The sequence below is a fragment of the Microbispora rosea genome (genome assembly GCF_044460045.1).
Taxonomy (GTDB): Bacteria; Actinomycetota; Actinomycetes; order Streptosporangiales; family Streptosporangiaceae; genus Microbispora; species Microbispora rosea.
In genome coordinates, this window is the sequence record NZ_JBITJO010000016.1 from 55,898 (window position 1) to 112,729 (window position 56,832).

The window sequence follows — 56,832 nt, forward strand, 5'->3', positions numbered from 1 at the left end:
GGTGCCCGCCGGCCCAGCCCCGCCAGGGCGGTCGCGGTGCGGTGGGTGAAGCGCCACCACAGGTCGGACCCCGGCTCCACCAGCCGCAGGCCGCGCGACCCCAGCTCCACGACCGCGTGCAGAAAGCCCTCGGTGACGCAGTGGTCCACCGCGGCCCACAGGGCCTCCACCGCCGCGTCCACGTCGCCGCCGTGCTCCAGGTGATACGGCACGGCGCCCAGGGCGTGCTCCGCCGCCGCGGGGTGGGCCCTGAGCTCGGCGGCGCGCCGGCCGTGCCGGCGCGCGCGTTCCTCCGGCGGCAGCGACAGGTACGCCCGGTAGGCCCGAGGGTCGTCGGAGGTGCAGTCCGAGGCGACGTAATCGTCGGGCGGCCCGCCCTGGGCCCGCGCCTCCACCAGCCGCGCGCCCTCCCACGTGCCCTCCCCCGGGGGCTCCGCGGAGCCGATGGCCAGCGTCAGATCCGGCACCCGGCGCGCCAGGACGCGCAGCAGCTCGCGGTCGGCCGGATCCGCCTCGTGCAGATTGTCCACGAGCAGCGTCCGCGGCCCTTCGAGGCAGTCGCGGACGAACTCGGCGATCCCGTTGGCGATCCGCAGCGTGCGACGCGGCGCGGGCACCAGAATCCGCTCGTCCTCGGTCAGGCTGGCCTCGATGGTCTGCCGCCGCGCCGGCACCACAGGGCGCAGGCTCGGTGCGACGGCGCGGATCTCGATGTCGTGTTCCGCCACCAGGCCCGGGGAACGCTCCAAGGCGACCGGGACGAGGGCGCGCAGGATCGCGCCACCGATCGTGTACGGACCGCGTAGCCGGCGGTGCCCGTTGACGACGGGCGCCACAGGAGGCGGCACCTCCCGGACGAGCGCGCGAAGGGCCGCCACGCGGTCCCGGGAGAGGTCTCCCCGGACCCAGATGTGGCTCGGGTGGTCCCTCACCCCTTGTGGATCACGCTCGAGGTGCCGCTGAGCTTGGTCGTTCCCGGCTTGCGGATAATGATCTTCTTCATCATGCCTCTTTCCCCACTCTTGCGGACAAGGCACAAGTATTCGCAGGGATCAGCTGTCCGCCAAGGGATGGAAGCATTATCTATCGGGAGAAAAGTGGCGAGACTACGGAATTCAGCTGCTTCTCGATGTAAATCACCACGTTGTCGCCACGTACCTCGCGCCGCAGCTCCCGCCACCCGGATTTGCGGTAGAGCTCCAGCGCGGCGACCTGACGCAGGGTGGTGTCGCCGCGCAACGTCCTGTAGCCCAGCCCGCGCGCCCGATCCTCAAGCTCCTGCGTGATCCGCCCGCCGTAGCCGCGCCGCTGGTGATCGGGGTGGACTCGGAGCCGGCACATCTCGGCCGTGTCGGCGTCGATGCGCCGCAGGCCGCCCATCGCCACGAGCCCCACTCCGGGCACCTCCCCCACCAGGAAGTCGCCCCCGGCGGTCAGGTAGACCTCGGTGATCCGGGGGAAGTCGTCGTCGTAGTAGACGCCGTCACCCGGCACCACGCCCACCTGGGCCAGGCCGATCTGATGGAGGGACCACACCGCGTCGAGGTCGGACCAGCGGTATCGCCGGATCCTCAGCGGCGCGGGCCCGCTCTCCCCGCCTCTCACGGGATCTCCCTGCTCGAGATCTCCCGCCAGCGCGTCTCCTGCCACACGTCCTCCTCGGTACCCACGTCACCCGGCGTCCCGGAGCAGCTCCGGCGGGATCGTGACCCGGCTCTGCTTGAGCATCTCGCAGAAGGCCTGGAGCCGGGGCGAGTCGCCGTGCTTGGCCCTGACCTCCTTCACCAGGTCGTACGCCGGTTTGAGCAGCAGGTCGGTCCGGTAGTCCTTGTCGACCAGCTCGATGGCCTCCTCGCCCAGCTTGAGCGCGGCCTCGACGTCGCCGTCGATGAGCCGGCACATCGCCCGGTCGAACCGGATCAGGGTCTGGTCGAGCAGGTCCTCGTCGGTGTACTTGTCGAGCGCCTGCTGCAGGATCACGTCGGCCTCCACCGTCTGCCCCAGCTTCACCAGGACGTCGCCCTGGTAGAAGTAGAGCTGCCGCTCGGTGTAGCCGAACGCCGGGTCCTCCCGGTCGCTGTCGTTCATCTGCTGGAAGGCCGCCCGCGCACGGTGCAGGGCCCGCTTGGCCTGCTCGACCACCTCGTGCCGCGAGCCGTTGACACCGGCGATCTTCGCCAGCGCCCTCGCCTCGACGACGGGCGCCATGGTCCGCGCCGCACAGGGGGTGTGGCCGGCCAGGTCGCGGCTCTTCTTCGCCAGCGTGAGCGCCTCACGCGGGTCGCCGTAGTAGAGCGGGACCAGCGCCTCGCGGGCGGTGACCCATGCTCGGAGGGCCCGGTCGCCGGTCTCGTCCGCCGCCATCCGGCCGGTGCGGAAGAACGAGCGGGCCATCCGCTGGTCCCCGAGGTCGATCATGATCATCCCCGAGAGCCCGGCCAGTTGGGCGGCCATCCGGCACAGCCGCTCCTGCACGTCGATGGGCTGCCGGCGGTCCAGGGCCTTGCGTACGGCGGTGAACTCCAGCATGACGTCGCAGAGCAGCCGTACGGGCGGGGTGTTCATGTACTGCCGCCCGAAGCCGAACGTGGCCTGCTCCCACTGGTCGAGCATCGCCGGCGAGACGGTGGCGGCGACCATCGTCTCGTCCATCCGCCGGCGGAGGTTCTCCACCGCGCCGAGCACCTCTTCGTTGAGCCCTTCGAGCCCAACCGCCCCGACGGTGCCGCCGGCGAGGAGCTTCAACAGCGTCCTCCGTAGCACGTTCTCGTCCTCCTCGCCCCCGTCCACCGGATGGGTGCCGCCGCCCGACGGGGGCGGCGCACCCCACGGAGCGGGTGAAGTGATGGGTCTGTCCTGGTCTGCTGCCCCGCCACCCGATTCGGCCAGATGTCCGTGGCCGCAGATGCACGGGCTTTCGAACCCGAGGGCCAGGGGTTCCACCCGGTAAACCGAGCACAGGTAGTGGAGATACTCCGGGCCGGGCCGCTTCATGCCCGACTCGTACGCGGACAGTAGCGTCTCACCGATGCCGGGGACGGCTTTTCCGTCCTTCTCGAAGAGAGCGCGTACCTGCTCGATCACATCGGCGAGCGCCACCCCGTGCGAGAGGCGATGCGCCTTGATCCGAGTCGTGCCGAACTGCGGCCCGCAGTCGTTGTGGATTTCCTCGGCGATCTGGGCCAGGCTGCGCCCGGTGGCCAGGCCCCGCGCCCGGATTCGGCGCGCGATCTCCGTCTCCCTGTGTTGCCTGCCGGACATTCCGGCCCCTCTCTCGTGGCCGGCCGCACTCGCAGCCCGTGGTCTCGAGCGGTCCTCGCTTCGTGACGGAGAGTGACTTACTCGTCGCACTCCGACGACACCATAATGATGGACCATAGTTGGCGCAGCCAAGCCCCCAACCTGAACGCGCCGACTAAGGATCGTCTCCCGATAGGGGTTTTCTTTCAACCAACATGGGTTTTCCTCCACCTCAGCGGCTTCTCGCCCTCGTTGACCCGAGCACTTCTGTGAGCCATCTTTGGCGCACCAGAGTGAACAGACGGGAACGCAAAGTACGCATTCCGCCCGCGAACGGAAATGAAGGAGGACCTACGGTGGGGGAGGACGATTTCCGGCGCCTCGAACATCTGGTGGCCGAACTCGATGCGCGAGGTCTGCTCGCGCGAGTCGTGCGCACACCGTCGGGCCGCGCCTACGTACGCGTGATCAACCCCGACGCGACGAGCCTCACGGAGAACGTCGTCTGTCAGGCGGCCGACTACTGGTGGTCCTGGGGTGAGCGGATGCACCGGGCGGACGACCCCGCCGGAGCGGCCACGAAGGTGGCCCGCGTGCTTGCCGCGGTGAGCGAGTAGGGGAAGGCGGCGGCCCCGAGGTGAAAGCCGGCGAAAGCGCAGTCGCCGTGGGCCGCCGCATCCACCGCGGCCTTAGGGGGCGGGCAGGACGCCCGGTGCGGAGCGTGGCCGTCACGCCGCCCCGGTGCGACGGCCACGCTGCGGCGTCCCGCCCGCCCCGACCCGTCCGCGTCTCGCGGGCGGACCGACCGGATCGCCGGTCGCCATGGACCGCCGTCCGGCCCTGTCGAGCAGGTGGGGCCGGGCGGCGATCGGGGGGGATCCCCACTTGGAGAAGGGCGTCGGGCGCGCTTCCGGGTGCGCGCCCGCGTCCTGCCACACCGTCACTGGAGCGTGTCCGGTCCGCCCTCCGCGGCCCCGGACGGGACGCGCTTCCGTCTTCCCCGGCGATGTGACGGAGGCCGGATCAGTCGGCAGTATTGGCTACGTTCAAGAACTGCCGCTGATCCGATCCGGGGGGGATCCACCTCGTGTTACCACTGTCGCCCGCAACGCCCACCCCAGAGCCGACCGTGCCGGATCTCGATGTGATCGGCCAGCAGGTGGCGAAGGCGTGTGACAACAACGACGGCATCTTCTGCACCGTCCTGAACAGCGCCTTTCCGGAGAAGGACTTCCCCGCCTGGGTGCAGCTCGTGGCGGGCATCGTGGACGTGCTGCTGCTGATCGCCCTCATCCTGGCCGGAGCGCTGGTCGTCAGGAACGTCGTGCACCGGCTGATCACCCGGCTCACCGTGCGGGCCAGCGTCGGCGTGCTGCCGGAACGGCTGCGCGGCAAGAGCGTGCTGACGAGCACGGAGGCCGCGGCGGCGATCATGACGGAGCGCCGCAGGGCACGCGCCGAGACGATGGGCTCGGTGCTGCGGAGCCTCGCGTCCGTCGTGATCCTGGGCACCGCGGCATTGATGATCTTCGCGAAGCTCGGGGTCGAGCTGGCGCCGCTGCTCACGAGCGTCGGCATCATCGGTGTGGCGGTCGGCTTCGGCGCCCAGGAGCTCGTCAAGGACTTCATCGCCGGCATGTTCATGCTGCTGGAGGACCAGTACGGCGTGGGCGACGTGATCGACACCGGGGTGGCGGTCGGCACGGTGGAGGCCGTCACGCTCCGCATCACCCGCCTGCGCGACTCCGACGGCAAGGTCTGGTACGTGCGCAACGGCACGATCACCCGGATCGGCAACGAGTCGCAGGGCTGGTCGAGGGCCCTGGTGGACGTGCCGGTGCCGTACGACAGCGACGTGGCGACGGTCCGCGAGCTGCTGAACGGCCTCGCACACGACATGTGGGAGGACCCGGAGTACCGGGACACGGTCATCGTCGAGGAACCGCAGGTCTTCGGCCTGGAGTCGGTGTCGGGCTCGTCCGTCATCTTCCGGATCAGCGCGAAGACCGTGCCGGCGCGGCACCTGGAGGTCGCCCGCGAGCTGCGCCTGCGGGTGAAGCGGGCCTTCGACGAGAAGAGCCTCACCTTCGCCGCCTGACCTTACCGATCGGTAACTGTCTTAGGCTGAAACCGTGACCAGCGAGCAGACCCTGTCCTTCTACGACGCGGTCGGCGGCGAGGAGGCCTTCGAGCGCCTCGTCCGCCGGTTCTACGAGGGCGTCGCGGAAGACCCCCTGTTGCGCCCGATGTACCCCGAGGAGGACCTCAGCGGCGCGGAGGAGCGGCTGCGCCTGTTCCTCATCCAGTACTGGGGCGGCCCGAGGACCTACAGCGAGCGGCGCGGCCATCCCCGGCTGCGGATGCGGCACGTGCCGTTCGTCGTCGACGAGGCGGCACGAGACGCCTGGCTCAGGCACATGGGCGACGCCGTGCGTTCCCTCGGCCTGCCGGCCGAGCGCGAGAAGGAGCTGTGGGACTACCTCGTCTACGCCGCCCACAGCATGGTCAACGCATAAGTAACGGAAGCAGCGGGCAGCCCAAGACTCATGGAAACAACCCCCTGGTGGCGTGATGCCGTTGTCTATGAGATCTACGTCCGCAGTTTCGCCGACGCCTCCGGCGACGGTACGGGCGACCTGGCGGGAATCCGCGACCGCCTGCCGTACCTCGCCGAGCTCGGCGTCGACGCGATCTGGCTGACCCCCTTCTATCCCTCCCCCATGGCCGACGGCGGCTACGACGTGGCGGACTACCGCGACGTCGATCCGTTGTTCGGGTCGCTGGCCGATTTCGACGACCTGGTCGCCGACGCGCACGCGCACGGCCTGCGGCTGATGGTGGACATCGTGCCGAACCACAGCTCGTCGGCCCACCCGTGGTTCCAGAAGGCCCTGGCGTCCCCCAGGGGCTCCCAGGAGCGCGAGCGGTACATGTTCAGGGACGGCGGCCCCGAGGGCGGTGGAAGCGGCCACGGAGAGCCGAACAACTGGCTGTCGACCTTCGGCGGCCCGGCGTGGACCCAGGTGCCCGACGGGCAGTGGTACCTCCACCTGTTCGCGCCCGAGCAGCCCGACTTCAACTGGCGCAACCCCGAGGTGCGGGAGGAGTTCCTCGACGTCCTGCGGTTCTGGCTCGACCGGGGGGTGGACGGCTTCCGGATCGACGTCGCCATGGGCCTGATCAAGGCGGAGGGGCTGCCCGACACCGACCCGGGCTTCACCTCCAGGTCGCCGATCTGGAGCCGGCCGGAGGTGCACGACATCTATCGCGACTGGCGGCGGGTGCTCGACTCCTATCCCGGCACCCGCGTCGCCATCGGCGAGGTCTGGACCGACTCGGCCGAGGACCTCGCGTTGTACGTGCGGCCCGACGAGTTGCACCAGAGCTTCAACTTCGCCTGGCTGGAGGCCCCCTGGTCGGCCACGGCCTTCAGGAAGGTCATCGACGACACCCTCAAGGCCGTCGCCTCGCCGACCTGGGTGCTGTCGAACCACGACGTCGTACGGCACGTGACCCGCTACGGCCAGGGGTCGCTCGACCCGGGGGCCGGTCTGGCACGGGCCCGCGCCGCGCTGCTCGCCATGCTCGCGCTGCCGGGGTCGGCCTACCTGTACCAGGGTGAGGAGCTCGGGCTGCCCGAGGTCACCGACCTGCCTCCGGAGGCGCGCCAGGACCCGATCTTCGCCCGGTCGAACGGCGAGGTGCCGGGCCGCGACGGCTGCCGGGTGCCGCTGCCCTGGTCGGGCACCGAGGCGCCGTACGGCTTCGGGTCCGGCGGGTCGTGGCTTCCGCAGCCGGCGGACTGGACGGACCTCACGGCCGAACGGCAGGCGGCCGACCCGTCCTCGACGCTCTGGTTCTACCGCCGGGTGCTGCAGACGCGGCGGGAGCTGCGCGGCACGCTGCCCGACGCGATCACCTGGCTGGAGTCGCCGGAGGAGACGCTGCTCTTCCAGCGGGGCCGCCTGATCTGTGTGATCAACTGCGGCGAGGGCGCGATCGCGCTCCCGCCCCACGACCAGGTGCTGATCACCAGCGGTCCGCTCGACGGCGCCGCCCTTCCCGCCGACACGGCCGCCTGGCTGCTCACCGGCTGATCCCGCCCCGTCTCCGGACCGGCCGCCGGCTCCGGCCGCCGTGGCCGGTCACGGAGCGACGGCGAAGAACTGCCTGAGATACGCCAGCTCGTCCTCGTCGAGCCTGCGGGGGCGGGCCGCCGTGGCGTCGTAGGCGACCATGACCGTGCGCGCCTCGGCGTAGAGCGTCTCGTCGTCGCGGATCTCGTACGCGAGGGTGAAACGCACCCGGGAGATCTCGGTGACCCACACTTCGACGCGCACGGGATCGGCGCGGAAGGTCAGGGGCCGCCGGTAGTCGATCTCGTGCCGGGCGACCACCAGGTCCTGCCGGCGGCCGTCGATCTCACGGGGCCGCTCCCACAGCATCGACACCCGCGCGTCCTCGAGGTAGTCGAGGAAGCGGACGTTGTTGACGTGGCCGAAGCTGTCGATGTCGGCGAAGCGCACCTTGCGCTCGAAGACGAAGCGGGTCAGCTGCTCTGGAGGATGGCGTAGCTCGGTCACCGGTCAAACCTAACGGGCCTCCGTGCCCCGCCCTGCGGCGGGGCACGGAGGCCCGCGGAAGTGGACTCGCTCAGTCGCGGGTGAGCTTGCGGTAGGTGACGCGGTGCGGGCGGGCGGCGTCCGCGCCCAGCCGCTCGACCTTGTTCTTCTCGTAGTCGGCGTAGTTGCCCTCGAACCAGAACCAGTTCGAGCCCTCTTCCCACGCCAGGATGTGGGTGGCGATGCGGTCGAGGAACCACCGGTCGTGCGAGGTGATCACAGCGCAGCCCGGGAAGTCGAGCAGCGCGTTCTCCAGGCTGGACAGCGTCTCGGTGTCGAGGTCGTTGGTGGGCTCGTCCAGGAGCAGCACGTTGCCGCCCTGCTTGAGGGTGAGCGCGAGGTTGAGCCGGTTGCGCTCGCCGCCGGACAGGACGCCCGCGAGCTTCTGCTGGTCGGGGCCCTTGAAGCCGAACGCCGCGACGTACGCCCGCGAGGGCATCTCGACGTTGCCGACCTTGATGTGGTCGAGCCCGTCGGAGACGACCTGCCAGACGTTCTTGTTCGGTTCGATGCCGGACCTGCCCTGGTCCACGTAGGAGATCTTGACGGTCTCGCCGACCGTGATGGACCCGGTGTCCGGGGTCTCGCCCCCAGTGATCATCCGGAACAGCGTGGTCTTGCCGACGCCGTTAGGGCCGATGATGCCGACGATGCCGTTGCGCGGCAGGTCGAAGGACAACTCGTCCATGAGCAGCCGGTCGCCGAAGCCCTTGCTCAGCTTCTCGGCCCGGATGACCGTCGTGCCCAGGCGCGGGCCCGGCGGAATCTGGATCTCCTCGAAGTCGAGCTTGCGGTACTTGTCGGCCTCGGCCGCCATCTCCTCGTAGCGCTGGAGACGGGCGCGGCTCTTGGTCTGGCGGGCGCGCGCGTTGGAGCGCACCCACTCCAGCTCCTCCTCCAGGCGCTTCTTACGCTTGACGTCCTTCTGGCCTTCGACCTTCAGGCGCGCGGCCTTGGCCTCCAGGTAGGTGGAGTAATTGCCCTCGTAGGCGTAGCACCGGCCGCGGTCGAGCTCCAGGATCCAGCCGGCCACGTTGTCGAGGAAGTAGCGGTCGTGGGTGACGGCCAGGACGGTGCCGGGGTACTTCTCCAGGTGCTGCTCCAGCCACTGCACGCTCTCGGCGTCGAGGTGGTTGGTGGGCTCGTCGAGCAGCAGCAGGTCGGGCTGCTCCAGCAGCAGCTTGCACAGCGCGACCCGGCGCCGCTCGCCACCGCTGAGCTTGGTCACCTCGGCGTCGGGCGGCGGGCAGCGCAGCGCGTCCATGGCCTGTTCGAGCTGGCTGTCGAGGTCCCACGCGTTGCGGTGGTCGAGCGCGTCCTGCAGGCGGCCCATCTCCTCCAGCAGTTCGTCGCTGTAGTCGGTGGCCATCTGCTCGGCGATCTCGTTGAACCGGTCGAGCATCGCCTTGGTCTCGGCGACGCCCTCCTCGACGTTCCCGAGGACGGTCTTCGACTCATTGAGCGACGGCTCCTGCAGCAGGATGCCGACCGTGAAGCCGGGCATCAGCCGGGCCTCGCCGTTGGACGGCTGCTCCAGCCCCGCCATCATCTTGAGCAGCGTCGACTTGCCCGTGCCGTTCGGGCCCAGGACACCGATCTTGGCCCCTGGCAGGAACGACAGCGTGACGTCGTCGAGAACCACCTTGTCACCGTGCGCTTTGCGCACGCGCTGCAACGTGTAGATGTACTCCGGCATGCCTTCAAGCCTAGGGGATCGCACCGGCAGCGCCGTCCGCGCTGCGGGGAGGTGGGGCCACTGGGGCGGCAGGGAGACAGACCCTGTCCCTGCCGAGCTCTTTCGCGCGGTAGAGGGCGAGGTCGGCGGCGGCCAGCAGCTCGATCAGGTCCTCACCGTGGACGTTCATGATGGCCACCCCGGCGGAGACCGTGACCGTGACCGTCGCCTGCTCGGCGGGGACCACCATCCGGCCCACCCGGGCGCGGAGCCGCTCGGCCACCCGCCTCGCCTCGTGCACGTCGGCGCCGGGGAGCAGCACGACGAACTCCTCGCCGCCGAACCGCCCCACCACGTCGTACTCGCGCAGCTGCGTACGGAGGGTGGCGGCCACCTGGGCGAGGACCTGGTCGCCCACCAGGTGGCCGTAGGTGTCGTTGACCTTCTTGAAGTGGTCGATGTCCACCAGGACCAGCGCGAGGGCGTCCCCGGTCCGCTGGGCCCTGGCGATCTCGGTGTCCGCCTCCCGCTGCCAGGCGGCCGCGTTCAGCAGGCCCGTCTTCGGGTCCGTACGGGCCGCGGCCTGGAGCTGGGCGTGCAGCAGGCTTCGCTGCAGCAGCACGACGGGCGGCAGCACGAGCAGCAGCAGCGCCAGGTTGAGGCCGCAGACGACGGCGACGAGCACGCCGAGGCAGAGCTCGACCGCGTCGAGCAGGACGCGCTCGCGGTCCCACAGAACCTCGCCCCAGCGGGTCTCCGGGTCGGACGCGTGCGCCGCGACCGCGATCAGCGCGGTGTTGAGCACCGTGAACAGGACCGCGCAGGCCGCCGCGACCGCGATCGGCTCCCCCTTGCCCGCGGACAGATCCGTGGGGAAGGGGACCCAGCGGTGGAAGACGGCCGAGGCGGACGCCGCCGCGAGCCCGATCGCCGCCGCGCTGAACACGCGGCGGTACAGCACGGTCGCCCGGACCCTGAGCTGGAGCAGGATCTGCATCGGTATGGGCGCGAGCAGGGCGTAGACCGGCGGGAGCAGGAACGCCACCGGCAACCACCAGGCGGACAGCAGGTCACGGGACACACCGGCCGGCATGCCGAGGCGGCGGGTGGCCTCGATGCACACCGCACCGCACACGGTGAGCGCCCCGAACATGGCGAGATGGGGAGCGTGGAACGCGGTCGACTTCGCCAGCACCGCGATCAGGACCGCGTCGAACGCCACGATCGCGCACACATAGGACACGAGGGCGGGCGGCTGGGCCAGCAGCGGCCAGCGGTTTCGCGAGCAGATCGCGCTTCGCGGTCTGGTCGAGGTCTGACCGGTTGCCGTCATCCCGCCCCCCAGTGGCCGAAGCCAATCTCACGATGAGTAACACAATAGTTGCGGAGTGTGCGATGCGCGACGGGAACCGCTACCTTGACACGATGGCCATCTGCATCTGATGGGCTAAACGCGCATCTGCGGCGGATTGCCTGACCCGGGCTTCGCGTCGTCCTGGGGCGGCGGGCAGGCCGGCTTCGCCCACTGAATGCTATGTGGTGCGGGGAAGCGGCGGCAGCGGCAGAGGCAGCCCCGGCAGGCCGTCGATACTGGTCGTGACGTGCTCCTTCTTGTGGAAGTACGCGTCGAGCGACTCGTCGGTCTCGCGTTCGAACCGCGACCCGTGCAGCGGGCGGTCCCCTTCATAGGTCATGAACGGGACGGCGTACCCGCACGTGTCACGGATCTTCTCGGCGGTCACGACGATGATCGCCCGCAGGCCGTGCCTGCTCGGGTCGATGTCCGGGAAGTAGCGCATCAGCCCGGCCCACCGTGGATCGTCGCGGAAGACCGGCTCTCCGCGACCGTGCACCCGCACGATGGCAGGAGGGCCGTCGAAGGCGCACCACATCAGGGTGATGCGGCCGTTCTCGCGCAGGTGCGCGATCGTCTCGGCGTTGCTGCCGGCGAAGTCCAGGTAGGCCACGGTGAGTTCGTCGATCACGGCGAACGAGCCGGTCAGGCCCTTGGGAGAAAGGTTGACGGTGCCCTCGCCGTCCAGCGGCGCGGTCGCGGTGAAGAAGATGTGCTGCGCCTCGATGAAGGCACGCAATCTCCCGTCTATTCGCTCATAGCTCTTCCCCATGCCCCGAGTATGGCCGGGATGATCCCGCAGAACACGGGCGCGGAGGACGCCCGTCACGCGCCCGGTGGGGTTCAGGACGAGAACGCCCGTCAGACGCCCGGCGGGGCGAGCACGATGTCGAATCGCACCTTGCTCCAGGTGCCCTCGATCGTCCGCCCGTCAGGGGTCGGAGTGCCGGCCGGCTGCCGCTCGAACTTTTTAATCAGCGACTCCTTGACTCCGAAGACGGAGTCGTTCCAGCCGATCGGGTCGCCCTCGGGGAAGATGTGCGTCACCAGCGTGCGCCCGTTGTCGTGGCTGACCATGAAGTGCAGGTGCGCTGCTCGCAGCGGGGAACGGCCGACCGCGGTGAGCATCTGCCCGACCGGGCCGTCGTCCGGGATCGGGTAGGGCGTCGGGGTCAGCGCCCAGAACCGGTAACCGCCGTCCTCGGCCGAGAACAAGTGGCCGCGGGCGGTGCGCTTGCCCCCGTCGTACTGCACGTCATAGAGGCCGGCCTCGTCGGCCTCCCAGACCTCGATGCGCGCGCCCGGGAGCGGGTTGCCGTCGGTGTCGGTCACCGTGCCCTCGACCCAGCACGGCTCTCCGGGCGCGCCGAAGGCGACGTCGCCGCCCAGCTCGACGTGCGGGGCGTCCCCGACGAAGAACGGGCCGAAGACCGTCGCCTCGGTGGCGTCCTTGTAGGCCGCGTTGTTGACGTTGATGGTCTGCATCGAGGCGCCGAGGGTGTCCGACAGCAGGATGAACTCCTGACGCACGTCGTCGGTGATGTGACCGGCCCTGGTGAGGAAGTCGATCGCGGCGCCCCACTCCTGCTCGGTCAGCCGCACCTCGCGGATGAAAGCGTGCAGGTGCTTGACCAGGGCGACCATCAGCTCCTTCAGCCGCGGGTCCGGGCAGTCGGCGAAGGAGGCGACGACGTTCTCGACCAGCTTGGCCTCGACGGCCTCCTGCCCGGGATCGATCTCGCGGTGGACGCGGCCCTGCGCGCCGGCCTGGGCCGATCCCGGGTTCACGTGGATGCTCATCGACGCTCTCCTTCCCACGCGGCACGCAACAGCGCGGTGAGGTTCTCTTCGGTCACGAGGGTCGGGTTGCCTGCCGGTAGGGCGGCCATGATCGGCGCGACCGCCTTGGCGATGCCTTCCTCGGGCATTCCATAGTCCTTCAGCGCACGCGGGGCGCCGACCTCCGCCCGCAGCGCCGCCAGCCCTTCGACGGCGGTGGCGGCGCCGAAGGCCGCCGCGATGCGCCGCTCGGCCTCGGGCGCGCTCGGAGCGTTGAAGGCCAGCACATGCGGGAGCACGACGGCGTGGGTCTGCGCGTGGGGCAGATCGAACATGCCGCCGAGCACGTGGCAGATCTTGTGGTGCAGCCCCGAGCCGGCCGACGCGAACGCCACCGCGGCGAGGTAGGCGCCGTACAGCGTCTGTTCGATGCCCTCGATCGCGCCGCCGTCCGCCGCGACGACGGGCAGCCCGGCGGCCAGGGCGCGGACGCCCTCGCCCGCCAGTGCCCGGTCGACCGGGTCCGCCCGCGGTCCCCACATCGAGTCGACGCAGTGGGCCAGCGCGTTGAGCCCCGACGCCACGCTCATGTCGGCGGGCAGCGAGGTGAGCAGCCCGGCGTCGTAGACGATCGAGCGCGGCAGCACCTTGTCGTCGACGCCGGTGGTCTTGGTCCCGCCCTCGGTCAGGCCCCAGACGTTGGTCGCCTCGGAGCCGGCGTAGGTGGTCGGGACGGCGATGACCGGCAGGCCGGTCGTCATGGCGACGGCCTTGCCCAGTCCGGTGGCGGAGCCTCCGCCCACGGTGACCACGACGTCGGCTTCGGCTGCCGCGGCGGCTGTCCGCGCCCGTCCGGCCACCTCGACCGGGACGTGCATGGCGACCTCCTCATGCCGCAGCACGACCGGCAGCCGTGCCGCGATCGGGTCGGCGAGCGCGGCCGCGCGGCCGGAGGCGATCAGCATGGCCCGCCGGGCGCCGAGGAGGGAGACCTCCTCGGCGACCGCCTCCGGCGAGGCGCCGGAGGCGAAGACGACGCGCTGCGGCAGCGTCTCGTGGACGAACCTCATGCCCGCCCCAGCGGCTTCGGCCCCGCCACGCGCAGGGTGCCGGCCGAATCGTCGGGCAGGCTCATCGCACGCCGGGCGATGTACGCGTCGGGGCGGACCAGCAGCACGCCTGACTCCTCTGTCTCTCGAAGTTTGGCCCGGTCATAGTACAGATCGGTGATTTCAGGACAGGGACCGACCCGGCCAAGACCCGTGAGGCCCGGGAGGCCCGTGGACACCCCACTAAGCCGCCAGCGCGGGCGGGAGCCAGGCGGCGGCGCCGTTGTCCCGCACGGCACGCTCCGGGTCCGTCGTCCCGTCCATCTCCCCGTCTATCGCCCCGTCCAAGACCCCGTCCGTCGTGCCTTCCTCGGCGTCGATCTCCCCTGCGCCGCCGGTCCGCGGCGCCTCGTCGCCCTGCCAGGCTCCGGCGGCCGCCGGCGCTCCGGCCACCGACGAAGCCGCGTCGTTCGCGCCCCGCGCGCCGACGAGGGCGTCGAACGCCTCGTCGTCTCCGCCGGCGGCGGACGCCGCACTGAGCCCACTGAGCCCGCTTGGCCCGCTGGAACCGCTGGGAGCGGTCAGCTCCCATTCCCGCGTCGCGTCTTCCATCGCGTGGCGCTCGCCGTCGCTCGGCGCGCCCGCCGAGTAGGCCCGGATCGGCTTCTCGAACGTGGCGATGCCCCACTTCAGGTCATGGCCCACCGAGCTGGCCTCGATCTCCGCCCAGAACCGCTGCTCGCCGTCGCGCTCGAACTGCTTGATCCGCAACTTGCCGTACACCACGACCGGGTGTCCCCTGCGGATCGACTGCTGCACGTTGTCCGCCAGCCCGCGGTAGCAGCGCACGGTGTAGTAGGTGGTGTCCCTGGTCTGCCAGGTGTTGGTCTGCTGGTCGAGGACGCGCCTGTTGACGGCCATCCGCATCGAGGTGACACGCGAGCCGTCGCGGAACTGATACTGCCGGGGATCGTCGGTGACGTTCCCGCTCAGCGTGACGTAGATGTCGTTCATCGAAGTGCCTCCCCGGCCCGGTCACTCGCCGGGCTCGGGGGACACACTGGCCGCGCATCGCACCGCCTCACGGGCCAGAAACCCGTTCTGTGGATGAAGCCACGCCTGTGGACAACGCTCCGGGCCGCCCCGCTCGACCGGGAGCGGGGGGGCGGGACGTCCGGCGCGGGGCGGGACGTCCGGCGCGGCGCGGCGCGGCGCGTCCCGCGGCAGGCGTTCGACGCCCGGCCGCGCCCGTCCGGCAGCAGGTGTTCGACGCCCGCCGCGTCCGTCGGGCGGCAGGCGTTCAGCGAAAGGCGTTCAGCGCCGGGCGGCCGCCATCGCGCCGAAGAACTCGTTGTAGCGGTTCAGTTCGCGTTCGAGCGGCTGGACGACCATGTCCTGCGCCAGGACGCCCACGCGGCGTCTCATGTCGTGCTCCAGCCGGTCGCGTTCCTTGCCCGCGGCGAGCACCACGAAGTTCCTGCTCGACATGGCCGAGAACAGGCCGAGCCCGAGGACGCTGATCATCATCAGCCCCACCCAGGGCAGCACGGCCACGTCGCCGAGGACCTCGGCCGGCGGCCGGCCGGCCTTGAAGACGCCGTACGCGAGGATCGCGCCCGCCCAGGCGAGGCTCGCGACGAACATGAGCACCAGGAGGTACTGCCAGATCTTGAGCAGCCACCACCAGACCGGGACCCGGTCGAGCGGCGGAGCCACCTCCGACAGCTCGCCCGACAGCGCCTCGGGAAGCTCGTCCACCCGCGAGCGGGCCGCCTCGCGCACGCCGTCACGCCACACCTCCGGCATGCCGGCAGTCAGCCCGTCGGCGAGCGTCTGCACCGCGTTGTCCACCTCGGCGGGCTGAGCGGTGACCGAACTCGCGACAAGGCCGCGGATGTCGTCCTTCACGGCCCCCAGACGCAGGCTCTTGAGCGGGTCGGGCCGCAGCCGGGCCGCCCACCGCGCGTACGGCCAGCCGACCCATTCGGCGGACCGGACGGCGTACACGTTCTCGAGGGCCTCGCCGAGAGCGGAGACGCCGATCGCGTCGCACAGCGCCTCGACCAGCCCGGCGCGCCGCGCGCCGTCCACCGTGGACTCCACCCGCAGCAACTCCGGCACGTCCTTCACCAGGCGCAGCATCAGCCGGTCGAGGTCGGCCTCCAGACGCTGGTAGGCCGCACGCCGAGCGGCCACGGACTCGGCCAGGACGGCCTTCAGGCTGTCGACGCCCTTGCCGGTGGTGGCGGACGTCGCGACCACCCGGGGACGGGTGACGCCCTCACGCCGGAGAAGCTCCTCCAGGTCGGCCACGCACTCCGCCTGTTCCTCCGGGGTGAGCCGGTCGGACTGGTTGAGCACGAAGACCGTCACCGCGTCGTGCCCGTTCAGCTCGGTCACGTAACGCCGGTGCACCGAGGCGTCGGCGTACTTCTGCGGGTCGAGCACCCACACGATGAGATCGGCCACCTGGATCAGCCGGTGGGCCTCGTGGTCGGTGAGCGCGCGGATCGAGTCGTGGTCGGGCAGGTCGAGCAGGATGAGCCCGTGCAGCTGGCTCTCGCCCTTGTCGAGGGCGCTGGCGCGGGCGAACCGGTGCCGCCACTGGATCTGCAGCCAGTCGAGCAGCGGGCCCGCGCCGTCGATGCCCCACACGCAGGCGTGGGTGCGCGCCGTGGTCGGCCTGCGTACGCCGATGGGCGAGAGCTCCAGCCCGGAGACGGCGTTGAACAGGGACGACTTCCCGCTGCCGGTGCCCCCGGCGAGCGCGACGACCGTGTGGTCGGACGACAGCTTGAGCCGGTCGCCGGCGCGCAGCAGGAGCTGGGCCGCCTCTGTGACCAGCGCCGGGTCGAGCCGGCCCTGCCCCAGCTCGACGATCTTGGCCAGGGCGGCGAGCCTGGAGCCGAGCCCGTGCTGCCTTTCGGCGGTGCTGACAGCCGTCATGGATTCCTCACCGTGGTGCGGAGACGTACCCCGGCGTGATCTGCCGGATCGGCTCCGTCATCGTGCGACCTCGAGGTTGTACGTTGCCTGGTAGAGCCGCGTCGCCGCGGCCTCGTCCGGGATTCCGGCGCTGTCGAGCGCGTCGACGTATCGGAGGGTCTCCTCGTCGAAGAGCAGGCCGACGCGGGCGCGCAGATCGCTGCGGGCCTTGGCGCTGATGTTGCGCAGCGACTCGGCGCCGAGCAGGCCGCGCAGCAGCCGCTGGGGCAGTGCGCCGGCGCCCGCGCCCGCCGGGGCGTCCGTGGCGCCGTAGCCGAGCAGGCCGATCATGAAGATCAGCGAGAGCGACTCCACGTCGAAGGAGATCAGCTTGGCCACCGACCGCTTGGTCACGCCCTCGGTGCGGATGAGTTCGGTGACGTGGTCCTGCCAGGCGGTGATGGTCCTGGTGGTCCTGCGGGCGATCTCCTCCGCCGGGCGGCCGAGCCCCGGTGTCGCGGCCAGCCGGTCGCCCGCGCCCGCCCGCTGCCGCCAGCGCGCCACGACCTCCTCCGCGGCCTGCTGAACGGCCGAGTTGACCAGCGCTTCGAGGCCCGCCCGCAGGGCGGCCTTCAGTCCGCGCACCCGCTCCGGGCCCTGCTGGTGGCCCTTGGCGCCGCGGCGCAGCTGGAGGGTGCGCATGAGGTCGCCCCTGCCGGCGAAGTCCTGCCACCGCGCGAGCACCTCCCCGCGCAGCAGCGAGCCGTCCCTGGTCGCCTCGTCGATCCGCGTCAGGGCGCCCAGGTAGGCCGCGTCGACGTCGGAGCGCAGATCGGCGCGCAGGGCGACCTGGGTTTCGAGGTGCCGGGCGAGCGCGGGCAGCCGGGTGCGGAAGCTGTTCAGAACGCCGTTCAGCGTCGACTTGACCGCCGCCTCACGCCGCTCGTCGTCCGCCGACAGGGCGGACATCCAGATGCGGAGATCCGCGATCTCGATCTCGGGCAGCCGCCCGTCGCGTACGGACGTCTCGTTGATGACGAAGCACTCGACCTCGCCCAGGCCGTATTCCTTCAGCATCCGGCCGAAGTGCTTGACGACGACCTCGCGGGACCTGTGCGGCACACGGGACAGCACGATGACCAGGCGCGCTCCGCGTTCCTTGGCCCGGCGCAGCAGGCCCCAGGACGGCGCGTCGGCGTACCGGGACGCCGTGGTGACGAACACCCACAGGTCGGCGGCGTCCAGCATGCGGTGCGCGATCTCATGGTGCTCCTCCACGACCGAGTCGATGTCGGGCGTGTCGAGCAGCGCGAGTCCCCGGGGCAGGGACGGGCTCGACGTCAGCACCACGCTGCCGGGCGGGGCGTCCCGCGTGGGTTCGTCGAGCCTGCTTAGACCGCCGAGAAGGTCGCCCCGCGCGTACCACTCGTGGTCGTCGGGATGGCAGACGATCACGGGCGTCGCCGTGGTGGGACGGCGCACTCCCGTGGCCGAGACCTTCCCTCCGGCGAGCGAGTTGACGATGGTGGACTTGCCCGCCCCCGTCGAACCGGCCACGACGATCAGCGCGGGCGCGGTGCTCATGTGGACCCGCGGGATGACGTAGTCGTCGAGCTGCGCCAGGACCGACGCCTGCGCCTTGCGCGCCTCCTCGGAACCCGGCACGTCGAGACCGAAGTGCAGGCCCTTCACCGCCGTACGGAGCTGGTTGAGCGCCTCGGTCAGCGCCGCCGAGACCGGCTCCGGCATCGGGAAGGACCGCACCCGATCGCCGTCGGGCTCGTCCTCGCCGTCCTCCATGCCATCGGCGTCGTCGGTGTGCTCGGCGCCATCGGCGTCCTCGGCGTCGTCGGTGTGCTCCGCGTCTTCGGCGCCCTCCGGGTCGTCCTCAAGGCTCTGCGCGTCCTGCGCGGCCTCGTCGGCCGCCGCGTCTGCCGGGTCCTGTTCGCCGTCGGCGTCCGCAGGCTCGCCCTCGCACTCCCCACCGGGCCGCACGGGGGCGTCCTCGATCATGTCCTCGTCGTCGCGGATCGGGCGGAACGCGACGGTCTGCTCCCCCGGCGACTCCGGGTGCTCCCCGGCGTCCCGGTCCACCAGATCCGCCCCCGCGAGGTCCGGCCCCGCGATGTCCGGCTCCTCGGTCACGGCGTCGCCCGAACCCGCGCCGGTCCCGTGGTCGGGCGTGTTCCTGGCTGCCGATCTCACGGGATCCGCTCCGCTCGCACCATATCGATCTCCTGGCCGACCTTGACGACCTCGCCGACGATCACGATCGCCGGAGGCCGCACTCCGGCCGCGGTCACCCGTTCCGCCACGGTCGACAGCGTCGCGGCAACGGCTCGCTGCGTCGGAAGAGTACCGTCCTGTACCACCATCACGGGAGTTTCCGGTGAACGTCCGTCTCGGACCAGCGTTTCGGCGATCTCCTTGATCCGTTCGACCGCCATGAGAAGTATCAGGGTTCCCGACGATCCCGCCAATCCGGGCCAGTCGACGGTGGACCTGGGGTCGCCGGGCGCGACGTGCACGGAGATGACGTGGAACTCCTGGCTCACCCCGCGATGGGTGACCGGGACTCCGGCGGCGCCGGGGACCGCGACCGCGCTGGTGATCCCGGGCACCACGGTCACCGGGATGCCCGCCCGGGCGCAGGCGATCATCTCCTCGCCGCCGCGGCCGAAGACGAACGGGTCGCCGCCCTTCAGCCGTACGACGAACCTGCCCTTGCGCGCGTGCTCGATGAGCAGTTCGTTGATCTTCTCCTGGGACAGCGACCGGCCGTACGGCACCTTCGCCGCGTCGATCAGCTCGACGTCGGGCGACAGCTCGTCCAGGAGCGCGCGCGGCGCGAGGCGGTCGGCCACGACCACGTCGGCCTGCGCCAGGAGCTGACGTCCCCGCACGGTGATCAGGCCGGGATCGCCGGGGCCGCCGCCCACCAGCGCGACGCCGACGGGCTTGGTGCGGTGCCGCCGCGCGTCCACGGTGCCGTCGCGCAGCGCGCCCACGATCGCGTCGCGGATGCCGGCCGCGCGGCGGGGGTCGCCACCCGCGGTGACCGCCACGCCGACCTCGTCCACCCGCCCGCTGGCGGGGGTCCAGGCCGCGGAGGCGTCCTTGTCGTCGGCCCGCACGCACCAGATGCGCTTCACCTCGGCCTCGGCGGCGACCGCGGTGTTGACGTCGCGATGGTCGGTGCAGGCGTGCACCAGCCAGGCGCCGTCGCAGTCGCCGACCTGGTAGGGCCGTCGCTCCCAGGTCACCCGGCCCGTGGCGATGAGGTCGTCCAGCGCCGGCGTGACACTGGGCGAGACCAGGGTGACGGAGGCTCCGGCGTCGAGCAGTGCGGGGACCCGTCGCTGAGCGACGCGTCCCCCGCCGACCACGAGCACCCGCCGCCCGTCGAGGCGGAGGCCGAGCAGGTAGGGCGCCATGACCCCTGTCTCCCTAGAGCGTCAAGTGTGCATTGTTAGGAGGCAAACCTACCCGCTGGGCTCGGGCGACATTCACAGGATGAGACTTGTGAGTCCACAGGGCGGTCGCCGCGGGCCGGCGGCGCCTCACTCGCCCTTGTCCGCCACGCCTGCGGAGTCGAAGGTGGCGACCTCGTGCATGACCCGCGCGGCCGCGCTGACCAGGGGGTGGGCGAGCAGCCCGCCGGTTCCCTCCCCGAGCCGAAGCCGCAGGTCGACGAGCGGGTCGAGGCCCAGATGGGCCAGCGCGGCCGTGTGGCCGGGCTCGGCCGAGCGGTGCCCGGCCAGGCAGTAGCCGACGGCGTCGGGCGCGAGCGCGCCGGCCACCAGGGCCGCGGCTCCGGCGATCACTCCGTCGAGGATGACGGGCACCCGGGCCGCGGCGGCGCCGAGCACGAAACCGGCGATCGCCGCGTGCTCCAGGCCGCCGACCGCCGCGAGCACGCGCAGCGCCTCGCCGGGCCCGCCCGGTACGGCTCCCGCCTCGGTGATCCCGTTGGCCCGCAGGCCACGCCGTACGATCTCGATCTTGTGCTCGTAGGTGGCGTCGTCGACGCCGGTCCCCCGGCCGGTGACCTCTGCGGCGGGCCTGCCGGTGAAGGCGCAGATCAGGGCGGCAGAGGCGGTGGTGTTCGCGATGCCCATGTCTCCGGTGACCAGGCAGCGGCCACCCGCGTCCACCAGGTCGCGGGCGATCTCGATCCCGGCCGTCAGGGCGGCGGTGGCCTGCTCCTCCGTCATGGCGGGCCCCTGCGACAGGTCGGCCGTGCCGTACGCGACCTTGCGGGCGAGCAGCCGGGGCGCGGGCGGCAGGTCGGCCGCGACGCCCACGTCCACGACGGTCACCGACGCGCCCACCTCGGCGGCGAAGGCGTTGGCGACCGCGCCTCCCGCCGTGAAGTTGGCCACCATCTGCGCGGTGACCTCCTGCGGCCAGGGGCTCACCCCCTGCGCGTGCACGCCGTGGTCGGCGGCGAAGATCGCCAGGGCGGCCGGGACCGGGAGCGGCGGCGGGCAGGTTCCGGCGATGCCGGCGAGCCGCACCGCGACGTCCTCGAGCACCCCGAGCGAGCCGCTCGGCTTGGTGAGCCGGTCCTGGTGGGCCCTGGCCTCCGCCATGGGGCCGGGCTCGACCGGGCGGATGGCGCCGATCGTCTCGCCGAGGGACGTCATGCTCTCTCCTTCTGCGCGGCGGCTGCACCGCGTCGGCTACACCGCGCTGGCGATTCCGGGCTGGGCGAGCGGCCCGTCCGGCGCATCGCCGCGGAGCTCCTCCCCCGCCTCGCCGCGGCCGACCGCGCCGATCATGCTATCGGCCTCGATCTCGCCGTCCGCCTCCGGTTCCGGCGTCTCGGCGTCGAACGTCTCGTCGAACGCCTCGTCGAACGCCTCGGCCTCGAAAGCGTCCACGTCGAGCGGTTCCAGGTCCAGAGGGGCAGGGTCCAGGGGGGCAGGGTCCACGAGGGAGGGGGTCAGCGGCGCACCGCCGGTCTCCCTCGCCCCGCTCAGCCGCGGGGCGATGGCGGTCACGAGGCCGGCGTCCCTCTCGGCGCCCGGGTCCACCGGCGTACGGCCCGCGGGGAACGGCCGGGTCACCGGCAGCACCGTGGAGGGGCGGCGCGCGGCCGGCGCCGAGGACTGACCGCCTCCGGCGAGCGCCTCCTCATACCTGTCGATCACCACGTCGGCGAGGCCCTCGCAGTCGCCGATCACCTCGGCGCAGCGGATGTCGAGGCCCTCGTGGTTGGCGCCGTAGGCCAGCGCCTGCGCCCAGATGCGTTCGAGGACTCCGCCCGCGAACAGGACGTACGGCAGGACGATCACGCGCTTGGCGCCGAGCCTGCGGCAGCGCTCCAGGCCGCCCGGCACGCCGGGGCGGGTGTGCGACACGTACGCGGTCTCGACGGTCAGCAGGTCGGCGGCGTGGGTCTCCCAGAACAGCCGCGAGACGCGGTGGACCTCGGCGTTGACGGCGGGGTCGGTGGAGCCGTGCCCGACCAGCACGACCGCGGTCTCGCCGGGCGCGATCTCGGCGGGCGGCTCGTCGGTCACGAACCGCGGCATCTCCGCCCGGGCGTCGGCGAGCCGCTCCGCGAGGAGCTTGAGCACCCGGGGGTCGGGCCCGAGGGGGCGGCCGAGGTCGTATTCGAGCGTGGGGTGCCGCTCCTGCTCCAGGGCCATGGTGCCGGGGATGTCGCCGAGCGCGCGCCGGTCGCCCGTCAGGCTGAGCGGGACCGCGATCAGGTGGTGGTGCCCCCGGGCCACGAGAGAGGAGATGGAGTCGCCGAGCGGGGGGCGGGCGTTCGTGATGAAGCCGCCGCTCACCTCGGCGGGAAGCCCGTCAAGGCGGCAGCGGAGGCGGTGAACGAACCTGCCGAACTCGGCGACGCCGGTCTCATCGTGGGTGCCGTGGCCGATGAGCAGCAGCGGCGGTTTCATCTGGCTGATCTCCCCTGCAGTTGACCTGCGTGTCGTTCACAATCCCCCGCCCCGTCCGGGCCGGCGCCGCCCGTGTGCATGCCGGGACGGGATCTCCCGCTTCTGGACGCGCACTCGCCGGCCGGCGGGAGGCTCACGGCTGGCGAGGATAGCCTTCCGGCCCCCAATCATGGTGGCCACTTGACCGATGGGCACAGGGACTAGGGGGATTCTTTACCTATTGCCATGAAATTTCCCCGTTGAGCATGCCGAACAGGACGGCGTCGGCCCAGCCTCCCGGGACCGGCAGCGCCCGCCGCATGATGCCCTCCTCGATGAACCCGGCCTTCCTGGCGACCGCCTGGCTGGCGCGGTTGCCCGTCGCGACCAGCAGGTGGACCCGGTGGAAGCCGAGGTCGAACAGGTAGGCCGTCGCCAGTCGCGTGGCCTCCACCGCGTATCCCCTGCGGCGGGCCCACGGCGCGATCCAGTAGCCCAGCTCGGCGTCCCCGCGTTCGTGGTCCTCACGCTGCACGCCGATGGCTCCGGCGAGCCGTTCCCCGTCCTTCGGCTGTATCGCGAAGTTGCCACCATAGCCGGGGCCGTTCGCGTGCGCGAGCCGGGTGCACCACTCCAGCGCCCGCTCCAGCGTGTAGCCCTCGGCCCACGGCATCCACCGGGCGATCTCGGGATCGCCCTTGACCGCGTCGGCCACGTCGAAGGCGTCCTGCCGGGCGAAGGGCCGCAGGACCAGCCGCTCGCTCTCGATCCTGCGGCGCGGGACCGACCGCTCGTCGCCGCGCAGCCGTCCGAAGACCACCAGGTCGTGGGGGCCGTCGTCCTCGAATCCCGCGCCGCGGAGCAGTCCCTCGCGGATGAAGCCGGCCTTCTCCGCGACCCTGATCGACGCGAGGTTGTCGGCGTTCGCCCGCAGTTCGATCCGCCGCAGCGGGCCCTCCCCGAGCAGGCGGCCGACGAGGCCGCGGACCGCCTCGGTCGCGTATCCCCTGCGGCGGTAGGCGGGATGCACGCCGTATCCCACCTCGGCGATGCCCGTGCCCCACTGGGCCTTGAAAACGCTGATCGACCCGACCACGCCGTCCCGCGCGTGCATGGCGAGGTGGATGCCCTGGCCCGAGCGCCACAGCTCGTGCACGCCGTACGACAGCCACTGCGCGATGCCGGTCGCGTGCCCGGGCGCGCCCGGGGGCAGCGCCGTGGTGTGCGCTCCGTCCTCGATGACGGCCCGAACCTGGCCCGCGTCCCCGGGACCGAACGGCCGCAGGATCAGCCGTTCCGTGTTGATCGTCAGGCGCTCGTCGAACAATGCGTCACTCCATCACATGAGCGGATTTTTCGCCCGCCGGGGATTATGTGGGACACGGCCTCACCGCTCCCGATGTTTGGGGCAGGCGGTCCGGGTACGAGGCACGTCAGTGACCCTAATCGGGAGGTGAGGTCATGAGTATCCAGCGCGGCAGCGACAAACACGGCCGCCGGCTCGACGAGGAGCAGAAGCACGAGACACAAGGCCTCGTGCAGGGCGCCGGACGCACCCGGGTGGAGGAGTGGCGCGAGCCCGAGCCGACGCAGCAGCCCGAAGAAGACATGTCGCCGCCCCGTCGGCACCCGCCCGGTCGCGAGCCCGGGACGCCGCTCGGCATCACCCCCGCCGACGTGGAACGCCGCAGCCACCTCGCCACCTGGCTCAGCGACGCCGGCTTCCCCGCCGACCCGGCCAAGCTGCTCGCCCACGCCGAGCACAAGAACGCCCCCGACGCCGTGATCGACGCCGTACGGCGGCTGCCCGAAATGACATTCCACAACATCGCGGAGGTCGCGGAGGCCCTCGGACTCGGAGTGGAACGCCAGCGCTGGTAGGGAGGGCCCGTGAGACTGGACTTCATCCGCGGGTTGTACGAGCGGAGCGGCCCGTACGCCTCGGTATACGTGGACACCGACCGGTCGTCCGAGGGCGCGGCCAACGTGGTCCAGCGCCGGTGGGCGCAGCTCAGGGAGCGGCTCGCCGAGGAGGGGGCGCCGGCCTCGGCACTCGATCCCATCGGGGAGCTGATGTCCGACCCGGTGTGGGCCGCGCCCGGGCGCGCGGCCTTCGCCAGGGACGGCGAGGTCGTGTTCACCGAGGCGCTCGCCCACCGTCCGCGCCGTCAGACCGCACGGTGGTCACCGCTCCCCCACGTGGTGCCGCTGCTCGCGCAGCGCGGCGAGCACGTCCCGCACGTCGAGGTGCTGGCCGACCGGGCCGGGGGCGACGTCACCGTGGTGGCCGACGGGCGGCGGCGCGAGCTGACCGTGGAGGTGGCGGACCCGGACCGGTCGCTCCAGAAAACCGGCCAGGGCGGCCGGTCGCAGGCCAACTTCGACCGGGAGGTCGAGGAGGGCTGGCGCCGCAACGCCGTGGCCCTCGCCGAGGTGGTGGAGAAGGAGGCGCACGGCATCGGCGCGGAGGTCGTGGTGCTGGCCGGCGATCCCAAGGCCCGCGGGCTCGTGACCGACTACCTCGCCAAGGACGTCGTACGGCGGCTGACGGTGGCCGAGCACGGCAGCCGGGCCCCGGGCGCCGACCTGGACCACTTCCGGCGGGCGGTCGAAGGGGCCTGCCGGGCCTGGACCGAGCGGCGCTGCGAGGAACTGCTGGACACGTACGCGGCGGGCAACGCCGTGGCGGGCCTGACGGAGACGGCACGCGCGCTGCGCGACCGGCGGGTGGGCACGGTGCTGATGCACGACGACCCGTCCTCCACGGCCATGATGTGGATCGGCCCCGAGCCCACGCAGTTGTCCACCGACCCGGCGGAGCTGGCCGCCTGGGGGGTCGGGGAGCCCATGCGGGAACGCGCGGACGCCGCCCTCGCGCGGGCGGTGGCCGCGACCGACGCCGAGCTGTGGTTCGTCCCGCGGCTGGAGTCGCCCGACGGGATCGGCGCGCTGCTGCGCTTCTGACCGAAGCCTCGGGCCCGGGTGGGGCTCAGGTCACGATCAGCACTTCGAGCGTGCGGGGGCCGTGCACGCCCTCGACCCGGTTCAGCTCGATGTCGCTGGTCGCCGAGGGGCCGCTGATCCAGGTCAGGGGCCGCGCGGGGGCGAGCCGGGCGACGGCGTCCGGCACGCCCGCGACGATCTGGGCGGCCCGCACCACGCACAGGTGATAGTCGGGCACCAGCGAGAGCGCCCGCCTGCCCTGGCCCGGCCCGGCGTCGAGGACGATCGTGCCGGTCTCCGCGATCGCGACCGCGCAGGTGGTGAGCACGCCGTCCACGGCGCCGAGGTCGGCGGCGCTCAGCGGCGGGTCGTCGGCGACCGCCTCCGCGTCCGCGGCGGCGAGCCACGGCGCGGGGAACCCGGCGGGCACGACGACCCGCCGCGCCCCGCGCGCGGCGAGTGACAGCGCGACGCGCTCCGCCACGCCCGGCTCGTCCACGAGGTGGACCACGGCGCGGTAGTCGCGGACCCGCTCCTCGAACAGGCCGATCTCGCCCGGCCTCTCCGAGGGCCCGCGGTAGGCGCGGGTGATCTCGACGTCGGGCACGCCCGCGAGGGCGCGGCGGACCCGGGCGAGGATCAGGTCGCGGGAGCTCATCGGCGTCCTCCGTCCGTGCGGTCCCACCACTCGCGGAACGACTCTTCCGGCATCTCCGGCAGGTCCCTGGTGTCGGTCCAGCCGGCGAGCGGCCCCGGCAACCGCCGAGGAGTGAGCCGGCGCAGCCGTCCCGCGGCGCGCTGCAGGCGCGCGAGCCGTCCCGACCGCTCGAGCACCCACCCGGCCGCCGCCATCCCGGCGCGCTCCGGCCAGGGGTGGCGGGCCCGGGACCGCAGGTCCACCAGCACGGACGGGATGTCGATGGCCACCGGGCAGACCTCGTAGCAGGCGCCGCACAGCGAGGAGGCGTACGGCAGCGAGCGGTCGAGCTCGGAGCCCATGCCGCGCAGTTGCGGCGTCAGGATCGCCCCGATCGGCCCGGGATAGACCGACCCGTACGCGTGGCCGCCCGCCCGCTCGTACACCGGGCAGACGTTGAGGCAGGCCGAGCAGCGGATGCAGCGCAGCGCCTGCCGGCCCACCTCGTCGGCGAGGACGCCGGTGCGGCCGTTGTCGAGCAGCACCAGGTGGAACTCCTGGCCCTCGGCCGCGCCGGTCCACATGGAGGTGTAGGGGTTCATCCGCTCCCCCGTGGAGCTGCGGGGCAGCAGTTGCAGGAAGACCTCCAGGTCGCGCCAGGTCGGCAGCACCTTCTCTATGCCGACCACGCTGATCAGGGTGCGCGGCAGCGTGAGGCACATGCGGCCGTTGCCCTCGGACTCCAGCACGACCATCGTGCCGGTCTCGGCGATCGCGAAGTTGGCCCCGGAGATCGCCACCTTGGTCTTCAGGAAGCGCTCGCGCAGGTGGAGCCTGGCCGCTTCGGCCAGCGCCGCGGGGTCGTCGGTCAGGTCCTCGGGGGCGGGCCTGCCCCAGCCGGCCATGTGCTCGGCGAAGATCTCCCGGATCTCCGCGCGGTTGCGGTGGATCGCCGGGACGAGGATGTGCGAGGGCTGGTCGTCGCCCAGTTGCACGATGAGCTCGGCGAGGTCGGTCTCGTAGGCGGTGATGCCATGCTCGAGCAGCGCCTCGTTGAGGCCGATCTCCTGGGTGGCCATCGACTTGACCTTGACGACCTCGGTCTCGCCCGTGGCCTTCACCAGCCCGGCGACGATCCGGTTGGCCTCGGCCGCGTCGGCGGCCCAGTGCACGTGGCCCCCGGCGGCCGTGACCGCCTCCTCCAGCCGCACCAGGTATCTGTCGAGATTGCGGAGCGTGTGCTCCTTGATCGCCCGGCCGGCCTCGCGCAGCCCGGCCCAGTCGGGGGCCTCCGCGACGACGCTCGCCCGCCTGGCCCTGATCGTCCTGGTCGCCTTGCGCAGGTTGAACCGCAGCTGCGAGTCCCGCAGGGCTCTCGCGGCGTTGCGGGGGAAGGGCCGCGTCGGCGGCATGCCGAGGAAGGTGACGCTCATCGGGCCCCCGCCGTCTCGGTCGAGCAGAGGATCTCGGCCAGGTGCGTCACCCGCACGCCCGACTTCTGACGGCCGAGCATCCCGCCGATGTGCATCAGGCAGGAGTTGTCGGCGGCGCACAGCACCTCGGCGCCGGTGTCGAGGACGGCGCGCACCTTGTCGGCGCACATCGCCGCCGACACCTCGGCGTTCTTCAGCGCGAAGGTGCCGCCGAAGCCGCAGCACTCCTCCGCTCCCGGCAGCGGCACCAGTTCGAGTCCCTTGACCTGGCGCAACAGTGTGAGCGGACGGTCGCCCAGGTGGATGCCGCGCAGGGAGTGGCACGTCGGGTGGTAGGTGACCTTGTGGGGGAAGTAGGCCCCCACATCGGTCACCCCCAGCACGTCGACCAGGAACTCGGTCAGCTCGTACGTCTTCGGCACGACCTGCGCCGCCGCGTCGGCGAAGGGACCGGACGACCCGGCCAGCTTCGGGTACTGCTCGCGGATCATGGCCGCGCACGAGCCCGAGGGGACGACGACCGCGTCGTAGCCGCGCAGCGCCGCCACGCTGCGCCGGGCCAGCCGTACGGCCTCGTCCCGGTAGCCGGTGTTGGCGTGCATCTGGCCGCAGCAGGTCTGGGCACGGGGGAAGTCGGCCTCGACGCCGAGGCGGCGCAGCAGGCGCACGACCGCCCGCCCGGTGTCCGGGAAGAGCGTGTCGTTGACGCAGGTGACGAACAGGGCTACCCGCACATGCCCTCCCGGCGTGTATGGTCAGACCAAATATGGTCAGACCATACATCCTGGTGCGCCCGCGGCGACACCGGCGTCGTGAGGAGCCGAGGTGACCACCGGAGAACGCCGGCGTACGGACGCCCGGCCGCGCGCCTTCGAGGAGGTGCTCGCCCGCATCGAGGAGCGGATCGCGGCCGACGGCATGACCGTGGGCGACCGGCTGCCGGGTGAACGGCAGCTCGCCGAGCAGCTCGGCGTGGGCCGGTCGTCGGTCAGGGAGGCGCTGCGCGTGCTGGAGACCCTCGGGGTGGTCGCGTCGCAGGCCGGCCGGGGCCCGGACGCCGGGGCGGTGCTCACCTCCCGCCCGGGAGACGCGCTCACCGACCTGCTCCGCCTGCACCTCGGCCTCGCCACGCTCTCGATGCGCGAGGTGATCGACACCCGGCTGATGATCGAGCAGTGGGCGGCGGCCCGCGCGGCGGCGGCTCCCGCGCGCACCGCGACGGCACGGATGGCGGAGGCGATCGCGGCCATGGACGCCGCCCGCGACCCCGCCGAGTTCGTCGAGCACGACATCGCGTTCCACCTCGCCCTCGCCGAGGCGGCGGGCAACCGGCTGATCGTGGCGGTCGTGCGCGCGCTGCGCGACGCCCTGCGCCGCTACGCCGTGGACGCGGTCGTACGGCTCGGCGACACCGGCGGCCTGCAGGACGACCACCGGCGCATTCACCGGGCGATCGAGGACGGCGACGCCGGGGCCGCCGCGGCCGCGGTCGCCGAGCACCTCGCCCGCGCCTATCCGGAGTCTGGCCCGGATTCATAGAACGTGTTCTAATCACGCGTGTGGCCGATGATCTGAGACTCGGGCTGAACCTCGGGTACTGGCAGCGGAACGCCGACGACGCGACCGAGGTGGTGCTGGCCGCCGAGCGCCTCGGCTACGAGTCGGTGTGGACCGCCGAGGCGTACGGCAGCGACGCGTTCACCCCGCTGGCCTGGTATGGCGCGAGGACCAGCCGCATCAAGCTCGGCACCAGCGTCGCCCAGTTGTCCGCCCGGCCCCCGGTGACGACCGCGATGACCGCGATGACGCTCGACCACCTCACGGGTGGCCGGCTGCTGCTCGGCGTCGGCGCCTCGGGCCCGCAGGTCGTCGAGGGCTGGTACGGCCAGCCGTTCGCCGCGCCGCTCGCCCGCACCCGCGAGTACGTCGAGATCATGCGGAAGGTCTGGCGGCGGGAGGAGCCGGTGACCAGCCCGGGCCCGCACTTTCCGCTTCCGCTGCCCGGCGGCCTCGGCAAGCCGCTCAAGCTGATCACCCACCCGCTGCGGCCCGAGATCCCCGTCTACCTGGGCGCGGAAGGCCCGAAGAACGTCGCGCTCGCCGCCGAGATCGGGCAGGGCTGGCTGCCGCTGTTCGCCTTCCCCGAGAAGATCGAGGCGATGTACGGCGACGCCCTGTCCGGCGCGAAACCGGCCTTCGACGTCGCCGCCATGGTCATGGTGGTCGTCACCGACGACCTGAGGGCCGCACTCGACGGCGTGAAGATGATGCTGACGCTCTACATCGGCGGCATGGGGGCCAAGACCCGCAACTTCCACGCCGACATCATCGGCCGCATGGGCTACGCGGAGCAGGCCCGCCGCATCCAGGAGCTGTACCTGGCCGGCCGCCGCGACGAGGCGTTCGCGGCCATCCCCGACGAACTGGCCGACGGCATCGCGCTCCTCGGGCCGCTCGGCCGCATCCGGGAGCGGCTGGAGCTGTGGCGCCGCAGCCCGGTCACCACGCTGCTCGTCATGGGCCCCCGTGACGAGCCCACGCTCAGAGCCGTACGGGATCTGGTCCTCGGGTGAGCGCGGCCCGCCCGGCGGCGGCGACGGCGAAGGCCCGCACCAGCGGGTGCGGCTGCCGTTCGGCCAGCTCGGGCTGGAACAGCGTGACCAGATAGAAGGGGTGGCCGGGCAGCTCGGCCACCCGCGCCTCTCCTTCCTCGTCGTGGCCGGTGAAGCGCAGGCCGTGCGCCTCCAGCGTTTCGAGATAGGCGGGATCGGGGCCGTAGGAGCAGAAGTAGCGCTCCACGGTCCGGTCGGCGCCGACGATCCGCTCGGCGAGCGAGCCGGGGATGAGCCGGACCGCCGCCTCGTGACCGGCGAGGGAGCAGGCGAGCTGCCTGATCAGCGGGTCGGGGGCGGCCGGGTCGTTCTCCGCGTGGCTCACGCTCAGCCCGCACACGTGACGGGCGTACTCCAGCAGCGCGTGCTGGAAACCGGCGCAGGTGCCGAGCAGCGGGATCGCGTTCTCCCTGGCGGTCCGCGCGGCCGTGATCGCGCCCTGCTCGCTGCGGTAGGGGCTGCCGGGCAGGATCCAGACGCCGTCGAACCCGCCGAGATCCGCGACCTCGTCGGTCCTGATCCAGTAGGCGTCGAGGTCCAGCCCCTCACGCTCGCGTAGCGCGTCGAGGATGAGCGGGATGCGGGTGTGGGAGCGGACGGCGGGTGACCGGTCGCCCACCAGCGCGATGCGGGGTCTCATGACCTCCATGCTGGCGACGTGCGAACTTAATGACAAATGATGATTTCCAGTGTTCGTATAAGGGATGCTGATGTCGTGGATCCTCATCTGCTGAGCACGTTCGTGACTGTGGTCGCCGAGGGGTCGTTCTCGGCCGCGGCCGATCGGCTCGGCTACACCCAGCCCGCGGTGTCCCAGCAGATCGCCGCACTGGAGGCCGACCTCGGGGTGCCGCTGCTGACCCGCCGTCCCGTACGGCCGACCCGGGCGGGCGAGCGCCTGCTGGAGCACGCGGGTCCGCTGCTGCTGCGGCTGCGGGCCGCTCGGGCGGACGTGGCGCGGCTGTCCGCGCAGCCGCGGGCCCTCACCGTCGCCGCAGGCCCGCTCGCCCTCACCGCGGACACGGCGGCGGCGCTGGCCGGGGTGACGACGCTGCGCATCGCGGGCGCGGCGGCGGCCGTGGCGCTGGTGGCCTCGGGCGAGGCCGACCTCGCGCTGGCCGACGGCCCGGCCGCGCCCTCCGACCCGCTGAACCTCCCCGACACGGGGCCGCTCACCACCGTGGGCGTACGGGAGGAGGAGCTGGTGGTCGTGCTGCCCGAAGGACATCCGCTGGCGGGCCGGCCCGGCCTGCGGCTGGACGACCTGGCCGACGCCCTGTGGGTGGACGCCCCCGAGGTGATGCCGCTCGACCGCCTGCGCGCGGTGGCACGGCTCGACGGGCTGCGGCCCGGCATCCGTTACGAGGGCCACGACCCGGCCGTCGCGGCGCGCCTGGCCGCGGCCGGGCACGGCCTGACCCTGCTGCCCGCGTCCGCCGCGCCGTGCGGGGTCCGGGTGCCGCTGGTCGCGCCGAGGATCGTCCACCGGGTGGAACTGGTGCACGCGGCCCTTCCGCCGGGTCCCGCCGCCGAGGTCGTCCGCGCGCTCACCTCCTGAGCGACAGGTCGCCCACCGCGTCGGCGTAGTAGACCGACCCGCCGAGGTGGAAGGCGACCTGGCGGAGTGTCCAGCCCGCCCCGGGCGAGTGGTCGAGCTGCTCCGGGCTCAGCACCTCCAGGCGGGCCGTCCAGATCCGGGCGAGCCGGGTGAGCCTGCTGCGGGCCTCGTCGAGATCCTGCTCGGTGAACGGAGCGAGGTCGGCCGCAGTGGTGATCATCGACGCGTGCCAGTGGTCGGGCAGGGGCACGCGGCCGGCCAGCCGGTCCTCGATCTCCGCCAGATGGTCCACGAGATGGTCGGCCACCCGGCGGATCGCCTTATGCGGGGTGTAGATCCGATCTCCCGACGGCACCGGCAGGCCGTCCCAGGCGGTCCAGGTCGCCGCCAGGCGGAGCACGTGGTCGATCATCTCGGCCACGACCCGCGCGGGCTCGCGGTCGTCGGTCGGCGGGGCGTCGGTCATGAACGGCCTCCAGGGTGCGAGGGCATGTGCCCGTGCAGGCTAGGGCCGCGTCGTTTCGACGCCCGCCGAAAGGTCCTGCCGACCGATTTCCGGAAATAGGCGACCGAGCCATCCGAGGCGATCGCCCAACTCCCGGCCCGGCTGGTCCGGAACCAAAGAGGATAAATCCAGGTAGAGGCATTACATTCGCGAGTGGGTGACGGCGCGCCGGCAAAGGGGATGTCACGAAGACGGAGGCGTCGCAGGCCCCTCCGGCCTCCCGCTTGACACGACCGACATCTGGGTGATTTATGGATTTATGGGGCATTTGACCGATGCCGATCGCGGAACTGATGACTGGTCCGATTTCTGCCGATCATCGTGGCCCGGATGGCGCGGTCGCGCCCGCGAATGGACCATTGTCGCCGGAGTGCTGCAGGAAGCCAGGGTAGGCCGGGGTGCGGTCCTCCTGATCGAAGGCCGGTCGGGCGTCGGCAAGAGCCGCATGCTCGGCATCACCACCACCGCGGCGGCAAGGGCGGAGCTGGGAGTCGCGCAGGGCGCGGCCGACGAACTGACCCAGCTGATCCCCCTCGCCCCGCTCACCTCGGCGCTCGGGGAATCGAGCTATGCGCTTCCCGTGGCCGCTCAGATGAGCGTCTACAGTCACGCCGATCAGCGGCTGCTGCTGGTGGAACACCTGCAGGGACAGCTGGAGCAGCGGGTGGCCCGGGAACCGATGCTCCTGGCGTTGGACGACCTGCACTGGGCTGATCCGATCACCCTGCTGGCGCTGCGGTCGATGACCAGAGACCTCGCCTCCTATCCACTCGTGTGGATGCTGGCCCGTACGACCGGCAGCGGCGACTGCCCCCGCCTCAACTGCCTGTTCGACCTGCTGGAACGTGACGGCGCGACCCGGATCACGCTGGGGCCGCTGGACGAGGCAGCGGTGGCCGACGTCGTCACCGACGTCCTGGGGGCCACACCCGAGCCGGACGTGCTGGCCCTGGCCGGCATCGTCGACGGCAATCCCTTCCTGCTCGTCGATCTCCTGGAGAAGTTCACAAGGGAGGGCGTCTTCCAGATCGCCGACGGCCGCGCGCGGATGGCGGCGTCCCCGCCACGCACCCAGGCGATCATGCAGGAACGCCTGGAAGGGCTGTCGGCACGGACCAGGTACCTGCTTCAATGCGCCGCGATCCTCGGCCGGTCGTTCTCGGTGAAGGATCTGGCCGAAATGCTCGGCGAATCGACCAGCGCTCTGCTGCCGATGCTGGAGGAGGCGATGTCGGCGGGCATCGTCGAACCCGCCGGAGGCGAACTGTCCTTCCGGCACGACCTGCTGTGGCAGGCGGTGATCGGGACCATCCCCGACTCCGTACGCCGGGCCATGCACCACGATGCGGGAACGATGCTGCTCAAACGTGGCGGGTCGGCGGTTCCCGCCGCCGCGCACCTCATCCACAGTGCCGGCCGCGGTGATACCTCCGCGCTGCTCGGGCTCGACCGGGCGGCGCGCGAGGTGCTGCGGTCCTCCCCTCAGACCGCCGCCGACCTCGCCCTGCGGGCGCTCGAACTCAGCGACTCCGCCGACCCCGACTGGTTCGGCCGCGCCGCCACAGCCGTTGACGCCCTGACGGTCATCGGACGGCTGGCCGAGGCGGCCGATCTCGCCCGTTCCGCACTCGGCAGGGCCCCACCCCGCCCCGCTGCTCGCCTGCGATGCGCGCTGGCGCACATCCTGCTGTTGAACGGCCGGCCAGCGGACGCGATATCCGAGACCGAAAACCTGCTCGCCCGCGACGACCTGCCCGAGGACCTTCGCGGCATCGCCGAATGGACGATGTTCTGGGGGCTTACCTGTCTGAACGACTTCCGGAAAGGACGGCGGCAGGCGGAAGCCGTTCTCGCCGACCGCGAGCGGCACGCCGATGCGGCGGTCGTCGGAGCACTCCTGCTGCTCGCGCAGTTCGCCATGGTCGACGGGCGGATCGCCGACTCGTTCACGCACCTTTGCGAAGCCCTGCGCATCACCGACCGCGGCACCGCCGAAGCCATCCAGCGCCCGTATACGCGCCTGATACTGAGCCTCTACTACAGGGCCATGCGTGAGTTCGACGCGGCCGACGTCGCCATCCAGGCCGCCGAGGAGGAGATCAACGACCTCGGGCTGACCGTGCTCGCCGCGCAACCCGCGCTGTTCCGCTCCGTTCTGCATCTGGGCACCGGCCGACTTGACGACGCGGCCGCCGAGGCCCAGGCCGGGAGCATGACCGCCGAAGAACTCGGCACCCACGGGTTCATCCGCGTCGGGCTGTCCATCCTCGCTGTCATCGCCCTGCGGCAGGGCGACATCGACGCCGCGGTCCGGCACATCGAACGCTTCCAGTCCATCCAGGCCGCGCCCGAGATGTTGTACGGATCCGTGTGGGAGAAGTGGGTGATGGCGGCGGTGGCCGAAGCCCAGGGAGATCCCGGGCGCGCGGTCGACATACTCGACGCCATCTACACCGACGAGGAGAAGCGGCGCTGGGCACTCCTCACGACGCCTCTCACGGCCGCCTGGATGACCCGGCTGGCCCTGGCCACGGCGAACCGTCCGTATGCGCGGGCCATCCTTGACACGGCCGAGTACCTGGCCCGGAACAACCCGGACTTCCCCGTCTTCGCTGTCACGTTCGCCCACGCCCGCGGCCTCTTCTACCAGGACGCCGGTGCGTTGGCCGCCGCCGCCGATCAACCCGAACCGTGGGCACGCGCCTTGGTCGCCGAAGACCTCGGTGTCCTGCTGGCCACCGCGTCCGACCCCGACTCCATCGCGAAGGCCGTCGACAGCCTGGATGAGGCGCTCGACGGCTACGGGCGCATCGGTGCGCTCTGGGACGTGGCGCGGGTGCGTGCCCGGCTGCGGGCGCTTGGTGTGCGCCGTCGCCACTGGGGCCAATCCCAGCGGCCGGCCTTCGGCTGGGACAGCCTCACCGATACAGAACGCGCCGTCGCCAGCCTGATCATCAGGGGGATGACCAACCGCCAGATCGCCCAGCGGATGTTCCTGTCGCCGCACACGGTGTCCACCCACCTTCGCCGGATGTTCAGCAAACTCAACATCGCATCCCGTACCGAGCTGGCCCGCATCGTCGCCGAAATGTGCCCCGAGCTCATCAAGGGTGGTTGAGCGGGTCTTCCGGTCGGAGCGGGGTTCTGTTCTCGCTTGATCGCGTGGACCGCCCTTCCTCGCGAGGTGGTCCCGGACCGGATTAGCGCGATCGCGGACGGGATAAGAGTGAGGCAGGTCACACACCCGGCGCGGGGGGAGAACAGATGCGGTCCACATCGTCAGCGCTGAGCCGGGCGGCCGCCGGCGTGTACGCGGCCCTCGCCGCTCAGGTCGTGTCTGTGGCCGCTCTCGCCGTGTTCGAGGAGAGCCGGGGCAGGCGGCTGGCCGCGCAGATCGCGGCCTTCGGCGGCGATCCCGCCTCTCCCGTCGCCCGGACCGTCAGCGGCGCGGCCACGGCGTTCGCCGTGCTGGTTCTGCTGATGATCGGCGCCACCGTGGCGTGCGCCGCCGCCTACCTGTCCTGGCTGCGGGCGGTGCGCCCGGCCACGCCGCCCGTTGTGCTCGCGGCGGCGTGCCTCGTGCCCGGAGTCAACCTCGTGGTCCCGCCGTTCCTCGCCGACCTGGCCTGGCGCGAGGGCCCGGCGGGGCGCCCCCGCCGGAGCGGTCCCGCGCGGGGCGAGCCGTACGACGGCAGGGACCGGACGCGGTGGCTGGTCGTCCTCTCCTGCTGGTGGGTGAGCTGGCTGGCCGCGCTCGGGCTCGTGTTCGCCGGCCCGGCACGGGACGGGCTGACCGGCCTTGGCACACCCCAGGCCGCCGCGGTCGCCGTCGCGGCGCTCCTGTGCGCGTCGGCCGTCCACGAGATCACCGCCCGGCACACGGGCGCGGGCGGGAAGCGGGCGGCACGGCCCGCCGTGCGGCCGCAGGTCCGCCTCGGCCACGGCGAACGGCCGTCCGGCATGCCGTCGGCACCCGCGGGAGGCCGGGCGGGCGCCGCGCCCACGGACGGCGGCGAGGAGGATCACCGGCCGGGCGGCGGTCCCGAGCTGCCGGAGCTGGCGTGCCAGAGCCGCCGCTGGGGCGCGGACGGCTGGCCGAGGAACCGCCCCTCGCGTACGGCCGGCGGGGCTCCGTTGTCGGAGTAGGGCGACACCCGGAAGCCGTTGCCGTACTCGATGGGCCGTCCGCCCACCCCTGCGCCGGGCACGGGCACCTCGCTGATCAGGGCGCGTACGGCGTCGAGCCCCTGGGTGCGCCACACCCGGTCGAGGTCGGCGAGGTTCCAGCAGTGGACGGCGCGCAGCGAGACCGCCCGGCCCCCGGTGCGGCGCACCACCCCCCTGGCCATGAGCAGCCACGACCCGAACACGGTCGCGGCCGTGTGCGCCTGCACCGACTCGAAGAACGTCAGGTCGATCGGGCCGGTGGAGTCGTCCAGAGTGGTGAAGATGACCCGCTGCCCCGACCGCACGGCGGGCGTCTGAGTGGCGACCTTCACCCCCGCGACCAGGATCTCCGCGCCGTTGCGCTGCCGGAGCAGATCCCTGGCCCGCGTCACGCCGATCGCGTCGAGCAGGTCGCGGTAGAAGTCCATGACGTGGTGGCTCACGTCCATGCCGAGGATCTCCAGCTCGGCCTCGACGGCCTCGGCCTCGGTCATCTCCGGCAGTTCTCCGGGCATGACGTGTTCGGTGAATCCCATCGGGAGCTGCCCCTCCGCGCCCGCGGGAGAGCCACGGTCGAGCGCGCCGACCTGGGCGATCAGGTCGCGCCTGGTCAGCCGTCCCGGCCGCCAGCGCGGCTCCCCCGGCCGCAGGCCGTGCAGCGCGTCGAACCCGCCGACCTCCACGATCCGCTCGGCGACCGGCCGTGAGGGCCGGGCCCGCTCCCAGAAGTCGGCCAGCGAGGTGTAGGGACGGCCCGCGACCATGCGGTCCACCTCGGCCCCGCTCACCCCCCGGACGGCCGAGAACGGCACCCGCAGGCCGTATCCGCGGCCGAACTCCCCGGGATCGCCCTCCGCCGGGTCCGTACGCTCGACCAGCCAGGTCTTCCCCGACCGGTTGACGTCGAGAGGCAGGACGTCCACCCCGCACTGGCGGGCCTCGTCGAGGATGACCCGGCTCGGGTACATGCCGGGGTCGTGGGTGAGCACGCCCGCGAGGAACGCGGCCGTGTGGTGCCGTTTCAGCCAGGCCGACTGGTAGGTGGGCAGCGCGAAGGCCGCCGCGTGCGCCTTGCAGAACCCGAACCCGCCGAACGCGTCGAGCACCTTCCACGCCCGCTCGACGACGTCGTGGGCGTAGCCGTTCTCCCTCGCGAGCGGCACGAACCAGGCGCGTACGGCCTCGCGGCCCTCCGGCGTCCCGAGCGCGCGGCGGGCCCGGTCGGCCTCCGACAGCCCCGACCCGGTCATGACGTCGATGACCTTCATGACCTGCTCGTGGAAGACGACCACCCCGTTGGTCTCCCTGAGCGCGTCGCGCAGCGACTCGTGCGGGTAGCGCGCCTCGCGGAAGCCGTGCCGGGTCTCCAGGTAGGGGGTGACCATGTCGGAGTTGACCGGTCCCGGGCGGAACAGCGAGATGTCCACGATCAGGTCGTGCATCGTGCGCGGCTCCAGCTTCGCGACCAGTTCGCGCTGCCCCGGCGACTCGATCTGGAAGCAGCCGATCGTGCGGCTGCGGCGGATCATGTCGTAGGTCTCCCGGTCGTCGCGCGGGACGGCGTCCAGGTCGATCTTCCGGTTCTCGACCCGTTCGACCTCCTGGAGGGCGTAGGCGAGCGCCGACTGCATGCGCACGCCGAGCACGTCGAGCTTGAGCAGGCCCGCCTCCTCGACGTCGTCCTTGTCGAACTGCGACATCGGGAACTCCAGCAGGCTGCGCTCGACCGGCGTGCGGTCGCGCAGCGTGGAGTTGCCGATCAGCACGCCGCAGGGATGCAGCGCGATGTGCCGGGGCAGCCCGTCGAGCCGCTCGGCCAGGCGGAACACGGTCTCCAGCGACCGGTCGTTCAGCCCGCTGTCGCGCAGCTCCGGCAGGTCGGACAGCGCGGCCCTGATCTGCCTGGCCCGCACCTGCGGGAACGCCTTGGCGATGACGTCGATCTCGTGCGGCGGCAGGCCCATCGCGGCGCCGACGTCCCTGATCGCGCTGCGGGCGCGGTAGGTCTCCATCATCGACACGCAGGCCACCCGGTCCTCGCCGTACCGGTCGAGGATCGCGCGGTAGCAGTCGAGGCGGCGGGCCGACTCCACGTCGATGTCGATGTCGGGCAGGCCCTTGCGGCCCTCCGACAGGAAGCGCTCCATCAGCAGGCCGTGTTCGAGCGGGTTCACCTCGCCGATGCCGATCAGGTAGTTGACCAGGCTGCCCGCCCCCGAGCCGCGGATCGCGCACCGCACGCCCATCGCCCGGATCATGTCCGTGATGCCGGCGACGGACGTGAAGTAGCCCGACAGCCGCTTCTTCTCGATGACGTGGAGTTCGGCGGCGAGCCGGTCGCGGGCCTCGGCCGAGCGCTCCAGGCCCCGCCGGGCCAGCCCCTCCTCGCAGCGGCGCCGCAGCAGGGGCACCGGATCCTCGCCGACCTCCGGCAGGTGGAGCCGGGGCCGTTCGGGGTCGAGCAGGGGTGCGATCTCGACGGGGTCGAGCACGCACCGGCCGGCCACGCGGCGCGTCTCGGCCAGCAGCCGCTCGGCCCGGCCGGTGTCGCCGCCGCAGATCCGCGCGGCCACCCGCGCCATCTCGGCGCCGTCCTTCAGGTACGCGTGGGCCGTGGGGTCGTCGAGGTGCCGCCCGTCGAGGGGCACCAGCTTGCGCGCCGCGTCGAGCACGTTGCCCACCTGGTGGTCGGCGGCGTCCAGGTAGCGGACCGCGTTGGTCAGCACGACCGGCACACCCATCGAGTCGGCCAGCCCGATCATGCGGGCGGCGGTGTTCGCGTCGCGATAGCCGTACAGGTCGGACACCTCCACGACCAGGTCGGGGACCACCGCGCGCCAGGCGGCCAGCAGGGCCCTGGCCTGGTCGTCGCGCCGCTCGGTCACCGCGCGGCCGACGCCGGAGCGGGGCCCGAGCAGCACGGTCAGCCGCGGCCCGCCGTCCGGGCCGGTCGCGTGCTCGGCCACCATCCCCGGCGTGACGTACGGCGCGCCGCGCTCCCCCGCCTGGTGGGCGGCCGTGACCAGGCGGCACAGCGAGGCCCAGCCGTCCGAGCGCGCGAGCACGACGACCCGCGCCGGCTCGGCCGCCGTCCCCCGGCCGTGCCCGTGTCCGCTGTGGCGGCCCCGCGGCGCGCGGCCGGACCGCAGGCCGCCGCCGAACAGGTCGTCCGGTGTGGAAGAACCCGGCCCGGAAGAACCCGGCGCGGAAGAACCCGGCGTGGCAGAGGCGCCGTCGAGGGCGAGATCGACCCCGACGATCGGGCGGACGCCCTGCTCGTGGCAGGCGATGACGTGCTTGACCGCGCCGTAGAGGCCGTCGCGGTCGGTCAGCGCCAGCGTGTCCATGCCGTGCTCGGCGGCCCGCCGGACGAGGGCGGCCGGGAACGCGGTGCCGTACCGCAGCGAGAAGGCGGACGCCACGTGCAGGTGGGCGAAGGCGTGCGTCATAGGCGCACCCCCGTCCGTCCCCCGGCCCGTCCGGCGTTCCGTCCTCCAGCGGCCCGTCCCCCGGTCGTCGTGGGTGGCTGGAGCGTTCCCATCAGTCCCAGGCCCTCAGCAGGAGCCAGCCGCCGCTGGCGGTGTCGAAGCGCAGTTCATAGGTCCCGACCTCCTTGCCGGCCGCGGCTCCCACTCGCCAGAAGCGCCGCTCGCCGGGATCGGCGTCCGAGGTCTTCCACCATTCCCTGGCGACCACCCAGTGGTCCTGGATCTCGCGGACGGTGTAGAGCCGGTCACGCCAGACGAACTGAGCAGGGTGTCCGTCCCGGACCCACACCTCGATCGGATCGCCGTAAAGTCTGCTCAAGACTCCTTCTCCCTGTGGCTTCGTGGCCACCCGGGGGAAGACGGGCGGATGATTCGGGCAGAATCGCCGCTACTTCGAACATACGTTCCCAGGACGGTGAACGCAAGTCGGCACGGCCCGTTCCCGGGTGCGAAATCCCAGGAAGCGCGCCCGCCCGCGGATCACTCGCCGAGCCAGATCCCGCCGCCCCGGTAGGGCGGCTCCTCTCGTTCGGTGTCGTCCACCACCGCCGCCCAGACGCGCGCCGTCCCCGGCTCGCCGGCGACGGCCGCCACCCGGGTGTGCCCGAGCGGACCCGCCGGAAACGTCCTGTACGTCCACTTTCCGCCAGACAGGTGGCCAATCGACGTGTTCCACTCGTTCTTCGCGTAGAACAGCCAGAACCCGCCCTTGCCGTCCGCCTCCAGCCGCAGCTGGGGATCGAGCTCGGGCTCGGACGGCAGGCTGTAGCTCCACCGTCCGTTCTCCCGCCGCAGGAACAGCGTGCTGCCGCAGTAGGTCACGTCCTCCTCCTCGGTGCCGCAGACCCACGCGACCCAGCCGACGGCCGCCACCCTGCCCGACCCGTCCACCGCGACGTCCACGAGCTCGGAGAGCTGGCCGCGGTGCAGCGCGGGGACCGCGGGGAGCGGGACCGTGCTCCAGGACCAGCCGTTCCAGCGGGCGACGGCGGCCCGGCCACGGGTTGAACCGGCAACCCAGACCTCGCCGCCGGGCAGGCCGTCCAGGCCCTTGGCCACCAGCGGCGGCCGGGCCGTTCGCCAGGCCGCGCCGTCCCAGTGCCGCAGCTCCGCCCGGGACTCCCAGGCGCCCTCGGCTCCCCCTGCTCCGTCCAGGAAGTTCGCGTTCAGGATCGCCCAGACGTCGCCGGAGGCCGCCGCGTGCACCCGCTGCGGCTCCGCACCCGGACCGGGCGCCGCGGTCCACCTCCGGCCGTTCCAGCGCGCGGCGGCGTTCTCGCCGAACAGCCACACGTCGCGGTCGGAGGAGGCGGCCACGGCGCGCGGCTCGGTCAGCGGCGGGGCCGGAACCTCGCGCCACCGCCCGCCGTCCCCGCGCAGCACCAGCGGCGCCTTCGTCTCGGGCCCGCACGGCTCCGGCACGCGCGCGCCGGCCGCCCACACGGTCCCCTCGCGGGTCACGGCCAGGCCCCGGACGCGGTCACGGTAGTCGTAGTGGGCGACGCGCCATGCGCCCGCCCGCCCGCCCTCCTCGTCCGGCTCCGGCGTGGGCGAGCCGGTCATGCAGGAGGGCGACGGCCGCTCCCGCGCGGCGGCCGTGGCGTTCGCGGCGTCGGTCTCGTTCCAGGTCTCGAGATCGCGGGGGGTGGTCGACGCGCACGCCACCGGCAGAGCCATCGCGGCCAGCGCCGCCGTCACACCCAGAATCCGCGTCCGCATATGCATAGGACGCGGCGGCCCCGCGTCCGGTTCTGCCGGAACAGGAGGCACCTGTCCGGCGCGCGGGACAGCGGAGTGCCGACGGCATCGGCGTCGCCGGCGCGGGCGCCGGGACCGAGCACGGCCCGCCCGCGCCGTGCCGCGCGTGCGGCGGGCGGGCCGGGACCGGCCCCGTGACTCAGCCCGCGTGTTCCGCGTAGGCCGCCAGGAGCTGGGCCTCCGCGATGTCGAAGTACGCGAGCAGCTCCCGCTCGGCCCGCTCGTGGTCGCCGTCGCTCAGCAGCGTGGCGATGCGCGCGTTGTCCCCCAGGTAGGGCTCGTGGAAGGTCCTGAGCTCGCCCATCACGTGGAAGGCCAGCCGCAGCTCGGCGAGCAGGCGCGCCATGGTCTCGTCCACCCGGGGACTGGCGAGCAGCGCGGTGATCGCGCGGTGGAACCGCATGTTGGCGGTGCCGACGGCCGCCCAGTCGCCGTTCTCCGCGGCCGCCCGCCCCTCCTCGACATGGCGCCCCACCTCCTCCACGGCCTCCCGCGGGGCCGTGACGACCGCCCGTACGCCCGCCGTCTCCAGGATGCGGCGCATCGCGTAGATGTCCGCCACGTCGGCCGCGGCGAGCTTGCGGACGAAGACTCCGCGGTGCAGCTCGTGCACCAGCAGGTTCTCGTGCGACAGCAGCCGGAACGCCTCTCTGAGCGTATTGCGGGAGACGCCGAGCAGGTTGCCGATCGTCTCCTCCGACAGGCGGGTGCCCGGCGGCAGGGAGCCGTCGATGACGTTCTCCCGCAGGACGTCGGCGACCAGCTCCGCGGCGCTGGCCCGATCGAGCACCGGCCGAGCCGCGCTCAACCGTGCCGCCCAGTCCGCCATAGCCGTCATCGCCGCAACCCCTTCTCGACCGCCGGATCACTCCCAGCTTAGGTCGTGGCACGTCGGCAGGATCCCGTGATCACGATCGGATTTCACATGATCACAGGGAGTTGTAGCTCAGAAGTAACCCACAAGAGGCTTGATGAATCGTTGAACAATCCTCTAATTTCCAGGGGAGGTGAGCAAAGGAGTCCCGCATGAACCCACCCCCCGGCACCCAGACGGCCTCGTCCCCGGGCATCACGAGCGGAGGGCGGCGCTCGGCGCTGCTCGGCGCGATGTTCCTCATGGCCACGAGCGCCATCGGCCCCGGCTTCATCACTCAGACGACGACGTTCACGGCGCGGCTCGGGGCGGCGTTCGCGTTCGTGATCGTCGCTTCGATCCTCGTCGACATCGCCGTCCAGCTGAACGTCTGGCGGGTGATCGGCGTCTCCGGGATGCGCGCCCAGACGCTGGGCAACCGGGTGCTGCCCGGCTCGGGATATGTCCTGGCCGTCCTCGTGGCCTTCGGCGGCCTGGTGTTCAACGTCGGCAACGTCGGCGGCGCGGCACTCGGGCTGAACGCCCTCGCGGGGATCGACGTCAAGATCGGCGGCACGGTGTCCGCCCTGATCGCCGTCGCCATCTTCCTCAGCAGACGGGCCGGGGTGGCCGTCGACCGGATCGTCGTCGTCCTCGGTGTCGTGATGGTGGCGCTGACGCTGTACGTGGCGATCGTCTCCCACCCGCCGGTGGGCGAGGCCCTGCGGCAGACGGTCCTGCCGGACACGGTCGACTTCCTCGCCGTCACGACGCTGATCGGCGGCACGGTCGGGGGCTACATCACCTACGCGGGCGCGCACCGGCTGATCGACGCGGGCGTGACCGGACCGCGGAACGCCGGGCAGATCTCCCGCGGCTCGATCACCGGCATCCTCGTCACCGGAGTCATGCGGGTGATCCTCTTCCTCGCCTCGCTCGGCGTGGTGGCCGGAGGGTTCCGGCTCGCCGCGGACTCCGCGAACCCGGCCGCCGACATCTTCGCGAGCGCGGCGGGCGAGCTGGGCCTGAGGCTGTTCGGAGTGGTCCTGTGGGCCGCCGCCATCACCTCGGTCATCGGCGCCTCGTACACGTCGGTGTCGTTCCTCGCCAGCTTCTCGCCCCGGACGGACCGCTACCGCTCGTGGATCACGGTGGCCTTCATCGTGGTCTCGACCGCGGTCTTCCTCCTCCTCGGCAAGGCTCCGGCCAACCTCCTGATCCTGGCCGGAGCGCTCAACGGCCTCATCCTGCCCGTCGGCCTGGCGGTGATCCTCTGGGTCGCCGCCCGCCGCCGTGATCTCATGGGCGGGTACCGCTACCCGGTCTGGCTGCTCGGCATCGGTGTGCTCGCCTGGGCGCTGACCATCTACCTCGGCTGGAACTCCCTCAGCGGGATCAGCGCGCTCTGGAGCTGACGTGTCCTATCCGACCATGTGCGTCGACCTCAACTCCGACCTGGGCGAGGGCTTCGGCCGGTGGACGCTCGGCGACGACGACGCGTTGCTGTCGATCGTCACCAGCGCCAACGTCGCCTGCGGGTTCCACGCGGGAGACCCGGCGATCATGCGGCGCACCTGCGAGACCGCGGCCGCGCGCGGCGTGGTGATCGGCGCCCAGGTCGGCTACCGCGACCTGGCGGGCTTCGGGCGGCGCTTCGTCGACGTGCCGCCCGTCGAACTCGCCGACGACGTCATCTACCAGATCGGGGCGCTGGACGCCTTCGCGCGGGTGGCGGGCACCAGGGTCAGCTACGTCAAGCCGCACGGCGCGCTCTACAACGCGATCGTGCACCACGAGGCGCAGGCCGCCGCGGTCGTCGCGGCCGTGCGGGCCTACGACCCCGGCCTGCCCGTGCTCGGCCTCCCCGGCTCGGCCTGGCTGCGCCAGGCCGCCGGGGCCGGCCTCACCACGGTCGCGGAATGCTTCGCCGACCGCGCCTACACCCGCGAGGGCAGGCTGGTGCCGCGCGGCGTGCCCGGCGCCGTCCTGCACGACCCCGCTCTGGTCGCCGAGCGCAGCGTGCGCATGGCGAGGGGCGAACCGGTCGAGGCCCTCGACGGGACGCCGCTCACCGTCACGGCCGACTCGATCTGCGTGCACGGCGACAGCCCCGGCGCCGTCGCCATGGCGATCGAGGTCCGTGACGCGCTCAAGGAGAACGGCATCGGCCTGGCCCCGTTCGCCGCGGAGCCGGCGCCGTTCACCAGGGGGGCGATGTGAACGCGCGGCTGCACCGTTGCGGCGAGCACGCGGTGCTGGTGGAGCTCGGCCGTCTCGAGGAGGTGGTCGCCCTCTACGACGCCCTCGCGGCGGACACCCCGCCCGGAATCGTCGACCTCGTCCCCGCGGCGCGTACGCTGCTCGTCCGGTTCGAGCCGCCGGCACGCCACGCCGAGGTGGTGTCCGCCGTCCTGGCCGTACGACCGGCCGGGGGCCGCCGCGTGACGACCGAGGAGGTGGTGATCCCGGTGCTGTACGACGGCGACGACCTCGCCGACGTGGCCCGGCTGACCGGGCTCACCGAACGCGAGGTGGTGACTGCGCACACCGGGACGGTCTGGACGGTCGCCTTCTGCGGGTTCGCCCCCGGCTTCGGCTATCTGATCGGCGGCGACCCCCGGCTGGCCGTGCCCCGGCGGACGGAGTCGCGCCTACGCGTGCCGACCGGCGCCGTGGCGCTCGCCGGGGAGTTCAGCGGGGTCTACCCGCGCGAGTCGCCAGGAGGCTGGCAGCTCATCGGGCGCACCGAGACCGTGGTGTGGGACATCGCGGCCGACCCGCCCGCCCTGCTGCGCCCGGGGGTCCGGGTGCGGTTCGCGGAGGCGCTGCCGTGAGCGGGGCGACGTGAGCGGGGCGACGTGAGCGGGGCGACGGCGGACGAACCTCGGCGGGCGCTGGTGGTGCTCGCCCCCGGTCCCCTCACCACGGTGCAGGACCTCGGGCGGCGCCGGCACAGCCATCTCGGCGTCGGGCGTTCCGGCGCCGCCGACCGGGGCGCGCTGCGGCTGGCCAACCGCCTGCTGGCCAATCCCGAGGGCGCCGCCTGCCTGGAGGTCACCCTGGGCGGGCTGAAGGTGCGCGCCGCCGGCGACCTGCTCGTGGCGCTCACCGGCGCCCCGTGTCCCGCCACCGTCACCGACGCCCGGGGACGCGTGCGCGGCGTCGGGCACGCGTCGGTCGAGCGCCTGCCGGACGGGGCCACACTGCGGCTCGGTGTGCCGCCCCGCGGGCTGCGGACCTACCTGGCGGTCCGCGGCGGGATCGACGTCCCCGAGGTGCTGGGGTCACGGGCCACCGACCTGCTCTCCGGCCTCGGCCCGGCACGCCCGGCGGCCGGATCGGTGCTCCCGGTCGGGCCGGCGCCCGCGGCGTTTCCCGCGGCCGATCTCGCCCCGGTGCCCGGGCCGGAGTCCGGCGTCCTCATGCTGGACGTGATTCCGGGACCACGCCACGACTGGTTCACCCCCGGAGCCCTGGCGGCCCTGTGCGCCGAGCCGTACGAGGTCACCCCGCACAGCGACCGGGTCGGCATGCGGCTGCGCGGGCCGCACCTCGAACGCGCGCGCGACGGGGAGCTGCCGAGCGAGGGCATGGTCCTCGGCGCGCTGCAGGTGCCGCCGTCGGGGCAGCCGACGCTCTTCCTCGCGGATCACCCCGTGACCGGCGGATATCCCGTCATCGCGGTGGTGCGCGACCACCACGTCGACCGGGCGGCGCAGGCCCGCCCCGGGCAGCACGTCCGTTTCCGGCTGGCAGACGGCCATCGGTTCCACTGACCGAGGAAGCCCTGATGGAACTCGACCCCGCGGGCCTGACCCCCGCGGGGGTGACGCCGCAGGCCGCGGTGTGCCCCCAAGGCCGCCGGATCAGTCGCCGGCGCGGCGGACGAGGGGGTTGGCGGCGGTGGAGTTGCGGATGCTGAAGGTCACGCTGCCGGCGCGGTAGCGGTCGTCGGAGCACTCGACGGGCCTGCCCTCCTGGGTGGTGGTGACGCGGCGCTGGCGCAGCAGGGGGCTGCCCCGCCGCACGTCGAGCAGCCGGGCGTCCTCGCTGCCGGCCGCCACGGCGTCGATCAGGTGCTCGCCGTACGCGAAGACGAGGCCGACCGACTCGTAGAGCTCCTGGGTCACCGACTCGCACTCGGGGTCGAGCCGCTCGACGGCGGGGGCGATCCAGCCGGCGTAGACGGTGCGCTCGACCAGCACCGGCTCGCCGTCGAGCCGCCGCAGCCGCAGCACGTCGAGCACCTCCTCCCCCGGCTCCAGCGACAGCCGTACGGCCTCGGAGGGCGAGCACGGGCGGCGCCGGGAGGACAGCACGGTGCCGCTGGCGCGGTAGCCCATCGAGCGGGCCCACTGGGCGAAGCTGTGCAGCTCGGCGAAGCTCTGGCTGCGCTCGCTGCCGAGCACGATGCGCCGCGCGCCCTGCCGGGACCCCACCAGCCCCTCGGCGGCGAGCAGGGCGACGGCCTGGCGAACGGTCCCGCGCGCCGCCGAATACCGTAAGGCCAGCTCAGCCTCGGAAGGGAGCTGAGCGCCTATCGGATAGTCCCCCCTGACGATGGCGTCCCGCAGGTCACTCGCAATCTGTTCGTAGCGCGCCATCGTGCTGAGCCCTTCCGTTCACGCGACTGACATCGATATGCGACTTACTAGCTCTGGCTTGTTTGTACAAGTTCGCCTAAGTTCGATCCACGCACCACAGTGGGAGGGACCGTTGTCCACACGTACCGCCGGCCTCGTGGCCGCGCTCACGATAACCACCTCAGTGATCGCGGCATGCGGCGCCGCCCCCACGACCGCCGGCGGCGGCTCGGGGGCGGGTGATTCCAAGGCCGCCTCCGCGACCTCCGCCCAGGACTTCGGCGGGCTGGACAAGCTGGTGGAGGCCGCCAAGAAGGAAGGGAAGCTCAACACCATCGCGCTGCCGCCGGACTGGGCCAACTACGGCGAGGTCATCAAGGCGTTCGAGGCCAAGTACGGCGTCAAGATCACCAGCGACAACCCCGACGGCTCCAGCCAGGACGAGATCAACGCGGTCAAGACCCTCAAGGGCCAGGACCGCGCCCCCGACGTGCTCGACCTCGGCAGCGCCTTCGCGCTCAGCGGCGCCCAGGAGGGCCTGTTCGCGCCCTACAAGGTGCAGAGCTGGGACAAGATCCCCGACGGCCAGAAGGAGACCGGCGGCGCCTGGTACTACGACTACGGCGGCTACATCTCCATCGGCTGCGACGCCAAGCGGGTCAAGACCTGCCCCCAGACGTTCGCCGACCTGCTCAAGCCCGAATACAAGGGCATGGTCGCGCTGAACGGCGACCCGACCAAGGCCGGCGCCGCCTTCGCCGGCGTCTACGCCGCCTCGATCGCCAACCAGGGCTCGTTCGACGACATCCAGCCCGGCATCGACTTCTTCAAGAAGCTCAAGGAGAACGGCAACTTCAACCCGGTCGAGGCGACCCCCGCCACGGTGGAGAAGGGCGAGACCCCGATCACCCTCGACTGGGACTACCTGCAGGCCAGCTACGCCAAGGAGTTCTCCTCCAAGGGCGTGGACTGGAAGATCGCCATCCCCGCCGACGGCCAGTACGCCAACTTCTACGCCCAGGCGATCAACAAGTGGGCGCCGCACCCCGCCGCCGCCCGCCTCTGGCAGGAGTTCCTCTACAGCGCCGAGGGCCAGAACCTGTGGCTGAAGGGCTACGCCCGCCCGGTGCTGCTGCCCTCCATGCAGGAGGACGGCAGCGCGGACGCCGCCATGGTCGCCCAGCTCCCCAAGGTCGAGGGCACCCCCTCCTTCCCGACTCCGGACCAGGTCAACAAGGCCAAGGAAGTCCTGGCGAGCGGGTGGGGCGCGGCGGTCTCGGGCTGAGATCGTGCGCGACAGCCGTACGCGATCGAAGAGCCGATGGGCGGCCGTGCCGCTGCTGGTCTTCGTCGTCATCGTCTTCGGCGTGCCGATGCTGGTCCTCCTCGGTGGCACGTTCACCAAGGAGGGCGCGTTCAGCACCGCCAACCTCACCGAGTCGCTCCAGGGCGCGTACCTGACCGCCCTGCTCGGGAGCGTCAAGATCTCGGCGCTGGTGGCGGTGCTGGGCGGGGTGCTCGGCACCTTCCTCGCCCAGGCCGTGGTGACCTCCAGGTTCCGTACGCTGCGCGAGGCGGTGCTGACCGCCTCCGGCGTGCTGGCCAACTTCGGCGGCGTGCCGCTGGCGTTCGCCTGGATCGCCACGCTCGGCAACTCTGGCGTCGTCACCACCACGCTCGGCCTCGGCCAGCACGGGTGGAGCCTGTACAACTTCTGGGGTCTCACCCTGGTCTACCTGTACTTCTCCATCCCCCTGCAGGTCCTCACGGTCGTGCCCGCGCTCGACGGGCTGCGCCCGCAGTGGCGGGAGGCCGCGCAGAACAACGGCGCGAGCACCTGGCAGTTCTGGCGGTACGTCGGGATTCCGGTGCTGACCCCGGCGCTGCTCGGCGGGGTCGTGCTGCTGTTCGGCGGCGCGTTCTCCGCCTACGCCACGGCGCAGGCCATGGTCGGGTCCACCGTCCCGCTGGTCACGCTGAAGATCGCCGACGCGCTCACCGGTAACGTCCTGATCGGCCACGAGAACGTCGCGCTGGCCCTCAGCCTCGACATGATCGTGGTCGCGGGCCTGGTCATGGCCGTCTACCTCCCGCTGCAGCGAAGGAGCGCCCGATGGCTTCGCTGACCCCTCAGGTGACCACGCAGGTCGCCACCGGAACGGCGCCCGCGCGCGGCGGCAGGCCGCGGCGTCCCCGGGTGTGGCGCGGGGTCGTCCTCGTGCTCGCCGCCGTCTACTTCCTCGTCCCGCTGATCGCGTCGTTCGTCTTCACGGTCGAGGTGCCGAACCAGGGCTTCTCGCTCGACGCGTACGGCCAGATCTTCTCGGCCGAGGGCTTCGGCGGCAGCCTCCTGCTGTCGCTCGGGCTCGGGGTCGCCACGATCGTGCTCGTGCTGCTGCTGACGCTGCCCGCCGCGGTAGCCGTACGGCTCGGCGCGCCGCGACTGCGCCCGGTGCTCGAGGTGGTCTGCACGCTGCCGCTGGTCGTGCCCCCGATCACGTTCGTGGCCGGGATCAGCACCGTGCTGCGGTGGGGGCCCGACTACCTGGCGACCACGCCCCTGTACCAGACGATGATCGCGGTGCAGAACCCGGACTTCCCGGTGGTGCTCGTGCTCGCCTACGTCGTGCTCGCGCTGCCGTTCGCCTACCGCTCGCTCGACGCGGGCCTGGGCGCCATCGACGTGCGCACGCTGTCGGAGGCGGCCAGGAACCTCGGGGCGTCGTGGCCCCACGTGCTGCTGCGGGTGATCATCCCCAACATGCGGTCGGCGATGGCGAGCGCGTCCTTCCTCACGCTGGCGCTGGTGCTCGGGGAGTTCACGATCGCCCGGCTGCTCAGCTTCGAGACCTTCCCCAACTGGATCTACCGGATCTCCGGCTCTCAGGCGCAGGTGTCGGTGGCCGTCTCGGTGTTCAGCCTGCTGATCACCTGGCTGCTGCTGCTCGCCCTGTCCTCCGCCGGCGCGAGACAAAGGAGTGGATCATGAACGGCGCCCGGGTCGAGTTCCGCGGCCTGCGGCGGCGGTTCGGCAGCACGGTCGCGCTGGACGGGCTCGACCTCACGGTGGAGCCCGGCGAGCTGATCGCGCTGCTCGGCCCGTCGGGGTGCGGCAAGACCACCGCACTGCGCTGCCTGGCCGGCTTCGAGCAGCCCGACGAGGGCGAGGTGCTGGTGGACGGCGCCGACATCACGCGCGTGCCGGCCAACCGGCGCGACGCGGGCATGGTCTTCCAGTCCTACAGCCTCTTCCCCAACCTCAACGCCCGGGACAACGTGAGCTTCGGCATGCGGGTGCGCAAGGCGCCCGCCGCCAAGCGGCACGCCCGCGCGCAGGAGCTGCTCGAACTGGTCGGCCTGCCCTCGGTCGGCGAACGCTACCCCCACCAGTTGTCCGGCGGCCAGCAGCAGCGCGTGGCGCTGGCCCGCGCGCTCGCTCTGGAGCCCAGGGTGCTGCTGCTGGACGAGCCGCTGTCGGCGCTGGACGCCAAGGTGCGGGTCACGCTGCGCGAGGAGATCCGCCGCCTGCAGCTCTCCCTCGGCATCACGACGATCTTCGTGACGCACGACCAGGAGGAGGCGCTGTCGATGGCCGACCGGGTCGCCGTGCTGCGCGACGGCCGACTGGAGCAGGTCGCCGACCCCGCCACCCTGTACGACCGGCCGGCGACCCCGTTCGTCGCCGAGTTCGTCGGCGCGATGAACCACCTGCCCGGCCTGGTGTCGGGCGACCGGGTCACCGTCCTCGGGCAGACGCTGCCCGTGGAGGGCCGGGCGCCGGACACGGCGCAGGTGGACGTGCTGGTGCGGCCCGAGGCCGTGCTGGTCACGCCGGTCGACGCGTCCGGCGCCGAGGGCGACGGGATCGTCATGGTGTCGTCGTTCCGCGGCTCCACCGCCCGCCTGCGGGTCCATCTCGGCGACGGCACCGAGGTGCTGGCCGACGTCCCCGGCCACGACTCGGCGCGCTTCGCGCCCGGCACCGCCGTACGGGTCGGGCTGGTCGAGCGGCCCGTGCTCGTGTCGGCCCGTTCGGAGACCGGAGCCGCGGCGGCGGTCCCCCAACCCGATGTCGTCTAGGGCGTGCCCGGCGGCGGTCCTGTTCGACATGGACGGCACGCTGGTGGACACCGAGGACCTGTGGTGGGACGCCTGCGTGGAGGTCGCGGACGGCCTGGGCTCCCCTCTCGGGGAGGCCGACCGGGAGGCGCTGTTCGGCCTGTCGGTCGAGGACGCCGCCCTGCACATCTCCGGAGGTCCGGGGGCGGGGGCCGTGGAGTCCCTGCTGACGGACGCGTTCACCCGCCGGCTGAAGAACGGGGTGACCATGCTTCCCGGCGCGGTCGCGCTGCTGGAGGCCCTGCACGCGGCCGGGATCCCGGCGGGACTGGTCAGCGCGTCCCCCCGGCCGGTCGTGGACCTGGTGCTCGAGACCGTCGGCGTGCACCGCTTCCGCCTGTCGGTGGCCGCCGGGGACAGCGCCAGGAACAAGCCCGCGCCCGATCCGTACCTGGCCGCCGCCGCGCGGCTCGGCGTCGACCCGGCCGCGTGCGTGGCGATCGAGGACAGCCCGACCGGCGTCGCCTCGGCCCGGTCCGCCGGGTGCGCCGTCATCGTGGTCGGGCCCTCGGGCGCGGGGAGCGGAACGAGCGGGACGAACACGACGAGCGGGACGAACGCGGTGACGGCGGTGCCGACACTGGAGAGCGTCGATCTGCCGCTGCTGCGGCGGCTGGTCTCCCGCGCCCCCCTTTGAGCCGACTCCGGTCACTACGCGAATCTCAGTTCCCTTTGGGTATCGTCGCAGCATGCGTGCCATGAACACCGTGAAGGCCAGCTGCGACGACCCCAAGGACGTCTACTCGGCCGCCTGCCCGTGCCGCAACATGCTCGACCTGCTGGCCAACAAGTGGAGCGCGCTGGCCCTGGGCGCCCTGGACGACGGGCCGCAGCGTTTCGGCGCGCTGCGCGCCCGGCTCCAGGGCGTCAGCCCCAAGGTGCTCACCCAGACCCTGCGCCGCCTGGAGGACCACGGCCTGATCCACCGCGACGTGTATCCCGAGGTGCCGCTGCGGGTGGAATACAGCCTCACTCCGCTCGGCCGGGACGCCAACGTCCCGCTCGCCCACCTGCGGACGTGGGTGGAGCGCAACATCGACCGCTTCCCCGGCCAGGACTAGCCTCTGACCTCGATGGTTCCCGATGGGTACTCATGTCCCTTGCGGGTAACCAGCCGCCGGTGGATAGCGTGCAGGTGATACCGCCGAGCCGTACGAACCGGCACGGCATTCATGTAGCGCAGGGGGACAGACATGACCGAAACCCAGAACGGGACCATGCCCGCCGTCGCCTTCCGGCGGAGCCTTCCCATCGACGACCCGGAAAGCCTGCTGGACGTGGAGCTGCCGGTGCCGCAACCCGGCCCGCGCGACCTGCTGGTCCGGGTGGAGGCCGTCGCCGTGAACCCGGTGGACTACAAGGTCCGGCGCAACAGCGACCCGGGCGGCGAGCCCAAGGTGCTCGGCTGGGACGCCGCGGGCACGGTGGTCGCCGTGGGCGACGAGGTGGAGCTGTTCGAGGTCGGCGACGAGGTCTACTACGCCGGTGCGCTCAACCGGCCCGGCGCGAACTCCCGCTTCCACGTGGTGGACGAGCGCCTCGTCGGCCGCAAGCCCGCCACGTTGTCCTTCACCGAGGCCGCCGCGCTGCCGCTGACCTCGCTCACGGCCTGGGAGGGCCTGTTCGAGCGGCTGGGCCTGCGCGGTGACGCGCTCGGCCAGACCGGGACGCTGCTGGTGACCGCGGCCGCGGGCGGCGTCGGCTCCATCGCCGTGCAGCTCGCCCGTGCCCTGACCGGGCTCACCGTGATCGGCACGGCCTCCCGGCCCGAGACGGTGGAGTTCGCCCGCCGGATGGGCGCCCACCACATCGTGGACCACCGGGGACCGCTGGCGAAGCAACTGGCCGAGGTCGCGCCCGGCGGCGTGGACTACGTCTTCAGCACGATCGGCACCGACCGCAACCTCACGGCCTACGCCGAGGCGCTCACCCCCTTCGGCGCGGTCGTCGCCATCGACGATCACGACTCCCTGGACATCGGCGTGCTCAAGCCGAAGAGCATCTCGTTCCATTGGGAGCTCATGTTCACCCACTCGCTGTTCCCGACGCCGCGTCAGGTGGACCAGCACCGCATCCTCGACCGGGTCGCCCGGCTCGTGGACGCCGGGGTCCTCACCACCACCGCCGGCCGCGACCTCGGCCTGGTGAACGCCGCCAACCTGCGTGAGGCCCACCGGATCCTCGAATCGGGCACCGCCATCGGCAAGCTCACCCTGACGGGCTTCTGACCAACCCTTCTCCGCCGGGAACAACGGGCGAGGCGCGGCCGGTTGGGGATCACAGGAACCGAGCCCGAAGACAGGAGTTGCGCATGCGTGCCATCGTCGTCCCCGCTTACGGTGATTCTTCGGTGCTGGAGTACGCGGAGCGGCCCGATCCCGAGCCCGGCCCCGGTGAGGTGCTGGTCGAGGTGGCCGCGACGGGCGTCAACTTCATCGACGTCTACCACCGCGAGGGCCGCTACCCGATGCCGCTCCCGCTGGTGCCCGGCAACGAGGGCGCAGGCACGGTCACGGCGGTCGGGCCCGGTGTGACCGACGTCGTGCCCGGCGACCGGGTCGCCTGGGCCAGCGTCATGGGCTCGTACGCGGCCAAGGTCGTCGTCCCGGCTGAGAAGGCGGTCCGGCTGCCCGACGGGCTGGCGCCGGATCTGGCCGCGGCGGTGCTGCTCCAGGGGCTGACCGCGCACTACCTGACCCACTCCACGTACGCGATCCGGTCGGGCGACGACGTGCTCGTGCACGCGGCGGCGGGCGGCATGGGCCTGCTGCTCGTCCAGATGGCCAAGCTGCGCGGCGCCCGCGTGATCGGCACGGTCTCCAGCGCGGAGAAGGAGAAGCTCGCGCGGCAGGCCGGCGCCGACGAGGTCGTCGGCTACGAGGGCTTCACCGAGGCCGTCAAGGAGATCACCGACGGCGCCGGGGTGCACGTCGTCTACGACGGGGTCGGCGCCGCCACGTTCGACGGGTCGCTCGCGTCGCTGCGGCCGCGCGGCATGATGGCGCTGTACGGCGCGGCCAGCGGTCCCGTCCCGCCGTTCGACCCGCAGCGGCTCAACGCGGGCGGCTCGCTGTTCCTCACCCGGCCCACGCTCGCGCACTACACGGCGACACGCGAGGAACTGCTGTCACGGGCGAACGACCTGCTCGGCTGGGTCGCCTCCGGCGCCGTGAAGGTGCACATCTCCCAGCGCTACCCGCTCGCCGAGGCCCGGCGCGCCCACGACGACCTGGAAGGCAGGCGGACGACCGGCAAGCTGCTGCTCATCCCCTGACCTGCGGACGGTCGCCCTCACGCCGCCATGGCGATCAGGCGCCATCGATCAGGCGCCATCGATCAGGCGCTGCGCGGCGACCTCGGCGCCGTCGGTGCGCACCTCGCCCGCCACAGACGCGGCGCGGGCCGCCACATCGGGATGGAGGACCCGGCCGAGCGCCTCGGCCAGCGACTCGGCGGTCGGCGCGGCGGGCGGATGCGCGATCCCGATCCCGATCCCGAGATCGCCGGCCCGCCGCGCCCAGTAGTGCTGGTCGTAGAGCTGCGGCACGACGACCTGGGGCGCCCCGGCCAGCGCGGCGGCGGTCGTGGTGCCCGCGCCGCCGTGGTGGACGACGGCGGCGACCCGGGGAAACAGCGCCTGCTGGTCGACCTCGTCGACCGGCAGGCAATCGGGTCCGTCGTCCGCCGGGGACAGGCCGGCCCAGCCGCGCAGCACGATCACGCGGCGTCCGAGCGCGCGGGCCGCGGCGACCGTCGCCCGCGCGATGTCCCGGGGAGCGCGGACGCTGCCGAAGCCGACGCAGACGGGCGGCTCGCCGTCGCCGAGGAACTTCTCCAGCTCCGGCGGCAGCGGACGCCGGTCCGGCAGGATCCAGGCGCCCGTCTGCACGACGCCGATGTCGGCGGGCTCGGGCCAGGGCCCCAGCGTCGGGTCGGCGGCCAGCCAGGGCCGGTCGGTGAACAGGTGACCTCGGGTGTCCGCCACCGGGGACAGACCGGCCGCGGCCCGGTGGGCGTTGATCGCCGCGCCGACGGTGCCGTTCCAGCGCCGCGCGTCCTCGGCCCACAGTGCGCGGTTGCCTGCCGTCGCGTCCGCCGGCGCCTGCCCCAAGACAGGCACGGGCGCCTGCCCCAAGACGGGCACGGGCGCCTGCCCCCAGACGGGCACGGGGGCATGGTGCGGCGACGGCAGCGTGACCGGGCAGTAGCTCACGTAGACGTAGCCGATCCCCAGCCGCTCCGCCACCGAGTGGGCGGCCATCGACATGGCCCCGCCCGCCACGACGACGTCGCAGCCCTCGGCCGCCGCGGGGATCGTGGCGAACTGGACGGCGACCGTGCCCTCGATCATCCGCCGGCGTTGCTCGGGCGTCGGCGGGGCCTGGACCCGTGGGGCGGCCGAGGCGGTCGGCCGCAGCTCCGGCCCGATGGGCACGACGGGGAATCCGAGGCCCCCGACCCAGTCGCGGAAGTCGGGAGGCACGCACAGGCGGGCCTCCTGCCCGAGTTCCCGCAACGCCATGGCCAGCGCCACCATCGGCTGGACTTCCCCCCGCGTTCCGATCGTGGACAGCAGCACGCGCATAGGCACTCCCCTGTGACGGCGTGGATGAGGTACGGCTCAGGACGGCGTCCGCCGTCGGCCGGCCCCGCTCACGGCCCCCGATTGTGCGGCGTCACTGGGGACTTGCCGCAAGTCCCCCCGCCGCCTATACCTTGAAAGTGGCGGGGGATGCCTCGATCAGGCCAGAGGGTGGGCCGGCCACTCCAGCAGGCGGGCTCCGAGCACGGCCGTCTCCAGCGTGAACCGCTGTGTGGGATCGCTGGGCGAAAAACCGGTCAGCCTCCTGATCCGCTCCAGCCGGTAGGTGATCGCCCGGGTGCTGACGCCGAGCCTGCGCGCCGCCGCCGTGTGGTTGCCCTGGGAGGCGAAGATCGCCTCCAGCGTCTCCAGCAGCGGCTCGGGCCCGCCGCGAGCGGAGGTCAGCGGCCCGAGCACGGTGGAGACGAGGTCCACGATCGCGTCCCTGTCCCGCAGCAGCACCGGGAAGACCAGCAGATCGGCCGCCTTGAGCACCTGGGCCCGCAGGCCGAGCCGCTCGCCGAGGTCGATCGCGTTGACCGCCTCCCGGTAGGAGGTGACGATGCCGCCGGGGCCCTGGTGGGGGCGGCCCACTCCCACCCGCCAGTCGGTGAGCGCGGCACGCACGTGGTGGGTGAACTCGCCGCTCGCGGCGGCCAGCGCGGCCGGAGCCACGCACACCAGCAGGCCCTCGCGGACCGCGACCAGGATGTTGTGCGAGCCGAACCTCGCCACCAGCGCCTGCTCGATCCGCGCGGCCAGCGGGTCCCCGGCCGCCACCGGGGGCCGCGGCCTCGCCACGGTCACGATGTATCCCCCGGCGAGCCGCAGGCCGAAGTGCTCGGCCCGCTCGGCGTCCGCCCTGCCCTGCAGCAGGTCGTCGACGAAGAGGCGGCGGGCCTCCTCCTCCTGCCGGAGTGCGGCACGCTGCGCCTCCTCGTATCCCTCGATGTAGGCGGCCATGCCGCGGCGTACGGCGCCGAAGGCCCCGCCGGCGGTGATCTCGGCGGCGTGCAGGCAGGCGTCGGCGAGCACCCGCAGCGGAATGCCGCGCTCGGC

General features: G+C 72.4%; 50 protein-coding genes (2 of these 50 only partly in view). 22 read left to right on the plus strand and 28 right to left on the minus strand.

From position 1 onward, the window contains the following. The 3 genes from ACIBK1_RS38460 to ACIBK1_RS38470 form a co-directional block, all read right to left on the minus strand. Positions 1-932, minus strand: the 5' end (the start) of a protein-coding gene (locus ACIBK1_RS38460; RefSeq protein ID WP_396740543.1) for a tetratricopeptide repeat protein. The gene continues 1,090 nt to the left of window position 1, outside the view; only the first 932 of its 2,022 coding nucleotides appear in the window; its start codon is at positions 930-932; its stop codon lies off the left edge, out of view. Between the two features lie 151 nt (positions 933-1,083). Further along, complete coding sequence (locus ACIBK1_RS38465) at positions 1,084-1,605, minus strand: GNAT family N-acetyltransferase (RefSeq protein WP_231513994.1); 522 nt, start codon at positions 1,603-1,605, stop codon at positions 1,084-1,086. 66 nt (positions 1,606-1,671) lie between these two features. Next, the gene (locus ACIBK1_RS38470) at positions 1,672-3,261 is read right to left on the minus strand and encodes a helix-turn-helix transcriptional regulator (RefSeq protein WP_076435007.1); all 1,590 of its coding nucleotides are present in this window, start codon (positions 3,259-3,261) and stop codon (positions 1,672-1,674) included. 335 nt (positions 3,262-3,596) lie between these two features. On the opposite strand from ACIBK1_RS38470, the gene ACIBK1_RS38475 reads away from it, so the two are divergent. The 4 genes from ACIBK1_RS38475 to ACIBK1_RS38490 all read left to right on the plus strand — a co-directional run bounded on the left by ACIBK1_RS38475 (position 3,597) and on the right by ACIBK1_RS38490 (position 7,337). Continuing rightward, positions 3,597-3,857, plus strand: coding sequence for a hypothetical protein (locus tag ACIBK1_RS38475; RefSeq protein ID WP_030509616.1), 261 nt, complete (start codon positions 3,597-3,599; stop codon positions 3,855-3,857). 512 nt (positions 3,858-4,369) lie between these two features. Further along, positions 4,370-5,338 carry a mechanosensitive ion channel family protein gene (locus ACIBK1_RS38480; protein ID WP_239105192.1) on the plus strand — a complete coding sequence of 323 codons (969 nt, stop codon included), beginning with the start codon at positions 4,370-4,372 and terminating at the stop codon, positions 5,336-5,338. Positions 5,339-5,372: 34 nt separating this feature from the next. After that, positions 5,373-5,756, plus strand: coding sequence for a globin (locus ACIBK1_RS38485; RefSeq protein ID WP_030509618.1), 384 nt, complete (start codon positions 5,373-5,375; stop codon positions 5,754-5,756). A gap of 30 nt (positions 5,757-5,786) precedes the next feature. Further along, positions 5,787-7,337 (plus strand): glycoside hydrolase family 13 protein, encoded by a 1,551-nt coding sequence (locus ACIBK1_RS38490; protein WP_396740546.1) that lies wholly within the window; start codon positions 5,787-5,789, stop codon positions 7,335-7,337. Between the two features lie 48 nt (positions 7,338-7,385). Here the strand turns inward: ACIBK1_RS38490 and ACIBK1_RS38495 are convergent, their stop codons facing one another. The 13 genes from ACIBK1_RS38495 to ACIBK1_RS38555 form a co-directional block, all read right to left on the minus strand. Then, complete coding sequence (locus ACIBK1_RS38495; protein ID WP_231513996.1) at positions 7,386-7,823, minus strand: acyl-CoA thioesterase; 438 nt, start codon at positions 7,821-7,823, stop codon at positions 7,386-7,388. Between the two features lie 70 nt (positions 7,824-7,893). Further along, positions 7,894-9,558 (minus strand): energy-dependent translational throttle protein EttA, encoded by a 1,665-nt coding sequence (gene ettA, locus ACIBK1_RS38500; RefSeq protein WP_030509621.1) that lies wholly within the window; start codon positions 9,556-9,558, stop codon positions 7,894-7,896. Between the two features lie 10 nt (positions 9,559-9,568). After that, the gene (locus ACIBK1_RS38505) at positions 9,569-10,870 is read right to left on the minus strand and encodes a GGDEF domain-containing protein (protein ID WP_051761997.1); all 1,302 of its coding nucleotides are present in this window, start codon (positions 10,868-10,870) and stop codon (positions 9,569-9,571) included. 199 nt (positions 10,871-11,069) lie between these two features. Next, on the minus strand, positions 11,070-11,663 hold the full coding sequence (locus tag ACIBK1_RS38510) for a pyridoxamine 5'-phosphate oxidase family protein (RefSeq protein ID WP_030509623.1): 594 nt from the start codon (positions 11,661-11,663) through the stop codon (positions 11,070-11,072). An 89-nt stretch (positions 11,664-11,752) separates the two neighbouring features. Further along, positions 11,753-12,691, minus strand: a complete 939-nt coding sequence (locus ACIBK1_RS38515; RefSeq protein WP_030509624.1) for a dioxygenase family protein — start codon at positions 12,689-12,691, stop codon at positions 11,753-11,755. Beyond that, the gene (locus tag ACIBK1_RS38520; RefSeq protein WP_396740549.1) at positions 12,688-13,740 is read right to left on the minus strand and encodes a maleylacetate reductase; all 1,053 of its coding nucleotides are present in this window, start codon (positions 13,738-13,740) and stop codon (positions 12,688-12,690) included. Before ACIBK1_RS38520 ends, ACIBK1_RS38515 begins: the two co-directional genes overlap by 4 nt. Positions 13,741-13,962: 222 nt before the next feature. After that, positions 13,963-14,733 (minus strand): single-stranded DNA-binding protein, encoded by a 771-nt coding sequence (locus tag ACIBK1_RS38525; RefSeq protein WP_396740551.1) that lies wholly within the window; start codon positions 14,731-14,733, stop codon positions 13,963-13,965. Positions 14,734-15,033: 300 nt separating this feature from the next. Then, positions 15,034-16,665 (minus strand): GTPase, encoded by a 1,632-nt coding sequence (locus ACIBK1_RS38530; protein WP_396724541.1) that lies wholly within the window; start codon positions 16,663-16,665, stop codon positions 15,034-15,036. A gap of 57 nt (positions 16,666-16,722) precedes the next feature. Continuing rightward, entirely contained in the window at positions 16,723-18,849 is a 2,127-nt protein-coding gene (locus tag ACIBK1_RS38535; RefSeq protein WP_396740553.1) for a dynamin family protein, read from the minus strand. Beyond that, positions 18,846-20,078: a uroporphyrinogen-III C-methyltransferase gene (gene cobA / locus ACIBK1_RS38540; RefSeq protein ID WP_396740555.1), complete on the minus strand. Its 1,233-nt coding sequence runs from the start codon at positions 20,076-20,078 to the stop codon at positions 18,846-18,848. The genes ACIBK1_RS38535 and cobA overlap by 4 nt, the downstream gene beginning before the upstream one ends. 126 nt (positions 20,079-20,204) lie before the next feature. After that, positions 20,205-21,290, minus strand: a complete 1,086-nt coding sequence (gene cobT, locus ACIBK1_RS38545; protein ID WP_396740557.1) for a nicotinate-nucleotide--dimethylbenzimidazole phosphoribosyltransferase — start codon at positions 21,288-21,290, stop codon at positions 20,205-20,207. A 36-nt stretch (positions 21,291-21,326) separates the two neighbouring features. Next, entirely contained in the window at positions 21,327-22,556 is a 1,230-nt protein-coding gene (locus ACIBK1_RS38550) for a sirohydrochlorin chelatase (RefSeq protein WP_357325725.1), read from the minus strand. 217 nt (positions 22,557-22,773) lie between these two features. Beyond that, positions 22,774-23,862 (minus strand): GNAT family N-acetyltransferase, encoded by a 1,089-nt coding sequence (locus ACIBK1_RS38555; protein WP_083744244.1) that lies wholly within the window; start codon positions 23,860-23,862, stop codon positions 22,774-22,776. Between the two features lie 134 nt (positions 23,863-23,996). Here ACIBK1_RS38555 and ACIBK1_RS38560 point away from each other — a divergent pair, with 134 nt between their 5' ends. Beyond that, complete coding sequence (locus ACIBK1_RS38560) at positions 23,997-24,416, plus strand: DUF2795 domain-containing protein (RefSeq protein ID WP_076435018.1); 420 nt, start codon at positions 23,997-23,999, stop codon at positions 24,414-24,416. A gap of 9 nt (positions 24,417-24,425) precedes the next feature. Further along, positions 24,426-25,499, plus strand: coding sequence for a baeRF2 domain-containing protein (locus ACIBK1_RS38565; RefSeq protein WP_030509634.1), 1,074 nt, complete (start codon positions 24,426-24,428; stop codon positions 25,497-25,499). Between the two features lie 25 nt (positions 25,500-25,524). Here ACIBK1_RS38565 and ACIBK1_RS38570 read toward each other — a convergent pair whose 3' ends face one another. The 3 genes from ACIBK1_RS38570 to ACIBK1_RS38580 are packed head-to-tail and all read right to left on the minus strand — an operon-like array spanning position 25,525 to position 28,282. Further along, positions 25,525-26,136 (minus strand): LutC/YkgG family protein, encoded by a 612-nt coding sequence (locus ACIBK1_RS38570; protein WP_030509635.1) that lies wholly within the window; start codon positions 26,134-26,136, stop codon positions 25,525-25,527. Further along, on the minus strand, positions 26,133-27,548 hold the full coding sequence (locus ACIBK1_RS38575; RefSeq protein ID WP_076435020.1) for a lactate utilization protein B: 1,416 nt from the start codon (positions 27,546-27,548) through the stop codon (positions 26,133-26,135). The genes ACIBK1_RS38570 and ACIBK1_RS38575 overlap by 4 nt, the downstream gene beginning before the upstream one ends. After that, positions 27,545-28,282, minus strand: coding sequence for a (Fe-S)-binding protein (locus ACIBK1_RS38580; protein WP_363424350.1), 738 nt, complete (start codon positions 28,280-28,282; stop codon positions 27,545-27,547). The genes ACIBK1_RS38575 and ACIBK1_RS38580 overlap by 4 nt, the downstream gene beginning before the upstream one ends. Positions 28,283-28,373: 91 nt before the next feature. On the opposite strand from ACIBK1_RS38580, the gene ACIBK1_RS38585 reads away from it, so the two are divergent. After that, positions 28,374-29,087: a FadR/GntR family transcriptional regulator gene (locus tag ACIBK1_RS38585; RefSeq protein WP_396740561.1), complete on the plus strand. Its 714-nt coding sequence runs from the start codon at positions 28,374-28,376 to the stop codon at positions 29,085-29,087. Positions 29,088-29,107: 20 nt separating this feature from the next. Then, positions 29,108-30,121, plus strand: a complete 1,014-nt coding sequence (locus ACIBK1_RS38590) for an LLM class F420-dependent oxidoreductase (RefSeq protein ID WP_396740563.1) — start codon at positions 29,108-29,110, stop codon at positions 30,119-30,121. On the opposite strand, the gene ACIBK1_RS38595 is transcribed toward ACIBK1_RS38590, so the two are convergent. Further along, positions 30,090-30,800 carry a CTP synthase C-terminal region-related (seleno)protein gene (locus ACIBK1_RS38595; protein ID WP_396740565.1) on the minus strand — a complete coding sequence of 237 codons (711 nt, stop codon included), beginning with the start codon at positions 30,798-30,800 and terminating at the stop codon, positions 30,090-30,092. The two genes, ACIBK1_RS38590 and ACIBK1_RS38595, sit on opposite strands and share 32 nt — an antisense overlap. A gap of 75 nt (positions 30,801-30,875) precedes the next feature. On the opposite strand from ACIBK1_RS38595, the gene ACIBK1_RS38600 reads away from it, so the two are divergent. Further along, a complete protein-coding gene (locus ACIBK1_RS38600) occupies positions 30,876-31,718 on the plus strand; it encodes a LysR family transcriptional regulator (protein WP_357319403.1) in 843 nt (280 codons plus the stop codon). On the opposite strand, the gene ACIBK1_RS38605 is transcribed toward ACIBK1_RS38600, so the two are convergent. Further along, positions 31,708-32,184, minus strand: coding sequence for a DinB family protein (locus ACIBK1_RS38605; RefSeq protein ID WP_030509642.1), 477 nt, complete (start codon positions 32,182-32,184; stop codon positions 31,708-31,710). The two genes, ACIBK1_RS38600 and ACIBK1_RS38605, sit on opposite strands and share 11 nt — an antisense overlap. A gap of 298 nt (positions 32,185-32,482) precedes the next feature. On the opposite strand from ACIBK1_RS38605, the gene ACIBK1_RS38610 reads away from it, so the two are divergent. Further along, positions 32,483-35,341 carry a helix-turn-helix transcriptional regulator gene (locus ACIBK1_RS38610; protein ID WP_396740568.1) on the plus strand — a complete coding sequence of 953 codons (2,859 nt, stop codon included), beginning with the start codon at positions 32,483-32,485 and terminating at the stop codon, positions 35,339-35,341. A 904-nt stretch (positions 35,342-36,245) separates the two neighbouring features. Here the strand turns inward: ACIBK1_RS38610 and ACIBK1_RS38615 are convergent. From ACIBK1_RS38615 to ACIBK1_RS38630, 4 genes are all read right to left on the minus strand, one after another. Next, positions 36,246-39,839, minus strand: a complete 3,594-nt coding sequence (locus ACIBK1_RS38615; protein WP_396740570.1) for a DNA polymerase III subunit alpha — start codon at positions 39,837-39,839, stop codon at positions 36,246-36,248. A gap of 91 nt (positions 39,840-39,930) precedes the next feature. Next, positions 39,931-40,197, minus strand: coding sequence for a DUF6504 family protein (locus ACIBK1_RS38620; protein WP_030509646.1), 267 nt, complete (start codon positions 40,195-40,197; stop codon positions 39,931-39,933). A 161-nt stretch (positions 40,198-40,358) separates the two neighbouring features. Next, on the minus strand, positions 40,359-41,597 hold the full coding sequence (locus ACIBK1_RS38625; protein WP_396740572.1) for a hypothetical protein: 1,239 nt from the start codon (positions 41,595-41,597) through the stop codon (positions 40,359-40,361). 178 nt (positions 41,598-41,775) lie between these two features. After that, positions 41,776-42,474 carry a GntR family transcriptional regulator gene (locus tag ACIBK1_RS38630; RefSeq protein ID WP_030509648.1) on the minus strand — a complete coding sequence of 233 codons (699 nt, stop codon included), beginning with the start codon at positions 42,472-42,474 and terminating at the stop codon, positions 41,776-41,778. Positions 42,475-42,662: 188 nt separating this feature from the next. On the opposite strand from ACIBK1_RS38630, the gene ACIBK1_RS38635 reads away from it, so the two are divergent. Genes ACIBK1_RS38635 through ACIBK1_RS38650 form a run of 4 tightly spaced genes read left to right on the plus strand, consistent with a single transcriptional unit; the run spans position 42,663 to position 46,265 of the window. After that, complete coding sequence (locus ACIBK1_RS38635; RefSeq protein WP_030509649.1) at positions 42,663-43,904, plus strand: NRAMP family divalent metal transporter; 1,242 nt, start codon at positions 42,663-42,665, stop codon at positions 43,902-43,904. 16 nt (positions 43,905-43,920) lie between these two features. After that, positions 43,921-44,709: a LamB/YcsF family protein gene (locus ACIBK1_RS38640; RefSeq protein ID WP_396740613.1), complete on the plus strand. Its 789-nt coding sequence runs from the start codon at positions 43,921-43,923 to the stop codon at positions 44,707-44,709. After that, positions 44,706-45,323, plus strand: coding sequence for an allophanate hydrolase subunit 1 (locus tag ACIBK1_RS38645; RefSeq protein WP_396740574.1), 618 nt, complete (start codon positions 44,706-44,708; stop codon positions 45,321-45,323). Before ACIBK1_RS38640 ends, ACIBK1_RS38645 begins: the two co-directional genes overlap by 4 nt. Positions 45,324-45,347: 24 nt before the next feature. Further along, the gene (locus ACIBK1_RS38650; RefSeq protein WP_396740576.1) at positions 45,348-46,265 is read left to right on the plus strand and encodes a biotin-dependent carboxyltransferase family protein; all 918 of its coding nucleotides are present in this window, start codon (positions 45,348-45,350) and stop codon (positions 46,263-46,265) included. Positions 46,266-46,355: 90 nt separating this feature from the next. Here the strand turns inward: ACIBK1_RS38650 and ACIBK1_RS38655 are convergent, their stop codons facing one another. Next, positions 46,356-47,093, minus strand: coding sequence for a GntR family transcriptional regulator (locus ACIBK1_RS38655; RefSeq protein ID WP_030509653.1), 738 nt, complete (start codon positions 47,091-47,093; stop codon positions 46,356-46,358). 112 nt (positions 47,094-47,205) lie between these two features. Between ACIBK1_RS38655 and ACIBK1_RS38660 the strand changes: the two genes are divergently transcribed. The 8 genes from ACIBK1_RS38660 to ACIBK1_RS38695 all read left to right on the plus strand — a co-directional run bounded on the left by ACIBK1_RS38660 (position 47,206) and on the right by ACIBK1_RS38695 (position 54,465). Beyond that, positions 47,206-48,357 (plus strand): ABC transporter substrate-binding protein, encoded by a 1,152-nt coding sequence (locus tag ACIBK1_RS38660; RefSeq protein ID WP_396740579.1) that lies wholly within the window; start codon positions 47,206-47,208, stop codon positions 48,355-48,357. Positions 48,358-48,361: 4 nt separating this feature from the next. Further along, positions 48,362-49,198: an ABC transporter permease gene (locus tag ACIBK1_RS38665; RefSeq protein ID WP_231513999.1), complete on the plus strand. Its 837-nt coding sequence runs from the start codon at positions 48,362-48,364 to the stop codon at positions 49,196-49,198. Next, positions 49,186-50,061 (plus strand): ABC transporter permease, encoded by an 876-nt coding sequence (locus ACIBK1_RS38670; protein ID WP_083744248.1) that lies wholly within the window; start codon positions 49,186-49,188, stop codon positions 50,059-50,061. The genes ACIBK1_RS38665 and ACIBK1_RS38670 overlap by 13 nt, the downstream gene beginning before the upstream one ends. Beyond that, positions 50,058-51,152 (plus strand): ABC transporter ATP-binding protein, encoded by a 1,095-nt coding sequence (locus ACIBK1_RS38675; protein ID WP_030509657.1) that lies wholly within the window; start codon positions 50,058-50,060, stop codon positions 51,150-51,152. Before ACIBK1_RS38670 ends, ACIBK1_RS38675 begins: the two co-directional genes overlap by 4 nt. Continuing rightward, on the plus strand, positions 51,142-51,828 hold the full coding sequence (locus tag ACIBK1_RS38680) for an HAD family hydrolase (protein WP_396740581.1): 687 nt from the start codon (positions 51,142-51,144) through the stop codon (positions 51,826-51,828). Before ACIBK1_RS38675 ends, ACIBK1_RS38680 begins: the two co-directional genes overlap by 11 nt. A gap of 52 nt (positions 51,829-51,880) precedes the next feature. Next, positions 51,881-52,252 (plus strand): winged helix-turn-helix transcriptional regulator, encoded by a 372-nt coding sequence (locus ACIBK1_RS38685; RefSeq protein WP_396740583.1) that lies wholly within the window; start codon positions 51,881-51,883, stop codon positions 52,250-52,252. A gap of 132 nt (positions 52,253-52,384) precedes the next feature. Beyond that, positions 52,385-53,419, plus strand: a complete 1,035-nt coding sequence (locus tag ACIBK1_RS38690) for a zinc-binding alcohol dehydrogenase family protein (RefSeq protein WP_396740585.1) — start codon at positions 52,385-52,387, stop codon at positions 53,417-53,419. An 83-nt stretch (positions 53,420-53,502) separates the two neighbouring features. Continuing rightward, positions 53,503-54,465: a quinone oxidoreductase family protein gene (locus ACIBK1_RS38695; RefSeq protein WP_357324939.1), complete on the plus strand. Its 963-nt coding sequence runs from the start codon at positions 53,503-53,505 to the stop codon at positions 54,463-54,465. A 48-nt stretch (positions 54,466-54,513) separates the two neighbouring features. Here ACIBK1_RS38695 and ACIBK1_RS38700 read toward each other — a convergent pair whose 3' ends face one another. Beyond that, positions 54,514-55,776, minus strand: coding sequence for a glycosyltransferase (locus ACIBK1_RS38700; protein WP_396740587.1), 1,263 nt, complete (start codon positions 55,774-55,776; stop codon positions 54,514-54,516). A gap of 156 nt (positions 55,777-55,932) precedes the next feature. Further along, positions 55,933-56,832, minus strand: the 3' portion of a protein-coding gene (locus ACIBK1_RS38705; RefSeq protein WP_051762002.1) for a PucR family transcriptional regulator. Its footprint extends 153 nt past the window's final position; the window shows 900 of its 1,053 coding nt (coding positions 154-1,053); its start codon lies off the right edge, out of view — the gene reads right to left on this strand; its stop codon occupies positions 55,933-55,935.

What these genes read in the sequence shown, in the direction of transcription:
- ACIBK1_RS38470 (WP_076435007.1), bottom strand. Translation starts at nt 3,261, where the DNA reads ATGTCCGGCAGGCAACACAGGGAGACGGAGATCGCGCGCCGAATCCGG.
- ACIBK1_RS38490 (WP_396740546.1), top strand. Translation starts at nt 5,787, where the DNA reads ATGGAAACAACCCCCTGGTGGCGTGATGCCGTTGTCTATGAGATCTAC.
- ettA (WP_030509621.1), bottom strand. Translation starts at nt 9,558, where the DNA reads ATGCCGGAGTACATCTACACGTTGCAGCGCGTGCGCAAAGCGCACGGT.
- ACIBK1_RS38505 (WP_051761997.1), bottom strand. Translation starts at nt 10,870, where the DNA reads ATGACGGCAACCGGTCAGACCTCGACCAGACCGCGAAGCGCGATCTGC.
- ACIBK1_RS38510 (WP_030509623.1), bottom strand. Translation starts at nt 11,663, where the DNA reads ATGGGGAAGAGCTATGAGCGAATAGACGGGAGATTGCGTGCCTTCATC.
- ACIBK1_RS38515 (WP_030509624.1), bottom strand. Translation starts at nt 12,691, where the DNA reads ATGAGCATCCACGTGAACCCGGGATCGGCCCAGGCCGGCGCGCAGGGC.
- ACIBK1_RS38520 (WP_396740549.1), bottom strand. Translation starts at nt 13,740, where the DNA reads ATGAGGTTCGTCCACGAGACGCTGCCGCAGCGCGTCGTCTTCGCCTCC.
- ACIBK1_RS38525 (WP_396740551.1), bottom strand. Translation starts at nt 14,733, where the DNA reads ATGAACGACATCTACGTCACGCTGAGCGGGAACGTCACCGACGATCCC.
- ACIBK1_RS38530 (WP_396724541.1), bottom strand. Translation starts at nt 16,665, where the DNA reads ATGACGGCTGTCAGCACCGCCGAAAGGCAGCACGGGCTCGGCTCCAGG.
- cobA (WP_396740555.1), bottom strand. Translation starts at nt 20,078, where the DNA reads ATGGCGCCCTACCTGCTCGGCCTCCGCCTCGACGGGCGGCGGGTGCTC.
- cobT (WP_396740557.1), bottom strand. Translation starts at nt 21,290, where the DNA reads ATGACGTCCCTCGGCGAGACGATCGGCGCCATCCGCCCGGTCGAGCCC.
- ACIBK1_RS38550 (WP_357325725.1), bottom strand. Translation starts at nt 22,556, where the DNA reads ATGAAACCGCCGCTGCTGCTCATCGGCCACGGCACCCACGATGAGACC.
- ACIBK1_RS38560 (WP_076435018.1), top strand. Translation starts at nt 23,997, where the DNA reads ATGAGTATCCAGCGCGGCAGCGACAAACACGGCCGCCGGCTCGACGAG.
- ACIBK1_RS38570 (WP_030509635.1), bottom strand. Translation starts at nt 26,136, where the DNA reads ATGAGCTCCCGCGACCTGATCCTCGCCCGGGTCCGCCGCGCCCTCGCG.
- ACIBK1_RS38575 (WP_076435020.1), bottom strand. Translation starts at nt 27,548, where the DNA reads ATGAGCGTCACCTTCCTCGGCATGCCGCCGACGCGGCCCTTCCCCCGC.
- ACIBK1_RS38595 (WP_396740565.1), bottom strand. Translation starts at nt 30,800, where the DNA reads ATGAGACCCCGCATCGCGCTGGTGGGCGACCGGTCACCCGCCGTCCGC.
- ACIBK1_RS38605 (WP_030509642.1), bottom strand. Translation starts at nt 32,184, where the DNA reads ATGACCGACGCCCCGCCGACCGACGACCGCGAGCCCGCGCGGGTCGTG.
- ACIBK1_RS38610 (WP_396740568.1), top strand. Translation starts at nt 32,483, where the DNA reads ATGGGGCATTTGACCGATGCCGATCGCGGAACTGATGACTGGTCCGAT.
- ACIBK1_RS38615 (WP_396740570.1), bottom strand. Translation starts at nt 39,839, where the DNA reads ATGACGCACGCCTTCGCCCACCTGCACGTGGCGTCCGCCTTCTCGCTG.
- ACIBK1_RS38625 (WP_396740572.1), bottom strand. Translation starts at nt 41,597, where the DNA reads ATGCGGACGCGGATTCTGGGTGTGACGGCGGCGCTGGCCGCGATGGCT.
- ACIBK1_RS38630 (WP_030509648.1), bottom strand. Translation starts at nt 42,474, where the DNA reads ATGACGGCTATGGCGGACTGGGCGGCACGGTTGAGCGCGGCTCGGCCG.
- ACIBK1_RS38635 (WP_030509649.1), top strand. Translation starts at nt 42,663, where the DNA reads ATGAACCCACCCCCCGGCACCCAGACGGCCTCGTCCCCGGGCATCACG.
- ACIBK1_RS38640 (WP_396740613.1), top strand. Translation starts at nt 43,921, where the DNA reads ATGTGCGTCGACCTCAACTCCGACCTGGGCGAGGGCTTCGGCCGGTGG.
- ACIBK1_RS38655 (WP_030509653.1), bottom strand. Translation starts at nt 47,093, where the DNA reads ATGGCGCGCTACGAACAGATTGCGAGTGACCTGCGGGACGCCATCGTC.
- ACIBK1_RS38670 (WP_083744248.1), top strand. Translation starts at nt 49,186, where the DNA reads ATGGCTTCGCTGACCCCTCAGGTGACCACGCAGGTCGCCACCGGAACG.
- ACIBK1_RS38675 (WP_030509657.1), top strand. Translation starts at nt 50,058, where the DNA reads ATGAACGGCGCCCGGGTCGAGTTCCGCGGCCTGCGGCGGCGGTTCGGC.
- ACIBK1_RS38680 (WP_396740581.1), top strand. Translation starts at nt 51,142, where the DNA reads ATGTCGTCTAGGGCGTGCCCGGCGGCGGTCCTGTTCGACATGGACGGC.
- ACIBK1_RS38685 (WP_396740583.1), top strand. Translation starts at nt 51,881, where the DNA reads ATGCGTGCCATGAACACCGTGAAGGCCAGCTGCGACGACCCCAAGGAC.
- ACIBK1_RS38690 (WP_396740585.1), top strand. Translation starts at nt 52,385, where the DNA reads ATGACCGAAACCCAGAACGGGACCATGCCCGCCGTCGCCTTCCGGCGG.
- ACIBK1_RS38695 (WP_357324939.1), top strand. Translation starts at nt 53,503, where the DNA reads ATGCGTGCCATCGTCGTCCCCGCTTACGGTGATTCTTCGGTGCTGGAG.
- ACIBK1_RS38700 (WP_396740587.1), bottom strand. Translation starts at nt 55,776, where the DNA reads ATGCGCGTGCTGCTGTCCACGATCGGAACGCGGGGGGAAGTCCAGCCG.